44 protein-coding genes are annotated in these 46,461 nt (G+C 39.4%); 25 read left to right on the forward strand and 19 right to left on the reverse strand.

Annotated elements, in window-relative coordinates:
• Positions 1 to 378: 378 nt before the first annotated feature.
• The 3 genes from ACFSR6_RS18545 to ACFSR6_RS18555 all read right to left on the reverse strand — a co-directional run bounded on the left by ACFSR6_RS18545 (position 379) and on the right by ACFSR6_RS18555 (position 2,628).
• Entirely contained in the window at positions 379 to 921 is a 543-nt protein-coding gene (locus ACFSR6_RS18545) for a hypothetical protein (RefSeq protein ID WP_379081635.1), read from the reverse strand.
• A 2-nt stretch (positions 922 to 923) separates the two neighbouring features.
• Positions 924 to 1,631: an ATP-binding cassette domain-containing protein gene (locus ACFSR6_RS18550; protein WP_379081637.1), complete on the reverse strand. Its 708-nt coding sequence runs from the start codon at positions 1,629 to 1,631 to the stop codon at positions 924 to 926.
• A gap of 76 nt (positions 1,632 to 1,707) precedes the next feature.
• Positions 1,708 to 2,628: a glycerophosphodiester phosphodiesterase family protein gene (locus ACFSR6_RS18555; RefSeq protein WP_379081639.1), complete on the reverse strand. Its 921-nt coding sequence runs from the start codon at positions 2,626 to 2,628 to the stop codon at positions 1,708 to 1,710.
• A gap of 260 nt (positions 2,629 to 2,888) precedes the next feature.
• Between ACFSR6_RS18555 and ACFSR6_RS18560 the strand changes: the two genes are divergently transcribed.
• The 12 genes from ACFSR6_RS18560 to ACFSR6_RS18615 all read left to right on the forward strand — a co-directional run bounded on the left by ACFSR6_RS18560 (position 2,889) and on the right by ACFSR6_RS18615 (position 13,718).
• On the forward strand, positions 2,889 to 4,532 hold the full coding sequence (locus ACFSR6_RS18560; RefSeq protein ID WP_379081641.1) for a glycine--tRNA ligase: 1,644 nt from the start codon (positions 2,889 to 2,891) through the stop codon (positions 4,530 to 4,532).
• Positions 4,533 to 4,623: 91 nt separating this feature from the next.
• Positions 4,624 to 5,310: a 2'-5' RNA ligase family protein gene (locus ACFSR6_RS18565; RefSeq protein WP_379081643.1), complete on the forward strand. Its 687-nt coding sequence runs from the start codon at positions 4,624 to 4,626 to the stop codon at positions 5,308 to 5,310.
• Positions 5,311 to 5,358: 48 nt separating this feature from the next.
• Positions 5,359 to 6,231, forward strand: a complete 873-nt coding sequence (locus ACFSR6_RS18570; RefSeq protein WP_379081645.1) for a DUF6252 family protein — start codon at positions 5,359 to 5,361, stop codon at positions 6,229 to 6,231.
• 166 nt (positions 6,232 to 6,397) lie between these two features.
• Complete coding sequence (locus ACFSR6_RS18575) at positions 6,398 to 6,805, forward strand: helix-turn-helix domain-containing protein (RefSeq protein ID WP_379081647.1); 408 nt, start codon at positions 6,398 to 6,400, stop codon at positions 6,803 to 6,805.
• A gap of 86 nt (positions 6,806 to 6,891) precedes the next feature.
• Positions 6,892 to 7,656: an SDR family oxidoreductase gene (locus tag ACFSR6_RS18580; protein WP_379081650.1), complete on the forward strand. Its 765-nt coding sequence runs from the start codon at positions 6,892 to 6,894 to the stop codon at positions 7,654 to 7,656.
• Between the two features lie 184 nt (positions 7,657 to 7,840).
• Positions 7,841 to 8,527: a CAP domain-containing protein gene (locus tag ACFSR6_RS18585; RefSeq protein WP_379081652.1), complete on the forward strand. Its 687-nt coding sequence runs from the start codon at positions 7,841 to 7,843 to the stop codon at positions 8,525 to 8,527.
• An 88-nt stretch (positions 8,528 to 8,615) separates the two neighbouring features.
• Positions 8,616 to 9,125, forward strand: coding sequence for a GtrA family protein (locus ACFSR6_RS18590; protein WP_379081654.1), 510 nt, complete (start codon positions 8,616 to 8,618; stop codon positions 9,123 to 9,125).
• Positions 9,126 to 9,625: 500 nt separating this feature from the next.
• Entirely contained in the window at positions 9,626 to 9,847 is a 222-nt protein-coding gene (locus ACFSR6_RS18595; protein WP_379081656.1) for a hypothetical protein, read from the forward strand.
• Positions 9,848 to 9,894: 47 nt separating this feature from the next.
• On the forward strand, positions 9,895 to 11,676 hold the full coding sequence (locus tag ACFSR6_RS18600) for an aromatic amino acid hydroxylase (RefSeq protein WP_379081658.1): 1,782 nt from the start codon (positions 9,895 to 9,897) through the stop codon (positions 11,674 to 11,676).
• A 256-nt stretch (positions 11,677 to 11,932) separates the two neighbouring features.
• The gene (locus ACFSR6_RS18605) at positions 11,933 to 12,634 is read left to right on the forward strand and encodes an SDR family oxidoreductase (RefSeq protein ID WP_379081660.1); all 702 of its coding nucleotides are present in this window, start codon (positions 11,933 to 11,935) and stop codon (positions 12,632 to 12,634) included.
• 51 nt (positions 12,635 to 12,685) lie between these two features.
• The gene (locus ACFSR6_RS18610; protein WP_379081662.1) at positions 12,686 to 13,060 is read left to right on the forward strand and encodes a DUF4870 domain-containing protein; all 375 of its coding nucleotides are present in this window, start codon (positions 12,686 to 12,688) and stop codon (positions 13,058 to 13,060) included.
• A gap of 115 nt (positions 13,061 to 13,175) precedes the next feature.
• Positions 13,176 to 13,718, forward strand: a complete 543-nt coding sequence (locus tag ACFSR6_RS18615; RefSeq protein WP_379081663.1) for a C40 family peptidase — start codon at positions 13,176 to 13,178, stop codon at positions 13,716 to 13,718.
• Here ACFSR6_RS18615 and ACFSR6_RS18620 read toward each other — a convergent pair whose 3' ends face one another.
• The 4 genes from ACFSR6_RS18620 to ACFSR6_RS18635 form a co-directional block, all read right to left on the reverse strand.
• Positions 13,719 to 14,324, reverse strand: coding sequence for a YdeI/OmpD-associated family protein (locus ACFSR6_RS18620; RefSeq protein ID WP_379081665.1), 606 nt, complete (start codon positions 14,322 to 14,324; stop codon positions 13,719 to 13,721). It lies immediately after the preceding gene.
• 22 nt (positions 14,325 to 14,346) lie between these two features.
• Positions 14,347 to 15,234 carry a flavin reductase family protein gene (locus ACFSR6_RS18625; protein ID WP_379081667.1) on the reverse strand — a complete coding sequence of 296 codons (888 nt, stop codon included), beginning with the start codon at positions 15,232 to 15,234 and terminating at the stop codon, positions 14,347 to 14,349.
• 225 nt (positions 15,235 to 15,459) lie between these two features.
• The gene (locus tag ACFSR6_RS18630) at positions 15,460 to 16,458 is read right to left on the reverse strand and encodes a fumarylacetoacetate hydrolase family protein (RefSeq protein WP_379081668.1); all 999 of its coding nucleotides are present in this window, start codon (positions 16,456 to 16,458) and stop codon (positions 15,460 to 15,462) included.
• A gap of 67 nt (positions 16,459 to 16,525) precedes the next feature.
• On the reverse strand, positions 16,526 to 16,945 hold the full coding sequence (locus ACFSR6_RS18635) for a hypothetical protein (RefSeq protein ID WP_379081670.1): 420 nt from the start codon (positions 16,943 to 16,945) through the stop codon (positions 16,526 to 16,528).
• Positions 16,946 to 17,258: 313 nt separating this feature from the next.
• Here ACFSR6_RS18635 and ACFSR6_RS18640 point away from each other — a divergent pair, with 313 nt between their 5' ends.
• Both ACFSR6_RS18640 and hppD read left to right on the forward strand, forming a co-directional pair.
• The gene (locus tag ACFSR6_RS18640) at positions 17,259 to 18,419 is read left to right on the forward strand and encodes a homogentisate 1,2-dioxygenase (RefSeq protein WP_379081672.1); all 1,161 of its coding nucleotides are present in this window, start codon (positions 17,259 to 17,261) and stop codon (positions 18,417 to 18,419) included.
• Between the two features lie 175 nt (positions 18,420 to 18,594).
• Positions 18,595 to 19,725 carry a 4-hydroxyphenylpyruvate dioxygenase gene (gene hppD, locus ACFSR6_RS18645; RefSeq protein WP_379081674.1) on the forward strand — a complete coding sequence of 377 codons (1,131 nt, stop codon included), beginning with the start codon at positions 18,595 to 18,597 and terminating at the stop codon, positions 19,723 to 19,725.
• A gap of 165 nt (positions 19,726 to 19,890) precedes the next feature.
• Here the strand turns inward: hppD and ACFSR6_RS18650 are convergent, their stop codons facing one another.
• Positions 19,891 to 21,627, reverse strand: a complete 1,737-nt coding sequence (locus tag ACFSR6_RS18650; RefSeq protein ID WP_379081676.1) for a thiamine pyrophosphate-dependent enzyme — start codon at positions 21,625 to 21,627, stop codon at positions 19,891 to 19,893.
• A gap of 346 nt (positions 21,628 to 21,973) precedes the next feature.
• Between ACFSR6_RS18650 and ACFSR6_RS18655 the strand changes: the two genes are divergently transcribed.
• Positions 21,974 to 22,924, forward strand: a complete 951-nt coding sequence (locus tag ACFSR6_RS18655) for a chitinase (protein WP_379081679.1) — start codon at positions 21,974 to 21,976, stop codon at positions 22,922 to 22,924.
• Between the two features lie 182 nt (positions 22,925 to 23,106).
• Here the strand turns inward: ACFSR6_RS18655 and ACFSR6_RS18660 are convergent, their stop codons facing one another.
• The 7 genes from ACFSR6_RS18660 to ACFSR6_RS18690 all read right to left on the reverse strand — a co-directional run bounded on the left by ACFSR6_RS18660 (position 23,107) and on the right by ACFSR6_RS18690 (position 32,188).
• The gene (locus ACFSR6_RS18660; RefSeq protein WP_379081681.1) at positions 23,107 to 23,625 is read right to left on the reverse strand and encodes a DsbA family protein; all 519 of its coding nucleotides are present in this window, start codon (positions 23,623 to 23,625) and stop codon (positions 23,107 to 23,109) included.
• Between the two features lie 3 nt (positions 23,626 to 23,628).
• Positions 23,629 to 24,090: a redoxin domain-containing protein gene (locus ACFSR6_RS18665; RefSeq protein WP_379081683.1), complete on the reverse strand. Its 462-nt coding sequence runs from the start codon at positions 24,088 to 24,090 to the stop codon at positions 23,629 to 23,631.
• 66 nt (positions 24,091 to 24,156) lie between these two features.
• On the reverse strand, positions 24,157 to 25,074 hold the full coding sequence (locus tag ACFSR6_RS18670; protein WP_379081685.1) for a DUF58 domain-containing protein: 918 nt from the start codon (positions 25,072 to 25,074) through the stop codon (positions 24,157 to 24,159).
• 210 nt (positions 25,075 to 25,284) lie between these two features.
• Positions 25,285 to 26,502 carry a PQQ-dependent sugar dehydrogenase gene (locus tag ACFSR6_RS18675; RefSeq protein ID WP_379081687.1) on the reverse strand — a complete coding sequence of 406 codons (1,218 nt, stop codon included), beginning with the start codon at positions 26,500 to 26,502 and terminating at the stop codon, positions 25,285 to 25,287.
• Positions 26,503 to 26,629: 127 nt separating this feature from the next.
• Positions 26,630 to 26,950 carry a thioredoxin gene (gene trxA, locus ACFSR6_RS18680; RefSeq protein ID WP_113948464.1) on the reverse strand — a complete coding sequence of 107 codons (321 nt, stop codon included), beginning with the start codon at positions 26,948 to 26,950 and terminating at the stop codon, positions 26,630 to 26,632.
• 155 nt (positions 26,951 to 27,105) lie between these two features.
• Positions 27,106 to 31,539, reverse strand: coding sequence for a DNA polymerase III subunit alpha (gene dnaE, locus ACFSR6_RS18685; protein WP_379081690.1), 4,434 nt, complete (start codon positions 31,537 to 31,539; stop codon positions 27,106 to 27,108).
• A 196-nt stretch (positions 31,540 to 31,735) separates the two neighbouring features.
• Positions 31,736 to 32,188, reverse strand: coding sequence for a lipocalin family protein (locus ACFSR6_RS18690; RefSeq protein ID WP_379081692.1), 453 nt, complete (start codon positions 32,186 to 32,188; stop codon positions 31,736 to 31,738).
• A 148-nt stretch (positions 32,189 to 32,336) separates the two neighbouring features.
• On the opposite strand from ACFSR6_RS18690, the gene mdh reads away from it, so the two are divergent.
• From mdh to ACFSR6_RS18740, 10 genes are all read left to right on the forward strand, one after another.
• Entirely contained in the window at positions 32,337 to 33,275 is a 939-nt protein-coding gene (mdh, locus tag ACFSR6_RS18695) for a malate dehydrogenase (protein ID WP_379081694.1), read from the forward strand.
• Positions 33,276 to 33,550: 275 nt separating this feature from the next.
• Positions 33,551 to 34,330: a helix-turn-helix domain-containing protein gene (locus ACFSR6_RS18700; protein ID WP_379081696.1), complete on the forward strand. Its 780-nt coding sequence runs from the start codon at positions 33,551 to 33,553 to the stop codon at positions 34,328 to 34,330.
• 72 nt (positions 34,331 to 34,402) lie between these two features.
• Positions 34,403 to 36,208: a S41 family peptidase gene (locus ACFSR6_RS18705; RefSeq protein ID WP_379081698.1), complete on the forward strand. Its 1,806-nt coding sequence runs from the start codon at positions 34,403 to 34,405 to the stop codon at positions 36,206 to 36,208.
• A 58-nt stretch (positions 36,209 to 36,266) separates the two neighbouring features.
• Entirely contained in the window at positions 36,267 to 36,698 is a 432-nt protein-coding gene (locus ACFSR6_RS18710; protein ID WP_379081701.1) for an aspartyl protease family protein, read from the forward strand.
• 181 nt (positions 36,699 to 36,879) lie between these two features.
• The gene (locus ACFSR6_RS18715) at positions 36,880 to 37,416 is read left to right on the forward strand and encodes an SRPBCC family protein (protein ID WP_379081703.1); all 537 of its coding nucleotides are present in this window, start codon (positions 36,880 to 36,882) and stop codon (positions 37,414 to 37,416) included.
• Positions 37,417 to 37,589: 173 nt separating this feature from the next.
• On the forward strand, positions 37,590 to 38,267 hold the full coding sequence (locus ACFSR6_RS18720; RefSeq protein ID WP_379081705.1) for a response regulator transcription factor: 678 nt from the start codon (positions 37,590 to 37,592) through the stop codon (positions 38,265 to 38,267).
• Positions 38,268 to 39,620: a HAMP domain-containing sensor histidine kinase gene (locus tag ACFSR6_RS18725; protein WP_379081708.1), complete on the forward strand. Its 1,353-nt coding sequence runs from the start codon at positions 38,268 to 38,270 to the stop codon at positions 39,618 to 39,620.
• A gap of 149 nt (positions 39,621 to 39,769) precedes the next feature.
• The gene (locus ACFSR6_RS18730) at positions 39,770 to 40,243 is read left to right on the forward strand and encodes a glycosyl-4,4'-diaponeurosporenoate acyltransferase CrtO family protein (protein ID WP_379081710.1); all 474 of its coding nucleotides are present in this window, start codon (positions 39,770 to 39,772) and stop codon (positions 40,241 to 40,243) included.
• A gap of 149 nt (positions 40,244 to 40,392) precedes the next feature.
• The gene (locus ACFSR6_RS18735) at positions 40,393 to 40,890 is read left to right on the forward strand and encodes a hypothetical protein (protein ID WP_379081712.1); all 498 of its coding nucleotides are present in this window, start codon (positions 40,393 to 40,395) and stop codon (positions 40,888 to 40,890) included.
• A 24-nt stretch (positions 40,891 to 40,914) separates the two neighbouring features.
• Positions 40,915 to 41,841, forward strand: a complete 927-nt coding sequence (locus tag ACFSR6_RS18740; protein WP_379081714.1) for a bestrophin family protein — start codon at positions 40,915 to 40,917, stop codon at positions 41,839 to 41,841.
• A 188-nt stretch (positions 41,842 to 42,029) separates the two neighbouring features.
• Here ACFSR6_RS18740 and ACFSR6_RS18745 read toward each other — a convergent pair whose 3' ends face one another.
• The 4 genes from ACFSR6_RS18745 to gyrB all read right to left on the reverse strand — a co-directional run bounded on the left by ACFSR6_RS18745 (position 42,030) and on the right by gyrB (position 45,820).
• Positions 42,030 to 42,710, reverse strand: a complete 681-nt coding sequence (locus ACFSR6_RS18745) for a hypothetical protein (RefSeq protein WP_379081716.1) — start codon at positions 42,708 to 42,710, stop codon at positions 42,030 to 42,032.
• The gene (locus ACFSR6_RS18750) at positions 42,707 to 43,375 is read right to left on the reverse strand and encodes a hypothetical protein (RefSeq protein WP_379081718.1); all 669 of its coding nucleotides are present in this window, start codon (positions 43,373 to 43,375) and stop codon (positions 42,707 to 42,709) included. The genes ACFSR6_RS18745 and ACFSR6_RS18750 overlap by 4 nt, the downstream gene beginning before the upstream one ends.
• Positions 43,375 to 43,713, reverse strand: coding sequence for a PadR family transcriptional regulator (locus ACFSR6_RS18755; protein ID WP_167293295.1), 339 nt, complete (start codon positions 43,711 to 43,713; stop codon positions 43,375 to 43,377). Before ACFSR6_RS18755 ends, ACFSR6_RS18750 begins: the two co-directional genes overlap by 1 nt.
• A gap of 148 nt (positions 43,714 to 43,861) precedes the next feature.
• Positions 43,862 to 45,820, reverse strand: coding sequence for a DNA topoisomerase (ATP-hydrolyzing) subunit B (gyrB, locus tag ACFSR6_RS18760; protein ID WP_379081720.1), 1,959 nt, complete (start codon positions 45,818 to 45,820; stop codon positions 43,862 to 43,864).
• Positions 45,821 to 46,461: the final 641 nt, after the last annotated feature.

Below are 46,461 nucleotides of genomic sequence, written 5' to 3' on the forward strand. Positions count from 1 at the left end.
AAACCAAAGATTTCTCTCTACTTAAGACCTGACCGATGATAGCCAGTTTAAATTCCAGACTATACTTAATTTTTCTGCTCATAAAATGCTCCTATTAAAGTGTCCAACTTTTTGGGGGCAGTCCACATTAATAAAGATAGTAATACTTTTTTCATTGTTTTTTAATTATTGTTCGTTAATTATTTCGTGTTTTTAGACAAGCATGATGCCAAAACGTTACAAACAAAATGAAAAACAGAGAACAAGGACAGTAAAAAACTGATTAACTGAGCATTAAATTAAAAATATTTTATTCCAAAACGTTGTATTAAGTTGTAAGAATTCGACTTATTGTATTTTTTTGACTAATAAATTAAACAATTATGAACAATAATTGTTTCACAGCCCTAATACATAGGCAAACCTGATGCCAACAAACCCTTTTGTATCTGATTTGTTCAGCCCTATGGTATTATTCTTACCTGTCCATGCTTCATATCGGATACCTAGATCAAGTTTATCACCTCCGGGAAGTTTAAATTGGTTTCCTAAACCGGGCGACCATGCAAATAAAGTCTTTTGATCTTTATTTAAAGGCAACGCTGCACCTAACTGGCCTTCTGCATAAAAACTTTCGCTCAGTTGGTATTTCAGTCCGGCTTTTGCCGGGATATAGGTTAAATCCTGCACAGTGAAAAGTGCGTTGCTTTTTCCAAAAAAGTTTATAAAGCCAGCATTTAACGTTATTGCAAAATTTTCAGCTACCGGCAGGTCAGCTTTTACCGATGCACCCAGGCCAATTCCTGAAAGGTTCGAAAAATTGCCCGAAGGTAAACCCATCTCAATACCTGCACCAATATTGGTGTTTACTTGTGCTTTTAATAATAGCGGACTTAAAAATAAAGATGTGATGAGTAAAATTTTGATTCTAAGGTCGAACATAATTACGCAGTAAGTTTTCTGAAAATATCTTCTAATGATTGTTGCTGATGTACTTTTTTCAAACCTTCAAGTGAGTTGTTGGCCACAATTTTGCCTTTACAGATGATGATGATATCGTCGCAAATGGCCTCAACCTCCTGCATGATATGCGTAGAAATAACAACGGTTTTAGCTGCGCCCAGGTTTTTGATCAATTGCCTAATATCAACCAATTGATTCGGATCGAGGCCTGAAGTAGGTTCATCTAAAATTAAAACCTCCGGGTCATGAATAATGGCTTGTGCCAACCCCACACGTTGGCGATAACCCTTAGATAACATACTGATTTTTTTATGCTGCTCTGGTGTTAAACCAACCATTTTAATTACTTCATCAATCCGTACAGCTAAATTATCAGTTTTATAGGTTTGCCCAACAAAGCTTAAAAACTCCTTTACGTACATATCAGCATATAAGGGCGTATTTTCGGGAAGATAGCCTATGTGTTTTTTAGCTTCTATGGCCTGGTTTGTAATGCTTTTACCAAAAATTTGAGCTGATCCGGAACTTGGCTCCAAATAACCGGTAAGCATGCGCATAGTTGTTGATTTGCCCGCTCCATTCGGGCCTAAAAAACCAAGAATACGGCCAGGTTTAGCTTCAAAACTAATGGCATCAACCGCCTTTTGCTTATCGTAATATTTAGAAAGGTTTTTAACTGAAATACTCATTTTATATTTTTTGCCACAGGTGAACACAGCTTTTAAAGCTACCTGCAAGGTCTGTATTCATCCTTTTTATCTGTGGTTAATTAATGTGTGGTGAACTTAATTTTTTATTATATCTGAATTTATCCAATTCTTCTGATGCCTGCGGCAAATTATCGCCCGATAAAATATCGGCACCGTTATTTACGAGGTGGTAGTATACATTTTTAGCAGGACTCGCCTTGGCACTTTTATCAATGTTACCCATTGTACCTAAAATAGTCGTAATACCTTTACTATGCAGGTATTGATAAAATTCCTTATCTGGTGCGGAAACGCCAACAAAAGCGACTATGCGGTTATTGGGAATGCCGATATTGTTTAATCTTTTCAATTCAGCTTTCTTTTGCACAGAGGCTGAGATCATGAGTTCCGGTGCCAGTTGATGCACCTCCTTAGCCTGATCGGCAGTGTAGGTAATGATAATTGAATTGCTTTCTACCCCATATTGCCTTACTTTTTCGATCACTTTGGCGTAAGAAACACCTTTCTTTAAATCGATGGTCAACAAAACCTTACCTTTACTCCAACTGAGTACACTATCCAGGGTAGGAATCTTAAATTTAGTTTCATTACCCTCATTATCTTTCAGGTTAAAAGCCTTTAACTCCCCGTAGGTATAATTTGCTATGGGTCCTTTCCCTGTAGAGGTCCTATCTAGTTGGTCGTCGTGCATAAGAACCATTACAGAATCTTTGGTGTAAGCAATATCGAATTCAATTACTACAGGATTATAGGTAGTGGCATTGTCGAATGTTTCGATGCAGTTTTCGGGAAAACCGGGCATCGGACCGCCACGGTGGGCACTGATTAAAGGGAAACGGTTTTCGGGCGACCATTTTAAGAATTGATATAACTCCGCTAGTGTATTAAACTTAATATATTGATGGCTTTTTTCTTCTGGTTTGCAGGAGCTAAAAATGACAATAACAAACAAGAATAGTAAGTGATGGTATTTCATGTTTCAAAAGTAGGAAAAAATGGAAGATGGATGCGGTAAAATGGAATGTTAAATGTTGGGTAAACCGATTAGCAGTATTATTACTTTCCTATATATTAAATTTAAAAACACAGTAAGCTAACTGATCATGTATCTAATTTCTTTCTATAAAAGATAGCTGAAATAAATTCAGTATCACAATAGCGTGGTTTTTAAGTGATCAAAAACCTTCAGTCTTATACCTTTAAACCCTCCGCCTTTTTATTATATTTGCCTCCATTATGGCTCAAAAGAATAACGACGAACAATTTAAAAATGTAATATCACACGCTAAAGAATACGGTTTTGTATTCCAGAGCAGCGAAATATATGATGGCTTAAGTGCCGTTTACGACTATGGCCAATTGGGTGCCGAATTAAAAAACAATATTAAAACTTATTGGTGGAAAGCCATGGTGCAAATGCACGAAAACATTGTGGGTATTGATTCTGCAATTTTTATGCATCCTAAAGTTTGGAAAGCCAGTGGACACGTTGATGGTTTTAACGATCCGATGATTGATAATAAGGATTCGAAAAAACGTTATCGCGCCGACCAGTTATTAGAGAATAAAATTGATGAGTTATATTCGGAATTAGCAAACTTCAGTGCTGAAAACAAAGCTAAATTTGAGGAATTTCGGCAAGAAATACTGGGTTTAAGCGATGAAGGCCAAGCCGCCTGGATTCCGGGTTTTAAAGATGAAGAAACTATTCTGGATGCTGCCAAATATCCTTTTGTTAATGAGGCAAGCTGGAGATTTGTAAAAAAAGGTTTAGCGCTTGAAGTAGAAATGAACCTTGCACTTAAATCTGAAAACCTGGCGCAGCTAAAAGATTTAATTGTAAATTATAAAGTAATCTGCCCGATTTCCAAAACTTCAAACTGGACAGACGTACGCCAGTTTAACCTCATGTTCAGCACACAGTTTGGTGCCATGGCTGAAGGAAGTGATGAAGTTTATCTGCGTCCGGAAACAGCACAGGGTATTTTTGTAAACTTTTTGAATGTACAAAAATCAGGCAGGATGAAAATCCCCTTCGGTATTGCACAGATTGGTAAGGCTTTCCGGAACGAAGTGATTGCCCGCCAGTTCATTATGCGCATGCGTGAGTTCGAACAAATGGAAATGCAGTTTTTCGTTCGTCCGGGTGAAGATAAAAAATGGTTCGATTACTGGAAAGAAGCACGTTTAAAATGGCATAAGGCCTTAGGTACCAATCCTGAAAAATACCGTTATCACGACCATGTTAAACTGGCCCATTATGCGAATGCCGCAACCGATATCGAATTCGAATTCCCATTTGGCTTTAAAGAGGTTGAAGGCATCCACAGCCGTACTGATTTCGATTTAACACAGCACCAGGAATATTCGGGTAAAAAAATGCAGTATTTCGATAACGATTTAAATGAAGAAGGTAAACCTTACGGCAATTACGTTCCTTATGTAATCGAAACCTCGATCGGCTTAGACCGCATGTTCCTGTTAACGATGATCAATGCTTTTGAAGAACAGGATTTAAGTACCGAAGATAAACAGGACAGCCGTACTTTATTGCGCTTACACCCTGCTTTGGCCCCTTATAAAGTAGCCATTTTCCCGTTGACTAAAAAAGATGGTTTACCGGAAAAAGCACGCGAAATTATGGATGAACTGAAATTCGATTTCAACTGCATTTATGAAGAGAAAGATGCAATTGGTAAACGTTATCGTCGTCAGGATGCAGTAGGTACACCTTTCTGTATCACCGTTGACCACCAAAGTTTAGAAAACAATACAGTAACGATACGCCATCGCGACAGCATGGAGCAGGAACGTGTAGCCATTGCCGATTTAAACGGTATTATTGGTAAGGCTACTAGCTGGAAGGCATTGCTGGCTTAAAACGAAAATCGTCATGCTGAATTTATTTCAGTATCCAAATAGATGATATCCAGTCGCAGGTTTACCCCTGCGACTTTTTTGTATAAGAGAAATGGATTTAACCGAACATTATAATAAACTCTACAGGGATTCGATTGCCAAAATAGCAGAAGGAAACTATGAAACAGATCATTTAATAGATTCTGAAACCGACCAACGCTTTGGTATTACTTTGGTGATCAGACCAGATATGGCCACCAATCATAATATTCAACAGTTTTTAATTGAGGCAAAAGCCATTGAGCCGGACCAATATTATTATCAAAATGCCGATATCCATATCACTTTGATGTCGATCATTTCCTGTTATGAGGGTTTTGATTTAAAGGACATTCATGTTCAGGATTATATCGATCTTATTAACAAAGTTTTATCAAGGCATAAAAGTTTCAAAATCCAGTTTAAAGGACTCACGGCCTCTCCTTCGTGCATCCTCATTCAGGGGTTTTTAACCGATACCTTAAATGAAATCAGGGATGATTTACGCAAAACCTTCAAAAATTCTGATCTTCAACAAAGCATCGATAAAAGATATGCCATCCAAACGGCCCATTCTACCGTAATCCGTTTCAGGTCGGCGCTGGAGAATAAAGATACATTAATTAAGCTTGTTGAAAAATACAGGGATTTTGATTTCGGTACTTTTGAAGTTAAACAGGTAGAACTGGTTTATAATGACTGGTACCAGCGGGAAAGATTTGTTAAAAAGCTACATACCTTTTCATTAGCGTTTGACTAAATTATTTATCTTAGCGCCAAATTATTTAACCACAACAAATTAACCCTCGTGAAAATACCATTTAAATTATCCTTACTGGCACTGATATGCCTTCTAATTACCTCGTCCTGTAAAAAAGAAATCGATTACCATCCTGATTGGGATTCATCATCAATGAGCGGAAAAGTTGATGGCGTTTTATTGAAATGCACCTTAGCCACTGCCCAAACTTATGTAATCGATGGAAAAACTACTGTGCAGCTTTTGGGGAATAAAGCAACCAGTGGTTTTAGTTTATTGATCAGTGATTTTAAGGGGGTGGGTACATATACTTTATCTGATAGTAACATAGCTACCTATCTTCCGAATAATCTAGGCCTCCAGGAGGCTTACCTCAGCACCACCAATGGTGAAATTAAGATTACCAGCTATTTAACCGGCCAATACATTAAAGGCACTTTCGAATTTAAAGGGCAAAATTATTTAACTTTAGCCACCAAAACCATTAGCGAAGGCCAGTTTAACATCAGTTTAGTGCCGGCAAAAATCCCTGAAACGAATAACGGTACCAACAATTTAAATGCAAAAGTAGATGGTACTGCCATAGGCTTTACCGGCGAAGCAGTATCTGTAAATTCTCCTGCAGGCAAATTATTAACCATTACAACGGTAAATGGCGATAAACGCCTGCTTATTTCGATTGTCGAATACAAAGGCGTAGGTACTTATGATATAGCAAAAGACGGAACTGGTGTTTATATGAAAGACCAAAGTCAAACCGGTTCATTTTATGCAGATGCGGGTACTTTGGTTATTACCAGCGAAGCCGGAAATAAGTTGAAAGGAACATTTTTCTTCAGTGGTGCCAACCAGAATACAACCATAAATACGTCAGTAAATATTACAGACGGAACTTTTGATTTACCTTTTAGTAAACTGTAAAAGTATTTAAAAATATTAAGCCGTTGATTTAACCATCAGCGGCTTTTCTTTTACAACGGATTTTTTGATATATAATCTCTAAGTAGCAAAAGTACAAATGTGTATGAGTCTATTTCATAATCAATGGCTTTGATGGTATATTTGTTCAGCGATCAAAATCATTTATATGAAAATTCCACAGAAGTTTTTTGCCCGTCGACATGAAATTGCGGCAGATTATTTAAAAGAATTAGATAAACACCTTGACGATATTGTATCTGGCCGTGCTACGGAAATGTTTGAGGTAAGAGATTTCGCCGATTTAATCCATGTACACCCCACTCATCTAAGCAATACTATTAAGGCCGCTACCGAACATTCGCCATGTTTCTTTTTTGAAGAGCGATTAATGGAAATTTCCAAAGCAATGTTACAGAATGTGAGCATGCCAATTGCCGAAATTGCCAGGATATTAACTTACGATCCATCTAACTTTACCAAGTTTTTTAAACACTTTACTGGCCAAACACCAAAACAGTATCGGGAGGCTTACTTCGGGTCTTTAGCTACAAATAAGGAAATTATCACCACATAAAACTTAAACAGTCACCATTTTTACTTAAACAGTCACCATTTTTACAGCCAAATTCCATCTAATTTTGTTTAACAAATAAAAAGAAAATGGAAACACAAAATAAAATTGCCCTGGTAACCGGTGGTAGTCGCGGACTGGGAAAAAACGCCGCGTTAAAAATTGCGGCAAAAGGAATTGGTGTAATTGTTACTTATCAATCTAAAAAAGAGGAAGCCGAAAATACGGTAAACGAAATAAAAGTTTTAGGTGTACCAGCAGCTGCAATACAGTTAAATGTAGGTGATTCTAAAACTTTCCATAGCTTTTTTACAGCACTTAAAAATGTGCTAAAATCTGTTTTCAATGCAGATAAATTCGACTTCCTGATCAATAATGCCGGCATTGGCATCCATGCATCATTTGCCGATACTACTGAGGAACAATTTGATGCCTTGGTAAATATCCATTATAAGGGAGCTTTCTTTTTAACCCAAAAAGCTTTGCCTTTATTAAACGATGGTGGCGGAATCATTAATGTTTCATCGGGGCTGGCCCGTTTTGCAACCCCGGGCTATGCGGCTTATGCTTCGATGAAAGGTGCAATGGAAACCTTAACAAAATACCAGGCCAAAGAATTGGGAGCAAGAGGAATCAGATCGAACATTATTGCTCCTGGCGCTATAGAAACCGATTTTGGTGGTGGTGTGGTACGCGATAACGATCAACTCAACGCCGGGATAGCTGCGAATACCGCTTTAGGCCGTGTAGGCTTACCTGATGATATTGGCGGTGTAGTGGCTTTCTTATGTACTGAAGATGCCAGATGGATTAACGCTCAGCGCATTGAAGCATCAGGCGGCATGTTTTTATAATCTACTTGCATTTTTTAAACACGATGGCACCGGGACACAAAGGCTATTTCTTTGTGTCTTCGTGGCTCTGTGGTTATTTTTTAGTTGTAACTTGTTAATACTGGCCGCTATGCGCTAAACACTGCCTAAATTCCAAACAAGAAAATAATCTGCATCAAATGGCGTTATCCATGAAAACCATCAGATGCGTAAAATACTTCTACCTACCCTTATATTCTTAATTTTTGTTACCGGCGCAAATGCCCAAAAATGGACAGATGCCGAATTTCGCAGGGCCAATACCGCGGCAAATGTTTCTTATTTGACCAATGAAGAGAAAAACGTGGTGATGTACATGAACCTCATCCGCATTGACGGCGAAAAGTTTTATTACACTTTTTTAGAAGATTACATTAATAACTATAACGCTAAAGTAAAGCAATACAGAAATTATAATGAATTGCGGATTACCCGTAACAATAGCTATTATACCTCTTTACTAAAACATTTAAGGGGGATAAAAAATTTACCGGTATTTTACCCCGATGATAAACTGACCGCTTTAAGCCGCAGCCATGCCCAGGATCTGAACAGAAACAACCTCGATACACACGAAAGCAGCAATGGGGATAAATTTTCGACACGCTTATCCAAATATTTTCCAAATAAAGCGATGAGTGAAAATATCGACTTTGGTTATTCGAACAGTTTAGACATTGTATGTCATTTATTGTTGGATTGTGGGGTGCCTTCGCTTGGTCACCGGTTTAATTTGCTCGATCAAAAATATAAACTGAATACTGTTGGGGTGAGCATTCAGCCGCATCCATCGTACAGCTGGTGCGCCGTGATCGATTTTGTAGCCCAACCTGCATATTATACCAATCATTAACAAAAATGACTTAAATGATCCCATTACGGTGGCAATAAAAATTTAATTGTAAATTGCGCCAAAAAATAACAACGAACAGTTTCAAGTAATGCGTAACGCCATTTTAGCCACGATAGATTTTTTTCACCCTCCTTTTAAAAAATTTATTTCTTTACATAATTTCAGGTATTTGGCTACTGGTGGCAGCACATTGTTGCTGGGCATTTTAAGTTATTATTTTGCTTACTTTTTCATCTTTAAAACTGAAGCTGTAAATTTTGGTATAATTGTGCTGCAAAGAGAAACGGCCTCATTACTCGTAGACTACGCCATTGCCATTCCAACCAGTTTTTTGCTTAATAAATACGTTATATTTACGCACAGTGAGCTAAAAGGCAGGGTACAGTTATTTAGGTTTCTGAATCTTCAATTTATCAATATCCTAGCCAATTATGTACTGTTAAAATTTTTACTCGAACTTTTACGCGATTACCCAACGCTATCTATGCTTTCGCGGGTTCTGGTTTCGGTTTTAATGGCCATATTTAGTTATCTTTATCAACATTACTTTACTTTCAGTGTGAAGAAAATCGGGAGTAAAAAAGAGAAGAAGGATTAATTTTCAACACGGGTAATAGTAGCACATGATGCCTAATAATCAAATCATTTTTCAGAAAGCAATTACAGTGTTAATCGATTCAAGCAGTCCCGCCTTCGCTTCAAGTCCTCACTCGTAACCTCGTTCCGGGCTTTACGCACCAGTCGGGTTTAAGTGGCCAAAACAGTGCTCCTATTTTCGTTTTTAAAAGATATGCAAAGAAAACCAGGTTCATCAGCACAGGCCTCTGCCCTTAAACGGGATGGAAGCGGCATCCTCCGATTTTTCATCGGAGATATAGCAAACAGCCCGACCGGAGCCTCCCGATGGAATGCTACAGTACCTTTCCTTATCATGGCCTATATAATCAAACCATTTTTTGGAAAGCAGTTCTACAAGCCTTTGGGCTTCTACAGTCCCGCCTTCGCTTCAAGTCCTCACTCGTAACCTCGTTCCGGGCTTTACGCACCAGTCGGGTTTAAATGGCCAAAACAGCGCTCCTATTTTCGTTTTTAAAAGATATGCAAAGAAAACCGGGTTCATCAGCACAGGCCTCTGCCCTTAAACGGGATGGAAGCGGCATCCTCCGATTTTTCATCGGAGATATAGCAAACAGCCCGACCGGAGCCTCCCGATGGAATGCTACAGTACCTTTCCTAATTACCAATTTAACCATTTTAGCCATCCGAAACCTTTATGATGTTCACCTGTTAATTTATGCAGCCGCTTTCTTGTTAAGATAAAAACAACATCCTAACTTAGCTGCCGACCAACTTATTTCATAATAATTATGAGCCATTTTAATGATTTTAATAATGCGCAGGTAGCTAAATTGCCGAACCATTTAAAGCAATTTATTGTTGCACAAAACTACGAAAAGTACACACCTGTAGATCAGGCTGTATGGCGTTATGTAATGCGCCAGAATTACAGTTATCTTAAAAATGTTGCTTATTACCCTTATATAAAAGGCTTACAGCGAGCCGGTTTAAGTATTGAACGGATCCCCGATCTGCAGACCATGAACGATAACCTGGGCAAAATTGGCTGGGGGGCAGTAACCGTTGATGGCTTTATTCCGCCGGCAGCATTTATGGAATACCAGGCTTACCGTGTGCTCGTTATTGCAGCCGATATCCGTCAGATTAACCATATTGAATATACCCCTGCCCCTGATATCATACACGAAAGTGCGGGCCACGCCCCTATTATTGCCGATACCGATTACAACAATTACCTGAGTTACTTCGGTTCAATTGGGGCGAAAGCCATGTTCTCGGCCAAAGATTTCGAACTTTATGAGGCCATCAGGAAGCTTTCTATTTTAAAAGAGGCGATAGATGCCGATCCTGCCGAAATTGCAAAGGCCGAAAAAAGCCTGCGTTACATCAGCGAAAATATGGGCGAACCTTCAGAAATGGCCCTTTTGGGTCGTTTACATTGGTGGACGGTAGAATACGGCCTGATTGGCACTTTAGAAAACCCTAAAATTTACGGCGCAGGCCTGCTCTCTTCCATTGGCGAAAGTGCCACCTGTATGCACAGTGATGTACAAAAACTATGGTACAATATCGACACGGTAAATTACCCGTACGACATTACCAAACCACAGCCGCAGCTTTTTGTTACCGAAACTTTTCAAAACCTGATTGATGTGTTAGAACAATTTGCCAATACCATGGCTTTCAGACGTGGCGGAACAGAGAGTGTAATGAAGGCTATTGCCTGCAAGAATGTGGCTACAGCTGTTTACAGTTCAGGCTTACAGGTGAGCGGTATTTTTACCGATATGGGCATCAGTGCCACAGATGAAGTTACTTTCATTAAAACAACTGGCCCATCGGCTTTGGCTTTTAACGGTAAACAGCTTAAGGGCCATGGCAAAGATTACCATGCTGATGGCTTTTCATCTCCGGTGGGCAAACTCAGAAACACCAGCCAGCCACTTGAAAATTTTAGCCTTACAGCGTTGGAAAACATAGGGATAACCTTAGGCAAACGGGCCGAGCTCCTGTTTGATAGCGGAATTAAAGTTGAGGGAATAGTTAACGATATCATTACAGAGAAGGATAAATTGATTTTAATTGCCTTTAACGATTGCACCGTTACCGAAAGCAATGGAAATACTTTATTTAAACCGGAATGGGGTACTTACGATATGGCTATTGGCGAAAAAATTGTATCGGTGTTTAACGGTGCGGCAGACAAGGATGCCTATGAAGAAATTACTTTGATTAGCAGAGAGAAAACGCATAAAATTACCTACGATGATAAAACCTTAAAACTCCATACTTTATATAAAACAGTAAGGGAAATCAGGGAAAGTGGCGAAAACCTGGAACAGCTTGCAGCTATTTTTACGCAATTAAAAACAGATCACAGGCAGGATTGGCTTTGCGCATTGGAAATACTCGAAATCGTTTATCATAAAAAAATCTATCATCAGCTGGAAAGGGAAATCCAGGTCTATCTGGAGATTAAGGCAAGTAAAGAACCAGACCATACCAAATTGATCAATGATGGCTTGCATGTGATTAAAAACCCGGTAAGTCAGTTGCTTGTGGAAGATTGATTTATCGTCCTCGTTTATAACGATGACGTACGAGAATCACATTTGCAATGTGAGGTATGTTATTAAAAAAGCATTTTCTCAATTAAACTTAAAAAATATATAAGAAATAAAGCCGTAAGCCATTCTTATTGTGTTTGAATATGCAAATCAGCGATAGAATCGCTATTTTCAGCAATCCTCGTTACAAACGAGGACAATTCTGTACTTTAAAACCATTCTAATCTTTTAACTTTACAATAATTTTTAATTCCTTTTAATGAACGTTATAATTACAGGTGCCAGTAGCGGAATCGGTTTCGAAACAGCTTTAGAGTTTAGCTTACACAAAGAAAACAAAATTGTTGCCATTGCCCGTTCGGCCGATAAATTACGTAAACTGCTGGAGATTGCGCGTGGCATCAATCCCGATTGCACCCTTTTACCGGTAGAATTCGACATTGTTAACGACGATTATGCCGCACTAATCCCTTTTTTAAGGGAGCGCTTGGGTACAATTGATATCCTGATTAACAATGCCGGTGCTTTAATTAACAAACCATTTTTAGAAACCACCGAAGTTGATCTGGGTGAAATGCTGCAAAGCAATGTGATTTCACATTTCAGGATGATCCAAAACCTGCTACCTTTAATGCAAAGCGGGAGCCATATTGTAAATATCGGCAGCATGGGTGGCTTCCAGGGAAGTGTTAAGTTTCCTGGCCTTTCTGCTTATTCTGCCAGTAAAGCGGCCTTACATACTTTAACCGAATGTTTGGCATTTGAATTGGCTGAAACCGGAATCAAGATCAACTGCCTGGCTTTGGGATCGGCACAGACTGAAATGCTCGAATCCGCTTTTCCGGGTTACCAAAGTCCGGTAATGGCTTTCGAAATGGGGAAATATGTGGCCGACTTTGCAAAAACCGGGCAGAAATTTTTTAATGGCAAGATTTTACCCGTAGCAGTTACTACTCCATAATACAATAATTTTTAGTAATTTACATCTGTAATCTAAAAACTAAAAAAATCTATGGAAACAAATTCTCCTTTTAAAACAGCAGATAGCGGAAAAAATGCTGCAATAGTAAGTTACTTTTGGTTTATTGGATGGATAATTGCCTATTTCGCCATGTATAAAGATAACAAGACGGAATTAAGCCGTTATCATTTAAAACAAACACTTCTTTTCCATTTGGTATCTACCGTAATAAGTTGGGGCTTAAGCTTATTTTTAATCCCTGTAATTTTTGCAACAGGCTTTGGAGGCAGTTATTATATCCTCAGGATTATTCAGGTTGTACTATTCGTATTATGGATTATCGGATTAATTGCCGCGATACAGGGAGAAAAGAAACCTATTCCTTTAATTGGCGACAGGGCTCAAACGATGTTTCCAAGCATTTAACTAAACCAAATATTTTATTGAAAGTCTGGATGAATTGTCCGGACTTTTTTATTTCAACTCATTTTCAACATTTTAATCGACTTTTGATATTTTTTATATCTTTGAGTTCCAGCTTATGAAGAAAATAATAGTCCTGATTGCATTTTTCATTTTGTCTGCCACGGCAGGAAAAGCCCAAACCATCATCCCTGCTCAATACCAGGAGTTAATTAAAAAGCTTATTAATAACCTTCCCAAAGAGGATAAATCATCAAACAATTCCCCAGTTAAATCTGAAAGTTTAATCGACTTTGCTAAAAGTATGTTAGGTATCCCTTACCGTTATGCCACAAGCAATCCAAAAGTTGGTTTCGATTGCTCTGGTTTTGTAAGTTATGTATTCAGTAATTTTGGCTTCAAGGTTCCACGCTCCTCACGCGAATTCAGTTATGTGGGCAAAGAAACCAGCCTGGAAAATGCAAAAGTGGGCGATGTATTGATTTTTACCGGTAGTAATTCAAGAATAAGAAGAATTGGCCATGTAGGTATTGTTTATTCTATTGATGAGAATGGCATCAAATTCATACACGCCTCTTCCGGAAAAGCACACCAGGTAACCATTACCGATCTAGACGGACATTACAAAGCCCGTTTCATGAAAATTGTAAGTATTCTTTAATTACTTTTTATATTTCCACATTCTGGTTTTACCTTCTGACAGCCATTCTAATGTGGTTTCCAATCTTTTTATTCGCGTAGCCTCTGTTTTTGCTTCCTCCAGCCAGGATACATAATCTTTTTTATTGGAGGTGCTAAAATTCTGAAAAACGGCTAAAGCTTTAGGAACCTTGTTTAAAGCTTCCATAAAATATTCAGGTACTATAAGTGCTTTTTTCTCTGTCGTTTTTGGTTTTGAAGGCAGTTTTATATTATCCTCATTTAACTGAATAGCCTGTTGAATATAGGCAATCAGAATTTCATCTGAAGGCAGGTCATCAAAAGATGTTATTTTGCCCAATGAGCCCATAGCTTCCGAACGTTCTTTAAAAATCCCATATTCATCCTTCAATAATGATCCTTTCCAAAAGCCAAAGGCGCAATGATGCTTGAAAGAAGCCATATGGCAAACTGTGCCTTTATAATCGAAGAAAGGCATTCCCCATTTAATTTTCTCTTCAATACGGGCATCGGCTTTATGTACCAGATTCCTTAAATGGTCCAAAATCGGAATGGCGAATTCTGCCGAATTGATAATGTACTGGTCTACCTGAACAATTGTGTGCATGGCCAAAATTTAGTTAATAAATTTACAGCAAAACGATCTTTAAAGCAAATTCTACCTCGCCCTTATTAAGGAACTTTTTAGCCAGCTCATGTAGTTCCCGCTCGCGGTTGGTACTGTCGCCAATGGTGGCATCCAGAACTTCTTTAACCTCCGGATTTATGCTGACCAGGTCAATTTCTTCATCGCTGGGTATTTGCTCAACATTACCGAGCATGCCTAAATCATTTCCGGTTAATACTTTAGAAAATCGGACCGATTGTGGTAAACGGTCTACTCCAATACCCAATTTAGCCAAAGGCTTTGCTACCTTAAACAGATTATCCTTTGTAACCCTGCAATACCAATCGCCACCCAAGCGTGCAACAAGGTCGATCTTATGCTGATCGATTTTACCATTTTCATCTAATATTTCTTCGTTAATGTGGATTAATTTTATTTCGGCCAGAACCAGGTTTCCTGCCCCATGGTTATCGCCAAGTGCAATCACATCATTTACCACACACTCCAATTGCACGGGAGCTTCGGCCACTCTTGGCGGTTGAACGAGTTCTGATTTGAGCATGGTAAATCCTGCCTTTTCGAATTCGTTTACCCCTTTTGCATATTCGGTACTGGCCAGGCTCATTTGTTGTACCATATCATAATTCACGATATTGATGACACATTCTTTTACCTGGTGAACATTCTCCAAAGTATGCTTGGTGGTATTATCTCGCACCCTTCTTGCCGGAGAAAAAACACAGACCGGCGGATTGGTGCTGAACATATTAAAGAAACTGAAGGGGCTCAAATTGATGTTCCCTTCGGCATCTACGGTAGAGGCAAAGCAAATCGGCCGGGGAGCGATAGCATACTGCAGGTAGTTTTGCAGTTCAACAGGGGTTAAATCGGAGGTATTTAAGGTTAACAAGGTTTTATTAAGTTAAATGTTGGAAGAAAGATTTAATATGGAGATTATATCTCAAAAAATGACGTCATCTCGACTGGAACGCAGTGAAATGGAGAGATCCACCTTAACAGATTTAGCTTCGGTGAACACTACGCGGTTCTCGATTTCGTTGCACTCCTTTCGAAATGACGCCTTTAGAATATTAAACTAAATCCGATAGCTATCGGATAGGGATGATAATTTATTTCAGTTCTTCTTCAAAGCTAAAATCGAAAAATCCGTATCTGCCTTCGTAATGGTATTGGTGAGTGCACCCAGGCCTGTTATTTCCATCTCCACCACATCACCTGGCTGCAGCCATTGTACCTTATAATTAGGATCGTTAAGCAAACCCGTACCATTCAGCTCCAAGAAGCATCCTGTTCCAACCGTTCCTGAACCGATTACATCTCCCGGAAGAATATCTACACCGTAGGCACAGCGTTCAATAATTTCGGCAAAGGTCCAATCCATATCGGCAGCATTTCCTTTTGAAACTTCAATACCATTTACCCGACAGGTCATTTTAAGATCGTAAGCATTGCCTATGTGGCCCTCTTTAGGTGCAACTTTATATTGGATCAATTCATCAGGGGTAACCAACCATGGGCCAATTACCGTTGAAAAATCTTTTCCTTTTGCAGGGCCTAAATTCAACAGCATTTCTTCCATCTGCAGGGTGCGGGCACTCATATCATTCATTATCATATAACCGGCAATATATTCATCGGCCTCTGCAGCCTTAATATTTCTACCTTTTTTTCCGATTACAACAGCCAGTTCGAGTTCGAAATCGAGTTTATCAAAATGATCGGGCATACACTCAATTTCTCCTGTACCTTGAATGGCATTATGGTTGGTGAAATAAAAAATTGGATATTCATCAAACTGTGGAATCATATCAACCTTGCGGTTCCTGCGCGCAGCTGCCACGTGCTGCCTAAAAGCATATCCATCCCTGCAACTGGTGGGGTGCGGAACAGGGGCTAAAATTTCGTAAAAAATTTCTTCCTTGGCTTCCAGGCTTCCTTCTTTGATCTGATCATCAATGCGTTTTGCCCTTTCCATTAATACCTCTCCGCCCTGCAAAAATTCGTTCATGTTATCAGGAATAAGCTTATCGCAGCTATTTAAATTATAGATATGCCCATTTACAAACACACCAAGATGCTCTCTGTCTTCGGTTTTATAGGATACTAGTTTCATATATCATTTGGTTAAATACGCGGTAAAGCTAAGCAATTAGGTTAGTCAAAATAAAACTTAGTACCTTTTATTTTAACACAGTATATTGTTGAAGGCTTGGTTTTATTACCGGAAAATCTTTTGGCTGAAGACCTTTGTAGCGTTTTTTATTGGAAAGCAATCCTCCAATCAATAATCCGCCTGATACACCTGCAGGTACACCGGCGGCAATAAGTACAACCGATTCTGCAAGTTTATCACTTTTAGCTGCCAGCACAAAAAATGTTAATCCGCCGGCAATGGCCAATGGAGCCACAAGCCCTCTTCGGTGAATATACAGTTCGCTGATACTGTCGGCACTAAGCTTTAAGGTATCCTTCCGGTTTCTGATGATGGTTAAGCCATTATCAGCGGCAGCATAAAAAGCGCCCCGCACTGCGTTCCCGTTCCGATCGACAACCCTAATATTATATTTGGCTTTTTGCTGTGCAAAACAAGTATAACTCAAGGCGAAAAAAAATAAGCATGTAAAAGTAAATTTCATTGGGATGATGCTAAAAGTAAGTAATTAAAGGTAATTAAAATTTCAATTTTTAAATAAAATACTTACCTTAGTTGCATTAAAAGCATGATATTAAAAGCATTACATATTAATCTCGTAAACGATGCCATTGCTGCACGTCGTTATAAGATGCTTTCCAAGCTGATCATGGCGCAATATTCTCTGTAATTTATCTGCCCCTTCTTATTAATTGAAACGCATTTGCGTTTTGATTGTTTATTCTTAGGATTTTTCTTTCTAACCATAACATCATTTAATTATGCCTATTTATCACAAATTAGGGCAAATTCCAGCTAAACGCCATACGGTTTTCCGCAAACCGGACGGAAATCTTTACGCCGAAGAATTGGTATCAACCGAAGGTTTTTCCAGTTTATATTCGCTGGTTTATCATTGCCATCCGCCAACCATTGTAAAACACTTAGGAGAGCCTTATAGTGTAGAACCCAAAATTGCCCGCGAGAAGCACCTGAAACATACCAGTTTGCTAGGTTACCAAATTAAACCGGAGGACGATTTTTTAAAAAGCCGCAAACCGGTTCTGGTGAATAGCGATCTGCACATTGTGCTGGCTGCGCCAAGAAAATCGATGACAGATTATTTCTATAAAAACAGTCAGGCCGACGAAATGATCTTTGTGCACGAAGGCACCGGAAAACTGAAAACCGGCTTTGGTGAAATTAAGTTCGGCTATGGCGATTACCTGATTATCCCAAGGGGAACCATTTACCAAATGGAATTTGACACTGAGGAAAACAGGTTGTTTATTGTAGAAAGCTTTAGTCCTTTGAGGTCGCCAAAAAGGTATTTAAACCAGTTTGGACAGTTAATGGAGCACTCTCCTTATTGTGAGCGCGATTTAAGGTTACCCGAAAACCTGCAGACACATGATGAATATGGCGATTTTAAAATATTGATCAAAAAACAGGGATTAATTTATCCGTACACTTATGGTACACATCCTTTTGATTATGTTGGCTGGGACGGGTACCACTACCCTTATGCTTTCTCGATCCACGATTTTGAACCGATAACCGGCCGCCTGCACCAGCCCCCTCCGGTACACCAAACTTTTGAAGGACACAATTTTGTGGTCTGCTCTTTTGTACCCCGCAAATATGATTACCATCCCGATTCGATACCGGCACCTTATAACCACAGTAACGTAGATAGCGATGAAGTGCTTTATTATGTAGACGGCGATTTTATGAGCCGCAAAAGTGTGGTTAAAGGGCAGATTACCTTACACCCGGGCGGTATTCCGCATGGCCCACACCCCGGAACGGTAGAAAAATCGATAGGAAAAGAAAAAACGGATGAACTGGCGGTTATGATCGATCCTTTTAAACCTTTAATGCTTACGCAGGATGCTTTGGATATAGAGGACGAAAATTATCATAAAAGCTGGCAGGAAGGATAGTTTGGAGTCTTGAGTCCGAAGTCTATAGCCGGAAGTCCGGAGACCGAGGTCCGAAGATCAATTGCATAGAAATAGAGAATAAATAATAACCTAAGATCAACTTTTAAATTCCTAATAAGATCATATCACTTCCGACTTCGGACCTCCGACATCGGACTTAAATAACAACAAACAAATGGAAACACAAACATTCGCAGAAAAAATTTCTAAAGCACCAGATTTTCTGCCTATTAACGGAACAGATTATATCGAATTTTATGTAGGTAATGCCAAGCAGGCCGCTCACTATTACAAAACAGCATTTGGATTTCAAAGCCTGGCCTACGCCGGACCAGAAACCGGCGTACGCGATCGTTCGTCGTATGTATTACAACAGGGTAAAATCAGGTTGATCTTAACCACGGCCTTAAAATCTGACCATCCAATATCAGAACATGTAAAAAAACATGGCGACGGTGTAAAAGTATTGGCACTTTGGGTTGATGATGCCTATAGCGCATTTGAAGAAACCACAAAACGCGGAGCTAAGCCATACATGGAGCCTAAAACCCTAACAGATGAACATGGTGAAGTTAAAATGAGCGGTATTTACACCTATGGCGAAACCGTACACATGTTTATTGAGCGTAAAAACTATACAGGGACCTTTATGCCAGGTTACCGTGTGTGGGAAAGCGATTATCAGCCTGCAGATACCGGTCTTCTATATATTGACCATTGTGTGGGTAACGTGGGCTGGAACCGAATGAATGAAGCTGTAAAATGGTACGAGGAAGTAATGGGCTTTGTAAACATCCTTTCTTTTGATGATAAACAGATCAATACCGAATATTCCGCATTAATGAGCAAAGTGATGAGCAATGGCAACGGTTATTCGAAATTTCCGATCAACGAACCTGCCGAAGGGAAAAAGAAATCGCAGATTGAAGAATATCTTGAATATTACGAAGGAGAAGGTGTTCAGCATATTGCCGTAGCCACAAAAGATATTGTAAAGACAGTTAAAGAACTTAAAGCAAGAGGTGTTGAATTTTTAAGTGCGCCGCCGGAAGCTTATTATGACATGATGCCTGCGCGTGTAGGTAAAATAGACGAGGAAATTTCCCTTTTAGAAAGCCTTGGTATTTTGGTTGATTGCGATGAAGAAGGTTATCTTTTGCAGATTTTTACCAAACCGGTAGAAGACCGCCCTACGCTTTTCTTTGAGATTATTCAGCGTAAAGGTGCACAAAGTTTTGGTGCAGGTAACTTTAAAGCGTTATTTGAATCTTTAGAACGCGAGCAAGAATTAAGAGGTAATTTATAGTCAGTATGTTATAAAATTCTAAAAAGTCCGTCATTTCGAGCGAAGCATATGGTAGTTGAGAACCCAAAGGCTCAGCGAAGCTAAATCTGTCTTGAGATAGATCTCGCCCCATCTTTACGGGCAGGCATTCCACTATGTTTCAATCGAGATGACGGCTAATGATACCTATAACACCTCGCCCAAGTGTTTATAATTCGATTTTATTGTATCCAAAACTTCACTCATTTTTCCACCAAGCATCAATTTCGCCATCGATTCGGTCATTCCCTTAATTTGTGCCCATTCAATTTTAGGCGGCATGGCCAGCGCATTCGGATTGGTCATAATGTTTAATAAAACGGGGCCTTCTTCACTTAACGCATGAGCAATTGCTGTTTCTACTTCTCCGGGATCAGCTACTGTTATCCCTTTAAATCCCATAGCCTGTGCTACCAATGCAAAATCAGGATTGATCATATCCGTTTCATTATCAGGTAAACCGTCAACTTCCATTTCCAGTTTTACCATTCCAAGGGCTCTATTATTAAACACAATCAATTTTAAAGGAAGATTGTATTGTTTAATTGTAGCAAGATCGCCTAAGAGCATGGATAAGCCCCCATCACCACAAAGCGCAATTACTTGTTGCTCTGGATGTGCCAGTGCGGCACCAATGGCCATCGGCATTGCATTTGCCATAGAGCCATGGTTAAATGAACCCAGCATCTTGCGTTTGCCTGTCGCATCTATAAAACGTGCTCCCCACACACAGCACATACCGGTATCTACCGTAAAAATAGCATCGTTGGCTGCTAAGCGGTTAATCGTTTCAGCTACATATTCGGGTTGTATTTTATTTTTCTCTCCCTGATCTTTTACATAAACTTGCTGCGTTTCTTTTACTTTCCGATAAAATTCCAGTTGCGTTTTTAAGAAACTATCATCTTTCTTTTCGGTGATAAGTGGTAATAATGCTTTGATCGAATCGCTGATGTTTCCGCACAAACCCATGGTAAGTTTCGCCCTACGCCCCAAACGCTCTGGTTTTTCGTCTATCTGCACAATCTTATTTTTTACGGGCATGAAGTTTACATAAGGAAAATCAGTTCCGAGCAAAAAGACAAGGTCAGCCTCGTGCATCGCATGATAACCAGATGGCTGCCCAAGAAGCCCTGTCATGCCTACTTCATAAGGATTATCGTACTGGATGCCCATTTTGCCACGGAAAGAAAATCCAACCGGTGCTTTTAATTTAGCGGCGAGCGCCACTACTTCATCATGTGCATCGGCAGCACCTATCCCGCAAAAAATCATTATTTTCTTTTCACCGTTGAGCAAAGTGGATAGCTCATTTAATTCCGGGTCTGATGGGCGGATCACCGGTTTGTTGTTGAAGAGCTGCATGGAAGTTACACTTTCTACCGCATCCAGTTGTGCTACATCACCAGGCAGGCCAAACACGGCAACACCTTTTTTATGAATAGCATGCTGAACCGCCGTTTGAAACATTCTTGGTACCTGCTCGGCAGTGGTGGCTACCTGGTTATAGCAACTGCAATCGTCAAATAATTTAATGGTATTGGTTTCCTGAAAAAAGTCCATTCCAAATTCGTTTGTAGGGATGGTTGATGCAATAACAATTACCGGAACATGAGAACGATGCGCATCGTAAAGACCATTAATGAGGTGAACATGACCTGGTCCGCAACTCCCTGCACAACAAGCAATTCCATCAAGTTCAGCTTCAGCAGCGGCTGCAAAGGCACCAGCTTCTTCATTACGTACATGGATCCACTTTATTTTTCCATTTCTTCTTACCGCATCATTAAAATAATTTAAACTGTCTCCGGTAACTGCATAAACTCTTTTTACACCAACTTCAACCAGCATTTCAACCAGTTGTTCTGCAACGTTTTTACTCATGTGGATATCTTTTAATCATGAATTTTTATATACCTAATAAAGAGATAAAGCAATGATATTGTTTTAACTGAAAAGCAGAAAATAACCCTATCCGACCCTGCAAAAAACTTTAGGGAATAATTTATAATGTAAGCCACTCGATATCAACAGAATGATTTTTTCTTCACTAAAACTTCATAAATGAAGTGCACCTTTGAAATAACAAAACACGAAGCGATTTCAATTTTGTTAAATTCTAAAAACTCATAATTAGTTTTTTAGTTTTCCGGTTACCCTTATCTGATACCTCATGTATTGCAAAATACATGAGGTTTTTTGTTAACTTAAATGCTATCTATTATAAATTATGAAAAAGAAATGGGCTGTTATTCTGATTTCGGCAATATGTTTATTGAATTTCGGCTTCAGCAAAACAAAATCAACTGTTTTCAGCTATTTTTCAGAAAAAGAATTCAACAGTTTTTTTCCTCAGCGGAATAAATTTTATAGCTATGCTTCCTTTGTCAAAGCAGTTTCTGACCTATCATTTATTAAAATCAAGATCGAAAAACGGGGCGAATGGATTTATAAAATTACCCGAACAGATAAAAGGACTGGCCAAGAAACCGTGATCAGGCAAGACAAAGATTGGGACGAAACCTGGGCAAAAACAAAACCTTATAGCATTTCAGTTATCGATTATGCCGATCTCTGCACCTCAGAAAATATCAATGTAAATAAAAAAGAACTTGCAGCATTTTTCGCCCATATTGCCCATGAAACACGTAATGGAATAAACAATAAATATAACGACGGTTTAATGCTTAACCACGAGTTGGATACCAATGTTAATTATATTGCTGCAAACGTAAATTATCCTGCCGTAAACGGAAAAAAATATTACGGCCGAGGGCCTATTCAATTGAGTTATAACAGCAATTATGGTTTTGCATCCGACTGTATTTTTGGCGACAAAAACATTTTACTTAAAAACCCAAACCTGGTGAACACCAATGCCGTAATAGCTTTTGAAACAGCCATTTATTTTTGGATGACGCCACAAGGTGCTAAACCATCGTGCCACGACGTTATCACTGAAAAATGGAAACCATCCGCAGCTGAAATTCAAAAAGGCTATAAAGCTGGTTTCGGAATGACAATTAATATTGTTAACGGCGCTTTGGAGTGTAATAAAGGAACTGAAATGCCCGCAATGAAAGATAGAATTGGCTTTTACAGGTACTTTTTGAAAAAATTCGATATAAAAGATGCCAATTGTTATTGCGATTGTGCGAAAATGGAGCCCTTTCCGGGTTAAGGGAAGGGATTACCTTTCTAATGGGTTTGTCATGCTAAATTTATTTTACAAGTAAAAGAAGTGTTTTCAATTGCCGTGTAGCTACTTCGTGGTCAGCATCTTTTATGCTATATGAACCCTGAAATAAATTACCTTCGGTGAGCTCGCTTAAGGCTCGGTTCAGGGCTATGAGTACTCATTTGTTACTCCGTACTTTCTTTAAGCATTTGATACAAATCTGCTGCTCCGCCGTCAAATTTGGTTCCGTTTACATAAAATGATGGGGTTCCGTTTACGCCACTGCGTATACCGCTATCAAAATGATCTTCTATTATGGTTCTGATCGCTTCGGAAGCACTATCTTTCTGAAACTGCTCTAAATCCAACCCAATGGTTTCAGCCAGTTCGTCGAATAATTCGGCATTTAAGCGGTATTGGTTTTCGTAAAGGGCATCGTGCATTTCCCAAAACTTACCCTGTAAGGCGGCGGCTTCGGCCGCAATTGCTGCCGGAAAAGCATATTGGTGTGCATTGGCCAAAGGAAAATGACGAAAAACAAATTTGATCTGATGGCCAAAAGTTTCTTCAATCTCTTTCATGATGGGATAAGCATCTCCACAATATGGACACTGGTAATCGCCAAACTCCACAATGGTAACACTTGCCGAATCATCACCCTGAATATGATCCTGATCGTTTATTTCTGGTTTTAATGTACTCATCACTTATTTCTTGTTTAATTCTTCCAATGCATCCAAAATACCATCGGCACCAGGATTAACAGCAAGAGGCGCTAAATAACTCCAGGCAATTTTTCCTTCTTTATCAATCACAAACAGTGCCCTTTTACTTTCTCCAACTTCCTCATCATAAACACCATAAGCTTTTGAAACTGCTCCTTTAGGCTCAAAATCAGCCAATAATGGAAAATGCAGTTTTCTGCTTTCTTCAAACGCAAGGTGGCACCAAACACTGTCAACCGAAACTCCAAAAATCTGTGCATCGTATTTACTAAAATATTTAAGCATTTCGTTGTACAGTGCCATCTGGTCGCTGCAAACCGGGCTCCAATCGGCCGGATAAAAAGCCAGGATTACGTTTTTACCCTTAAAATCTTTAAGTTTTATTTTTTGATCGGGAGTAGCATTCAATTCGAAATCTGGTGCTATAGCGCCTTTTTCTAACATATTGGGAAGTTTAAAATTTAAATCACTAAATAAACAGCGCTAAAACCGTGTTGTTTGTAACAAATATTAACCTAATTTTTGCCGTTTGATCAAATAAGACTGCAGAATGGGATAAAACCCCTCGTTTATATCGGCATCAATTAAGTCGATTTTATATTGGGCACATTTCAGCGCAACCTGCTGTCGGTAAGCAGAAACCGCAGCAGTATAGTTTTCCTTTACCTGGTTAGTATGTACTTTTATGGTTTCGCCGGTTTCCATATCAATAAACTGATACGGGCGGTTTTCAAAATTGAAATCTACCTCTTTGGTCCTATCAACCACGTTAAAAACCACCACCTCATGTTTATTAAACTTAAGGTGTTGCAGCGAATCAAAAAACTGGTCAGTTTTATCGGCACTGGTCTGCGTATTGAACAGGTCGCTAAAGATAATTACCAAAGATCGTTTATGGATCAGTTCTGCCACCTGGTGTAGCGCCTCACTTAAATTGGTCTGTGCATTTACCTTAGGTTTCTGCAACAGCTGCTCCAACTGGGTAAATAAATATTTCTGGTGAACCGTTGTCGATTTTGCAGGCGAATTTAACAAGATCTCATCAGTAAATAAGCTTAACCCGAAAGCATCGCGTTGTTTCTTCAAAAGGTACATTAAAGATGCCACAGCCTGTATGGAAAAGGTAAGTTTGTTACTTTTAGGCTCCGGAAAGTACATTGATGAGGAAACATCGATCACAAACTGGCACCGCAGATTGGTTTCTTCTTCGAAACGTTTGCTGTAAAGTTTATCGGTTTTGGCATATAATTTCCAGTCGATATTTTTAACATTATCGCCGTTATTATATTGGCGGTGTTCGGCAAATTCGACCGAAAAACCATGGAACGGACTTTTATGCAAGCCCGTAATAAAACCTTCTACTACCTGGACGGCAAGCAATTCTAAATTACCATAGCTTGTTTCGTTTTCGTAGTTTACAACCTGCATAGCGTAAAGCTAATAAAAGATTTATTAAAAAAACGGAAAATTAGTCAACACTTGCCAAGTTTCAAAAGTCAGGTACAAGGTAAGGGCAAAACCAAAAGTGATCTGAAAAATTGAGCGTATTGCTCAAAAAAAATCCTGAACTCAAAAAGAATTCGGGATCAATATGCTAAAAACCCATCAGGTTCTTGAAACCTGATGGGTTTAGTTTAATTACTTCTTCGCAATCCGATATAAATGTCCGTTATCGGTTACCGAATAAAGCGCTCCATCCTTACCTTCTGCCATATCGCGAAAACGTTCGCCTTTACCTTCCAACAAGCGCTCTTCGCCAACAATCTTGTCATCTTTTATCACCAGCCGGATAATGTGCGAACCACTTAATCCACCTACAAACAAATTACCCTTCCACTCGGCTATACTATTGCTGTTATAAAAAGCTATGCAACCAGGTGAAATACTTGGGTTCCAGTAATAGACCGGTTGTTCCATACCTTCTTTCTGCGTTATACCCTCGCCTACTTTTTTACCACTGTACTCTGTTCCGTAAGTGATGATTGGCCAACCATAATTTTTACCTGGTTTAATAATATTTACTTCATCACCTCCTTTAGGGCCAAATTCTGCCTCCCATAAATCGCCCGTTAAGGGATTAATGGCCAAGCCATCCGGGTTACGGAGTCCGTAGGCATAAATTTCAGGTCTGGCATCGGCTTTACCGGCAAATGGTCCGTTAGCAACCGCCTTACCCTCTGGCGTAAGGTGTAAAATTTTACCCAACGAAGAATTCAAATATTGTGCCTGTATTCTGATATCACTTCCAGAGCGTTCGCCTGTACTTACAAATAAATTTCCGTTTTTATCGAAAACGATTCTCGATCCGTACTGAAGTTTTCCGCCATAAGCAGGTGTAGCACGATAAATAACAGTTTGGTTTTCAACAGATGTTTCATTTGCGGCTAATTTACCTTTGGCAATGGCCAATAAAACACCATCTTTCTGTGGTTCTGAATAAGCCCAGTAAATTAACCTGTTTTTTGCAAAGTTGGGATCTAAGGTTACATCCAGTAAGCCACCCTGACCGGATGGATCTACCTTTGGCAAACCTGTAATCTTTTTACTCAATTTTCCATCAGCTGTAAGGATCACCATGGTGCCCTGCTTTTGGGTAATCAGGAAACCGCCATTAGGAAGTACCGAAATTGCCCATGGATTTTCAAGCTTTTCATTAATGACCGAAATATCTAATGGGGTTTTGGTTTTAATACCGGCAATTCTCGTTTGCCCGGCAAAAGCAGGTTTAAAATCGGCAGATGGCTGGTTGGTTTCAACAGGATTCTGCGCTTCCACACATGAAATATTTACACAGTTCAGGGCCAAACCCGTTAATAAAATGCTTAAATTTCTATTGCTAAATATGTTAACCGACATGTTTGAGTTTTTTAAATAAAGAAACAAAATTATGTTTACAATAAAAAACCCAAATCCACTAAATGAACCTGGGTTTTAAATATGTTACAAGCCTTTAGGCTTTGATTTTTTTTGCTTTAAGCTTAAATTAAGCCAGTTGCTTGTTTAATTTATCGGCTAAAATTGATTTTGGAACGGCTCCTACCTGTTTGTCTACTACCTGTCCGTCTTTAAAGTATAATAACGCAGGGATGTTACGGATACCAAACTGCATCGAAATTTGAGGGTTGTTATCAACGTTTACTTTTCCAACTACCGCTTTACCATCATATTCTTTAGCAATTTCTTCTACTACTGGACCAACCATGCGACAAGGGCCACACCATTCTGCCCAAAAATCTACCAATACGGGTTTATCTGATTTTAATACAAGCTCCTCGAAGTTTGCATCTGTGATTTCTAATGCCATAACTATTTTTTTTATTTTCAAATATATGTATTCAATTGTAATGCCAACACATCTGTAATGTCAATTTGACATTATTTTGAGGTAAAGTGCTTAAAGGTGAAGGGTACAAGGTTTAGGCGCTTTAACCTTCCACCTTAAACCTCAGGCCTTATACCTTAGTTCAGCTTGTAATTTACCACATTCATTCCCATTAATTGTTCAAGGAACTTGTTATTGGGGTTTATTTTTAAATTCTTTGAAGGTAAATCGAGCATTATCTGTTTCTCGCTATCAAAAACAGCAAAGTTAAGTTGGCAGTTCTGCTGCTCTGAATTTGCCTTATTGTCTGCTAATATTGCTTCAATCTCCTTCATTAGCTGATCGTTAACCCGCTCTATAGGCACCTGAATGGTTAAACTTTTAGCCAATTTATCGCGCAGTTCTGACATGAGGTTAATCGCAGTGATTTTAAATTCCCAGTCGCCGGCCTTACCAAAACGCTCACCTACCCTGCCCCTGATCTGCAAGAAATAGCCTTCGGTTAAAAATGATTTGAATTTCAAGAAATCCTCACCGAAAAGCGCCATTTCACAGGCATCATCGTAATCTTCGAAAACAAAAGTACCGAAAGGCTTACCGGTTTTGGTAATACGCTGCGATGCAGTTACCACCAAACCGCCTACGCAGAGTTCACGGTTTTTCAGTTTCTCAAACTCGGCAAGTACTTCTTCATTGCTATCGCCCATCCGCACCTTGTTGATGATACTGAGCTGTCTGACATTGTGGGTACAGAATTTATCGAGTTCGAGCTTATAGTTATCCAGCGGATGGCCGGAAAGGAAAATGCCGATGGCATCTTTTTCGTATTTCAACCGGTCCATCAAGGCCCATTCCGGCGATACAGGTAAGGTAGGTTCCAAAATGAGATCGGCTTTAGATCCTCCGAACAAAGAAGCCTGGGAGGTACTTTCGTTGTTCTGGAAATCGTTGGCATATTTGATAATTTTCTCTATGCCGTTCATCTTATCGTTCGGACCAATGTAGAAATATTGTGCCCTGTGCCCGCCGAAGGCATCGAAAGCACCACTGTACACAAAACTCTCGTACGCTTTTTTGTTTACAATACGGGTATTGGAACGTTTTGCAAAATCGTAAACACTGGCATAAGGACCATTGCCATTCCGTTCTTCGATAATACTTTCTACCGCTTTTTCACCCACACCTTTTACCGCCGACATCCCAAAACGGACTTCGCCTTTGGCGTTAACCGAGAATTTAAGATCAGATTCGTTTACATCCGGACCTAATACGGTAACCCCCATTTGGCGGCATTCTTCCATAAAGAAAGCCACCTGCTTAATATCGCTCATGTTGTTGGAAAGTACGGCAGCCATATATTCAGCAGGGTAATGTGCCTTTAAATAAGCCGTTTGATAAGCAATCCAGGCATAACAGGTGGAGTGCGATTTATTGAAGGCATAAGATGCAAATGCTTCCCAGTCTTTCCAGATTTTCTCTAAAATGGTTGCATCATGGCCTTTTTCTGAAGCTTGCTTTACAAATTTAGGCTTCATTTTATCCAGAACGTCTTTCTGTTTCTTACCCATCGCCTTACGGAGAACATCGGCCTCACCTTTGGTAAATCCGGCCAGTTTCTGAGATAAAAGCATTACCTGCTCCTGGTAAACGGTAATACCATATGTTTCTTTCAGGTATTCTTCGCAGGCATCCAAATCGTATTTAATTTCTTCTTCACCATTTTTACGGCGTACGAAACTTGGAATATACTCCATAGGGCCCGGACGGTATAATGCATTCATGGCAATTAAATCGTCGAAAACCGTTGGCTTAAGTTCTTTCATGTACTTCTGCATACCCGGACTCTCGTACTGGAAAATCCCGATGGTTTCGCCACGCTGGAAAAGTTCGTAGGTCATGACATCGTCAATCGGGAAATTATCGGGATTGAGATCGATACCATGCCTTTTCTTTACCAGTTTTACCGTATCCTTGATCAGGGTCAGCGTTTTTAACCCCAGGAAGTCCATTTTTAATAAACCGGCACTTTCTACCACCGAGTTATCAAACTGGGTAACGTATAAATCAGAATCTTTGGCAACCGAAACGGGAACGAAGTTGGTAATATCGCTAGGTGTAATAATTACCCCACAGGCGTGAATACCTGTATTCCTTAACGACCCTTCCAAAACCTGCGCCTGTTGAATGGTTTCGGCACTTAGATCCTTCTGGCTGCCCAGGTTTTTCAACTCTACTACCTTCTCGTATTCATCGGGGCGCAAGGCATCCTTTAAACTCTTCTCATCGAGGTTAAAGATTTTGGCGAGCTTCATATTCGGAATCAGCTTCGCAATTTTATCAGCCTCGAACAAAGGCAGATCCAGTACCCGTGCCGTATCGCGTATAGATGATTTGGCGGCCATGGTACCGTAAGTAATAATCTGCGCTACCTGGTTGGCACCATATTTATTAATTACATAATCCATTACACGACCACGCCCCTCGTCATCAAAGTCGATATCGATATCGGGCATGGATACACGATCAGGGTTTAGGAAACGCTCAAAAAGCAGGTCGTATTTAATCGGGTCAATATTGGTAATTCCTAAACAGTAGGCCACTGCAGAACCGGCAGCTGATCCCCTGCCCGGACCTACCGATACATCGAGGTTTCGCGCCTCGGCAATAAAATCCTGCACAATCAAAAAGTAGCCGGGGTAACCGGTTTTTTCGATCGTAGCCAACTCGAAATCCAAACGCTCAATTACATCATCGGTTAAAGTTCCATAGCGGCGTTTGGCACCTTCGTAAGTTAAATGTCTTAAAAATTTGTTCTCTCCACGCTTTCCACCATCGGTTTCATCTTCGGCAACCAAAAATTCTTCAGGGATATCGAATTTAGGTAAAAGTACCTCGCGGGCAAGTTTATAGGTTTCAATTTTATCAAGAATCTCCTGGATATTCAGAATCGCTTCAGGTAAATCGGCAAAAAGCGCCTTCATTTCATCAGCCGATTTAAAATAATATTCCTGATTGGGCAAACCATAGCGGTAACCGCGGCCACGGCCTATCGGTGTAGCCTGCTTTTCGCCGTCTTTTACACAGAGTAAAATATCGTGCGCGTTGGCATCCTTTTTATTTACATAATAGGTGTTGTTAGTGGCCACTAATTTAACCTCATGTTTATTGGCCAGGGCAATTAAAGTTTCGTTTACACGGTCTTCATCTTCCTGGTTGTGGCGCATTACCTCGATATAAAAATCATCGCCAAACTGGGCTTTCCACCAGAGTAGGGCTTCTTCTGCCTGATTTTCGCCGAGGTTTAATATTTTATTCGAAATCTCTCCCGAAAGGTTTCCGGAAAGGACAATAATATCGTCTTTATATTGTTCAATTATTCCTCTATCGATACGCGGAACGTAATAAAAGCCTTTTGTATAGGCAATAGACGACATTTTAGCCAGGTTGTGGTAGCCCTTTTTATTCTTGGCCAGTAACACCATCTGGTAGCCGTTATCTTTTGCGGTACGGTCTAAATGGTCATTACAAACAAAAAATTCTACCCCAACAATTGGTGTCATGATCACCTCTGTAGGGCGCTCTCCTGCTTCAATCGCAGCTGCATTTTTAGCTTCGGCAGCTTTATTATGGTTTAAAACATTGTTAACAAAATGGAAAGCCCCCATCATATTGGCATGATCGGTCATGGCTACGGCAGGCATTTTTTGCGCAGCAGCGGCTTTTACCAGATCGGAAATACTGATGGTACTCTGCAATACCGAAAACTGGGTGTGGTTATGCAGGTGCACAAAAGTTGCCGCAGCAAGCTCATGCCTGTTATCTGTAAGGGTCTGTTTGGAAATCCCTGAGCCTTCAGTTTTTTGCTGGCGTTTACGGATTTCATCAGAGGCCGCTTTTAAATTGATGTGCTGTAAGCCAATCCCTTCAATAAGGCCTGGATTTACCTCCCTGAAACGTGGAAAATACTCCGCGTCAACCAGTAATTCTTCTTTTTTGAAAACCTCTCTTTTTACCAGTTCCAGAAAACAGCGGGTGGTGGCTTCAACATCGGCAGTTGCATTATGGGCTTCGCTAAAAGGAACACCAAATAAATAAGAATGCAGTTCGGTTAAGGTTGGCAGTTTAAATTTACCTCCCCTACCTCCGGGCAATTGTAATAACTGGGCGGTTACTTCAGTACAGGTATCTAAAACAGGCATTTCTGCCAGCCGGTTGGCTACACCAAAACGGTGAAACTCACAGCCCATAATGTTAACATCGAAACCAATATTCTGGCCGACAATAAATTTTGCCTTGTTTAAAACTTCATTAAACTTGGCCAGCATTTCGTCAAAACCGATGCCCTGTTCTGTTGCTAATTCAGTAGAAATACCGTGGATCCGTTCTGCATCATAAGGAATGTTAAATCCCTCTGGTTTTACCAGATAATCCTGATGTTCAACCAATCTCCCCATCTCATCATGCAATTGCCAGGCAATCTGTATACAGCGCGGCCAGTTATCCGTATCGGTAATGGGTGCATTGTAATTGCGGGGCAAACCCGTGGTTTCGGTATCAAAAATTAAGTACATATGCTGCAGTAAAGAATTAACCGTTTAGGCGTAATAACGGTTCTTCAAAAATAGGGAATTTGAAGGCTGAAGTTGTCAGGATTTTATCAACAAAATATGACGAATGAACTGAATTGGTTCATGAAGACATAAATCTTTAAAATTAAAATAACAACAAGATTCTTCACTACTCAGAATGATAAAAGCTTAAAACTGGTTAAAAATGCTCCTGACTCACCAACTCGCTTACATTGTATCCCTTCTGCCTGCATCTTTCAATAATGTGTACCAATAAATCGGCCTCCATTTTAGGTTCGCGTGCCATGATAAAAAGGTATTTTTCATCGGGATGTCCCACTACCACATAACTATAATCGACGGCCAGCTCGATTACCCAGTAACCGATTTTAAAAGGCCATAAAAACTGGGCTTTCATATCGCCATCTGCTTTACCCTTCTCAAAAAATAGTTTTGAAGTGATCGATTTTTCTTCTGGTTTTCCATCTTTATGGTAGATGGTATATACATCAAAATGATCATTGTCGATTAATGTGTAAGTTTCGGTAGTCCGTTTCCAGTGTTTATCCAATAAAGTTGGGATAGAGTATAAAGAATACCATTTACCCTCGAAAGCTTTGTAATCGATATTAGCAATGGGTTTATTTTCCATAATTTGTCAGAACAAAAATCTCTGTTTAGTACTTACTTAATAAACCTCGATTAAATTATAAAGTTTTGAAAAGCATTTTTAAACCTTATATTTATTTCTACCTTCGACAGATATTTAACGATGAGCAAACCACTAAAAATATAATATTATGAAAGTAACGGTTGTTGGTGCAGGTGCAGTTGGTGCCACTTGCGCAGATAATATTGCCCGCAAAGAATTGGCCAATGAGCTGGTTCTATTGGATATTAAAGAAGGTTTTGCCGAAGGCAAGGCGATAGATATGATGCAAACAGCTACCCTTTTGGGCTTCGATACCAAAATAACGGGCGTTACTGGCGATTACAGTAAAACCGCCGGTTCGGATGTTGTAGTAATTACCTCGGGCCTGCCGCGTAAACCGGGCATGACCCGCGAAGAGCTGATCGGTATTAATGCTGGTATCGTAAAAGGCGTTGCCGAAAATATTTTAAAATTCTCACCAGAAGCCATCTTCATCGTCATCAGCAACCCGATGGATACCATGACCTACCTGGCCTTAAAATCGTTGGGTTTACCAAAAAAACGCATCATTGGTATGGGCGGAACATTAGATAGCTCACGTTTCAAATTTTACCTATCGCAGGCACTGAACTGCAACCCGAACGATTTACAAGGTTTTGTAATCGGCGGTCACGGCGATACTACCATGATTCCCCTTACCCGTTTAGCCACTTATCAAAGTTTACCGGTAAGCAATTTACTCGATAAAACGACACTTGATAAAGTTGCGGCTGATACAATGGTTGGCGGCGCTACTTTAACCGGATTAATCGGAACTTCTGCATGGTATGCACCTGGTGCAGCCGGAGCCGCATTAGTTGAGGCCATTTTACGCGACGAGAAAAAACTGTTCACCTGCTGTGTTTCACTTGAGGGTGAATACGGACAGCACGATATCTGTTTAGGTGTTCCGGTAATTATAGGCCGCAATGGTTGGGAGAAAATAATCGATTTCAAATTGACAGAAGATGAGCAGACAGCATTTAATAAAAGTGCCGATGCGGTTAGAAATATGAATAACGTACTGGCTGAGATGAAGCTTGTATAATTATAAAGGATCGTCATGTCGGACGGAGTGCAATTTGCACCGTTTTAACATCGGCAACTAAGTCGAGAACCACCGGGTGCTTAACGAAGCTAAATCTGGTTAGATAGATCTCTCAGGCATATCGTCAGCCCTGAACTTGTTTCAGGGTCTTTTATTCAAGATAGATCTCTCCCTGCCCGAAGCAGGGGCGCATTACGCTGCACTTCAGTCGGGATGACGACTATCTTATTAAATAATTGCTTTAAACATTGAATATCCACGGTGTAAATAACATTTTGACTGATACACATAACATCAGTACCTACCATAAAATACCCATTTTAGATGGCCTGGAACTGCTGAACGCTAAAAAGCACACCATTGATTTCCCTTTTCACACACACAATAATTTTAATATTACGCTGATCTTAAATCAGACTTTCTGCACCAAACTCAGCGATAAATTTTTACAGGCTCCGATCGGTACACTGTCAATCACCAATCCCAACGAGGTACATGCCACCCCCTGCGATAATAAACTAGGCAACTCTTTCTTTACCTTCTACATCCAACCCGATGTGCTCAAAACCTTAAATAAAGGCCGTGATGTTTTTTTTGAGGATAAAATCATTTACGATCGGGATCTCTGCAACAGCTTTCACTATTTATCCATACATTTTAATAATCCTGAGGTTAATCTGGAAAAAGAATTGCTTAACGTTTTAGAGAAACTGGTTGCACGCTATGCCTCGGGCATGCATTTCGAGTATAAAAAAACGGCACTGTTTCAAAGTTTTATCAACGAAGACCTGATGGAGAAATTTTCATTAACAGATACCGCAAAACGTTTTGGATTAGACAAATATAAATTCCTGCGTTTATTTAAGCACGAAACCGGTTTAACGCCTAACAACTACATCCTTTTACAGCGCATAGAAAAATGCAAAAGGCTTATTACCAAAGAAGCGGATCTAATGGATGTTGCCATCGAAACCGGTTTTTACGATGTGCCCCACCTGTCGCGGCATTTCAAACGCTTTACCGGCGTTACGCCTTCCGAATATAAAAGGGCTTAAAGCACTTAGTGCAATATCGTACAAGAGCTTTAGCTGTTTAAGCTTTATTTTTGCTGTCATACTCAAACACAAATGAAAAAAGATAGCATCACCATCCTTATTTTGTTATTTTTCGGTCTCTCGGCACACGCGCAGGCTGTTAAAAACCCGGTTCCACTTAAGTTAGACAGAGAAACAGCAGATTTAGCCTTAAAACAAGGCGAAGAAGCTTCGTTCAGCTTCCTGTTAAAGAAAGATATATACTATTCGATAACGGTTGAACAAAAGGGAATTGATGTTACAATAGGTTTAAAAGATCAGCATGGAAAAACCATACAGGAAGTAGATTCGCCAAATGGCAGGTTCGGCAGCGAAAAAATCGTCTTCTCGCCCGATAGCACCTCCAGTTTTATCCTGATAGTTAAACCCCTAGCCGATACAGCCAATGCAAAAGAAGGCCATTATTCGGTTGTCGTACAAAGTCCGTCCAAAAAGTTAAAAAAATTGCGTTACAAAGCCCTCGAACAGGATTTTAACATCCTGAAAAATGCCTTTATTGAAACACATGTTGGCCTATGGTACAATACTTATACCCAATTCGATAGCCTTTGCAATGTGCAAAAAAGTAAGATAAAAGATAAAATGACCGCTTTGGATTTTTACAAGCTTGTTGCCCCTGTAGTTACCTATACTAAAGAAGGACATAGCGCTCTTCAACCTTCCGAAGAAACCAACAATTACATCAGGCAAAATGGCAGGTATTTTCCTTTTCTGGTAAAGATCTTTGATAAAAAGGTTTATATCCTGAACGATTTAGGCAATTACAAAACCAGGGGAATGCAGGTTTCAAAAATTAACGGAAACAGTATCGAAAGCATCTTGGAACAATTTTTAACCATAGAGCCGGCCGATGGTTACAATACCACCAGTAAATACCATTGGATAGAAACCGCTTTCTCCAAATATTACCTGCGTTTTTTCGAGCAGCAACCTATCACATTTAATCTCGAACTGATCAACCCTAAAACTGGTGAAAGGATGACCTATAGCCAGATACCCTCATTAAGCTTTAAGCAATATGGAAAATTTGTATCAAAAGAAATAACATCTATCCCCAATTACAGCTATAAAGAACCTGCTTCATTAAAAATCGATACGCTAAACAGCACCGCTATACTAACGGTAAATACATTTTCTACCAGTAGCTATAAAGACGGGAGAAAAGGTTTTAAAGAATTTTTGGCCAAGAGTTTCCAGGACATTGCAAATTATAAGATACAGCAACTTGTTCTCGATATCAGGAAAAATGAAGGTGGTGCACAAGCTATGGAAGATCACCTCATGTCGTACCTGGTTGATAAAGAATATCCTAAATACAAGTATGCCGAAATTCCGGCCTTTACCTTTTCTTTTCTCGATTATACCGAATACCGTGATAAAAAATCACGAGACGATTTCGAAAAGGAGTTGAGGGATGAATTTTACCGCAGTAAAGACGGCAGGTATCTGAACATACCCGGAAAATATAAAAGCGATACACCACAGGTTAACCGTTTTAAAGGTAATGTGTATATCCTGATTAGTGGCTTAAGCTTTTCGGGTGGTTCGGAGTTTGCCGCATTGGCCAAAAATTATACCAAAGCGCGTTTCATCGGCGAAGAAACAGGCGGCGGATATTATGGCAATACCAGTGGCTATTTTATACATTATACTTTGCCCAACTCCAAATTAACAGGCCGTATCCCGCTTATTAAATTTGTTGTTGAAGAAAAACAAAATAGTACACCCTTTGGCCATGGTGTAATACCAGACGATGAAGTTCAGCCAAAAATTGAAGAGTATTTAAAGGGCTACGACACTGAAATGGAGTTCGTTAAAAAGCTAATTAAAAACAAATAATCAACTTGTGGCATGGTTTTCCGGTAATTAGCCTATTTTAGGCAGATAAATATTTACTATGAAAGCCGTCTCTATTCCTTTAAAACTGATCAACCTACAGGACGATGGCTTCCACCTTTTGATGGAAGTTATTGTTTTTAAAGAGCAACATTGGGCCGTGCTGGATACTGGCGCGTCAAGAACTGTTTTCGATAAATCTTTAATTGAACAGCACCTGTCAGAATCCTTGCAGGTATCAGACGAGATCAATGCCGCTACACTTTTCACTACCACTACAACCATCCAGGCCACAATACCGCTGCTAAAAATTGGCACATTAAAAATCAGGGATTATGAAACGGTGGCCTTTGATCTCCAATCGGTAAGCGATACCTATCAACAATTTGGCCACCCACCGATTATAGGTATTATTGGTAGCGACATATTGATGCAGTATAAAGCTGTTATCGATTATAAAAAACTCCAATTGCGGCTTTATAAAGAAAAATAACACAACTGGTAATTTAACTGTTTGCCACTAAACGTGGATGGCAATTTTCTATATTATTTTCCGGGCACCGGGCATTATCGTACTGCTTATGTTGGGCATCTCCCGGCTGGTGTTTTAAACAAATTTTGTTTTGATTTATACAGGTTTCTTTATAAATTTAAGTTAACCAAAACAATTAAACATGAAATTTCTGAAAATCTTACTAGGTATTATTGTCGTACTGGCAATTATCTTTGTTATAGGTGGTTTGGTATTACCAAAAACCTATTCTGTTAGTCGCAGCACTGTAATTAATGCACCTGATAGCGTAATTTATAAAAACATCGTCGATTTTAAAGAATTTTACAAATGGAATCCATGGGCTAAAATGGAACCAACTGCTAAAAGCACTTATGCTGGTACTCCTGGGCAGCCTGGGCACATTTACACCTGGGAGGGTAAGGAAACCGGACAAGGATCTATGACGATACTAACAGCAAAACCTAGTACCAATGTAGATATCGAACTAAAATTCATTAAACCTTTCGAAAGTTTAGCCGATACCAAATTTGATATTCAACCTGATGGGGCGGGGCAAAAAGTAACCTGGACCATGAGCGGCGAAAACAACATGATTTCGAAATGGATGTGCGTTTTTGTAAGCATGGATAAAATGATCGGCAAAGATTTTGAAGCAGGTTTAAAATCGCTGAAAGAAAAGTCAGAAAAAGGAAGCTAATTTTTACTGAAATTAATAATAGAAGCTCCTCAATTAAAATTGAGGGGCTTTCTTTTTGCCTAAGCCAGAAAACGCAAACAATTGTGTCGGTTAGAGGTTAAAAAGCATTAAAAAAACAACTTCGGGCTCTTAATATTTTGTAATTCGCTATTTTTTAGATTATTTGCCAACAAATGAATTTATTACTTGTAGAAGATGAACCCAATGTGGTTTCTGTAATTTCGAGAGGCCTCAACGATGAGGGGTTTAACGTAAGCATTGCCCCTGACGGCCTGATCGGAAAACAGATGGCAGCAGAAAATCAGTTCGACCTGATTATTCTCGACATCATGCTACCTGGAATAAATGGCCTGGAGCTCTGCAAAATCATTAAGGAGCATAAGCCGAATATACCGATCATTATGCTTACTGCATTAGGCACTACCGAAAACGTGGTAAACGGCCTGGATAACGGTGCCGATGATTACCTCATCAAACCCTTTAAATTCGCAGAACTTTTTGCACGCATCAGGATGTTGTTACGGAGATACCAGGGTGTGATTTCGCAGGACCAGGTGATTACGATTGCCGATTTACAAATCAATCTAAGTGCTAAAACCGTAAAAAGGAACCAGCAGGAAATTACACTAACAGCAACTGAGTACCGCTTACTGGAATATATGGCCAAAAATAAGTCGAAAATCCTTTCGCGGATCGATATCCTGGAGAATGTATGGGACATCGATTTCAACCTCGGTACCAATGTGGTTGATGTTTATGTGAATTACCTCCGCAAAAAAATCGATAAAAATGCCGATCAAAAACTAATTCATACCGCTGTAGGCTTAGGTTACATCCTGAAAGAAAAATAAATGGAGATCGCTAAGAAAATTACCCTGCTTTTTGCCATTTTATCGGCAATTATCATTTCACTGCTAAGTGGTTTTGTATGGTATTTTTCCAACGATTTTGCTTTCGAAGATTTTTATAAACGTTTAGAGGCCAGGGTGAATATTAACGCCCAAATAAAACTTTATGAGGATGCCAATAATACAGCCTATGCAAAAATGCGCAACCAGTACCTGGAACGTCTTCCATCCGAAAAAGAATATATAGTACTTGAGGGCGAAGCCACGAAAAAACTCGATCGCGAATTACCTGCCAGCTTTTATAACCGCATAAAGGCAGGTGTTATGGCCCGTTACCGGGTTGAAAATCATTTTTACGCCGGAAAATCCTTTAAAAATGGTCAAACCAAATACATCGTGATTGTTTCGGCCAGTGATCCGGTTGGTTTTCGTGAATTAAAAGCTTTACAAAGGCTCCTGATTATTGGTTTTTTCCTGTCGGTATTTCTGTCTTTTGTAGTCGGCTGGAAATTCTCCAACTACATGCTTTTGCCCCTGCGTAACATTATTAAAAGTGTAAAAAAAATCAAGGCAGAAAACCTCCACCTGCGGTTGGATGTAAAAAAGGGAAACGATGAAATGTCGCAGCTTGCCCAAACCTTTAATAATATGCTTAACCGTTTGGAAACGGCTTTCGAAACACAGAACAATTTTATCAGCAATGCTTCGCACGAGTTAAGAACTCCCCTTACCATCATCAGTGGCGAGGTAGAACTGGCCCAGAAAAATATTTCCGACCCGGAGAAACAGGAAAAGGCACTTGCTAAAATAAAAGATGAGGCCGAAAGGCTTGAACACATTTTAACCAGTTTACTGGGACTCGCACAATCGGGTTTTAATGGCAAAAACCAGCCTTGGGAAGTGGTACGGATGGACGAGTTGCTTTGGGAAATCACAGATTCGGTAAAACAGGTACATCCTAACAGCAAAATTGAGATCGATTTTAGCAAACTGCCTGATGATGACAGTCTGCTTTCGCTCCGCGTAAACAAAAACCTGATGAAGCTGGCCATTAGTAATATTGTAAGTAACGCCAGCAAATATTCTAACGAAAACCTGGTAAACATTAATATTGAAAGTAAAGCAAACATGCTTTCAATCGGTGTAACCGATCGCGGTATCGGCATCCCGCAAACCGATATCCAGCATATATTCGAACCTTTCTTTCGCGCCTCTAACACCGGCGATTTTAAAGGTTATGGGGTCGGGCTTCCGCTCTCCCTTAATATTATCCGCCTGCACAGGGGAAGCATTGCCATCAAATCTGAAGAAGGTGTGGGTACCGAAATTAAGGTTTTGTTACCCATCAAGGGCTAATCAGTACCTGCAGATGTGTTAAAAGGCCTATGAAAACCGGTCAGTAATCTTTAGCAATGACTTTTTGCTATTCCAAGGTCCAAACACGGAGATAATTTGTTATTTTCGGCCCAAATAACGATTAGGGCGCTAAACCGGCGGTTATCATCATGGTCAAATATTTTACTTTCAGTTTATCCATTGCATTTATCTCATGGATTGTGGGCATGGTGATTAACGCTTTCCTTGCCAAAACTACATTTTACCAGAAAAGGCTGTCAAACCTGAATTTCGTCAGAAGCGAACAAATAAATCGCTGGCTTGGCCTAGCTCCCTTCAAATGGATCATTATGCACAGTTTCTTTAAGTTTTTTAACCCTAAGCTCTCCATAAAAAAAACAATACTGGCAAAAGAATTAACAGGGTACCGGCTTGAAATGACCACTGCAGAACTTAACCACCTTTTCGCCTTTTCTTTTATGACTGTTTTTTTGTTCATTAAAATAGTTCAGGGCCAATACCTGTTTGCACTAATTATGCTGCTGGTAAATGTGTTGATGAATCTTTACCCCAGTTTGCTGCAACAGCAAAATAAAAGACGGATTGACCGTTACCTCGAGGTATTAAAAAAGCGATCGGCTTAAAATCTATATAAAAACGTTATATCGTTACTAACTAATTCCCAAAAGGAGTACCCTCTAATCTAATTCTAATCCTGTTCTTATCTGGCTGTAATTTTTGCAGGTTAAACTTGTAATAATAATCACGTAGTTTATTTAAACAAGATATAGCCATGAAAACAATATTATTGCCTACCGACTTTAAATTAGAAAGCATCAGGATCATAGATGCACTGGTGCAGCATCAGGCAAATGAGAAACTAAACATCATCTTTGTTCATGCCTTCAAGTTATCTGATTCTATTACCGATATGCTGATGCTGAGCCGTCGCAGCCGCGATTACGAAAACATCAGCGACGAATTTTACCGTGAATTGGAAGCAGTTAAAGAAAAATATGCTCATCAGATCAACATGGTTGGCATTGAATATTTCTACGGAAGCACTGTGGCTGCATTTAAAAATTTCCTCGAGGCTTTTGATATATCCTGCATCGCCTACCTTAAAGGTTACGCATTTACACCAATCAATAAGTATAGTATTGATCCTAAAATATTAACAGAACGTGCAGGCTGCGCCGTAATTCAATTAAATGCATTGTCTCTTCATGCCAGCGAAAACTTGGTTGATACAAAAATGTACGAGACACAGCTGCAAGAATCAAACGTTTAATCATCACATTTTAAACTTTATACTATGCTTTTACGAAATAATATTCCGCTCACTTATATATTTGGAAAGATCAAAAAGGAAGTCCTGTTTGTTATTGGATACTCGATAGGCATTGTAGTATTATATGAAAACTTCCACGTTACGCGTATTTCAATTCCTGTTGCTGTACCAGCTTTACTGGGAACCATCATTTCCCTTTTACTGGCATTCCGCTCCAACCAGGCATACGACAGATGGTGGGAGGCGAGGATTCTTTGGGGCGCCATCGTAAACGATTCAAGGTCGCTCTCCCGTCAGATACTGTCATTTGTAGATAACCCTTATGGAATGGACGAAATCGAAGAATTTAAAGCCCGCTTCATCAAAAGACAAATTGCCTGGTGTTATGCATTAAGTCAGTCGCTAAGAGGCTTTAACGCCCGGAAAGGATTGGATGAATACCTTAGTCCCGAAGAAGTTGTTTTCATCAAAAAGCGCAAAAATGTAACCGCAACCCTATTGGAGTTACATGCCATGGATTTAAAAAAGGCTTTACAGGAGGGTTGGATCAATAAATATCAACAGATAGAGATTGATAAAACCATAACCGCATTGTGTAACCACATGGGTGGATCGGAAAGGATTAAAAATACCGTTTTCCCGGTTACTTATAGCAAATACATCAATATGTCTATCCATTTGTTTATTGTTTTGCTGCCTTTTGGTCTCATTGAATACTTTGGATATATGGAAATTCCTTTAGTAGTAGCCATAGCGGCATTCTTCTTATTGGTAGAGAAAATGGCTGTCCATTTACAGGATCCCTTTGAAAACAAACCTACGGATACACCAACCACAACAATCTGCAGGACCATCGAACGCGATCTTTGCCAAATGCTCGATGATAATAAAATTTACGAAGATAAGCCACAAACAGAACTGGCACCTGTTGGGTCGTATTACATTTTGTAACCGCCCACAGTTAAGATAAATCTCATTGGTTTGAGATGGTTAGTTAATGCCATATGCTTTCTTTTTGGATGAAAAGAATCAATGGTTTATAGTGTATAAATATGACAGAAGCCATTCACATTTGAATGGCTTTATTTTTATATCGAAGTGTGTTTTTATTAGCTGGAAACAACTAATACCACTATATTTTACACCACAAGTTTATACTTGTCCATCAATTGTTTACTCTCCCTCATTCCAGCTTTAGCCGTTTTTAGGGCTGCGATAAAATAAACAATAAATAAAGTAATGAGTACCGAAACAATAAGGAAACTTCTGTTTAAAGAAAATATGGTTAAAACCTGATTACTTCTACTAATGGCCAGATTTGTAATAACCAAAAAAGATCCAAGTAGAGTTAAAAAAGAAACAGCTGACTTGTAAGACATGTATTGTTTATAAATGGAATCCTTAAAATTATAAAGGAGCAAAAGTCCAAAAACGCTAAACATCCCAGCAATATATATGATATAAAAAGCATTGTTACTCATTATTTCCTGCAATTTATAGACAAAAAATCCAAGAAATAATACCAGCAGGATATGTTTATAACGAAAATAGTTCAGAAAACTCTGCCAAAAAAATCTACTGTATTTTTTCTTTAAACCATTAACTACCGAATTTTGAATAACAGCAAAACCATCCGGCCCAAAAGCTTTGTGGGTTTCATTTAATGCATCTTCAAACTTAAGATCTGGATCTGTTTCCATTTTTTCTTCGACAGCTGATGCTACATGGTCTAAAATCTCCATTTGAACATCGATATATTTAAAGCCTTTTTGCTGAATAAAAGACCTGATGTAGGCAAGTTGTTCTTTTGTTAAATTCATCTGTATGCAATAAGTATTTTAATTTTTTGGTTATAAAATTTCCTAAATGACCTTACATAAAAACTACAGAAAAAATATAATATGAGGAGTATGATAACTTTATTGTGCTCGCCTAAGGAAATTAAACTATCCTTGCTGACGAACCAGTAGAAAGTAAAAACACTAACAAACAAACCAAAGCTAGATAAGCTACCTAAAGCATTATCGAAAATCGAATATTTCTTATTTTTTCTTTTACTGATCCATATTTTGGTATACATAAAAAGGGTTACAAGAATAAAACAAATAAAAATCGCTCCCATTATTGGTTTAGTATTAAAGGTTAAGCGTGTACTACCCCAATAAATAAAAACGCAAAGTATTAGATTCGCGATATTACTTAGTAAACCGGGCCATTTAAACGAATTTATAAGTTCGTTTAGAAAAAGTTTTGCCTGTTTTTTATTGATCTGTTTTTGGTAAAGTTCTTCCTGTTGTTTAATCTCATTAAAACTTCCAAAATCATCATTGATAATTTTAGCAACCAATTCAATACTGTAAGCCTCATCTTTATCTTCGAGGGCATTTACAACATGATCATAAACCTCATTATAGGTTTCTATGTATTTTGGTGCATCAAAAATATAATCCTTAATTTGCTGGTGCTGTTGGGCTGTTAGTATCATTAAATTGCAGGTTTTAAGTTTAACAATAACTGTAGCTGGGCAATAAAATCTTTCGCTTCCTGCAATTTATTTACGACTTCTTTCTCTCCATCTTTTGATAAGGAATAATATTTCCTCACCCTGTTTTCTACTACTTCTGTTGTTGTTTCCAATAATCCCTCAGCTTCCAATTTATGTAAAGCCGGATATAATGCCCCCTCCTTCAACATGAGCTCGCCCTGGGTAATAGATTTTACTTTTTGAGTAATCTCATAACCATACATCTTCTCATTTTCTGATAAAAGATTTAAAATGATGGTCTGCAAAGTACCTTTAAATAATTCATTATTAACTGCCATGTATCAAATATATATAAAAATTATATACATAATTAAATTATGTATATAATTTTTAAAGTTAATATCCCAAAAAAATAAAAAACCCTCTTCAAGACTTTAACTTGAAGAGGGTTTGTATATTAAAATCTCCTTAAGGAGCTTTAGGTGCTTAAGCGTCTATCTTCGCGTATTTTGCATTGCGTTCGATAAACTCTCTACGCGGCGCAACCTCGTCGCCCATTAACATCGAGAAAGTATGATCACATTCTGCAGCACTTTCTATAGTGGCCTGCATTAAAGTACGTGTAGCCGGGTTTAAGGTGGTATCCCAAAGCTGTTCTGCATTCATCTCACCCAAACCTTTGTAGCGTTGAATGTGTACACTGTCTTCTTTACCGGCACCTTTTAAACGTTGTACAGCTGCATCACGTTGCGCATCATTCCAGCAATATTCGAAATCTTTACCTTTTTTAACCTGGTAAAGTGGTGGCGATGCAATGTAAACATATCCGGCTTCGATTAAAGCTCTCATATAACGATAGAAGAATGTTAAAATCAATGTGGTAATGTGCGACCCATCAATATCAGCATCGGTCATGATTACGATCTTATGGTAACGGAGTTTAGTTAAATTTAAAGCCTTATTATCCTCCGGCGTACCAATACTTACCCCTATAGCGGTAAACATGTTTTTGATCTCGTCGTTTTCGTAGATTTTATGCTCCATTGCCTTCTCTACGTTCAAGATCTTACCTTTTAATGGTAAAATAGCCTGGATATTACGGTCGCGGCCCTGTTTTGCAGTACCGCCCGCAGAATCACCCTCTACCAAGAAAATTTCACATCTTTCCGGGTCGCTATCAGAGCAATCGGCAAGTTTACCAGGCAAACCCGAACCACCCATCACGCTTTTACGCTGCACCATTTCACGTGCTTTACGTGCTGCGGCACGTGCAGTAGCGGCTAAAATTACCTTGTTGATAATCATTTTAGCCTCTTTAGGGTTTTCTTCCAGGTAATTGCCTAAAGCCTCACCTACCGCTACATCAACAGATCCCATTACCTCACTGTTCCCCAGCTTAGTTTTGGTCTGTCCTTCAAATTGTGGCTCCTGTACTTTTACTGAAACAACTGCGGTTAAACCTTCCCTGAAGTCATCACCGGTGATTTCCATTTTTACGTTCTTTAATAAACCTTCCTTATCGGCATAGTTTTTTAAAGTACGGGTTAAGCCCCTGCGGAAACCGGCAATATGCGTACCCCCTTCGTGGGTATTGATGTTGTTTACATAAGAGTGAACATTCTCTGAATAACTGTCGTTATATTGGAAAGCCAGCTCTACCGGAACGCCGTTTTTAATGCCTTCGATATAAATCGGCTCTGCCAGAATTGAAGTTCGGGTATCATCCAGAAAAGCAACGAATTCTTTTAAACCACCTTCAGAGTGGAAAGTTTCGGAAAGGAACGAACCATCTTCCAGTTTCTCACGCTCGTCGGTTAAAGTTAATTTAATTCCTTTATTTAAAAAGGCCAACTCACGTAAACGGCTAGCCAGAGTATCGTATTTATATTCTGTAGTTTGAGTAAAAATGGTTGGATCCGGGCTGAAAGTTACTATAGTACCACGCTTATCTGTAGTTCCAACTTCTTTCACATCGTACTGCGGAACCCCAATTTTATATTCCTGCATCCAGATCTTACCTTCGCGGTGCACCTCGGCTTTTAAGTCGGTAGATAACGCGTTAACGCAACTTACCCCCACTCCGTGTAAACCACCTGAAACCTTATAAGTATCTTTATCAAATTTACCACCGGCGTGTAAAACCGTCATAACGATTTCCAAAGCCGATTTATTTTCTTTTGTATTGATCCCGGTCGGAATACCGCGGCCATTATCTTCAACCCTGATGGAGTTGCCTTCCAAAATGCGTACATCGATCGTATCTGCATGACCGGCCAAAGCCTCATCAATTGAGTTATCTACAACCTCGTAAACCAAGTGGTGTAAACCTTTAATCCCAGTATCACCTATATACATTGAAGGGCGCTTACGCACCGCTTCCAAACCTTCTAAAACCTGTATATTATCTGCCGAATAATTTGACTTTAAATCCTGTTCTTCGCTCATATTTTAATTAAAAACAATAAGTATCAAAAATACGGAAATTTTGCCACTTAAACTAATATGTGGATAAGTTTTAGGCTATTAAGAGATTAACATAAAAGTCGCCCGCATGGTGTTTAAATAAAAAAAATCTATTTTTTTTCTACCAACCAACAAGATAAAATCACAAACCTATTTAGGAGCGCAGGACTTGTACAAAACACTCCGTTTCTTCCCGTTTTACGCTTTACGCTTCAACCAGGGCTATATGGAAAAATAGCATTCCATTTTTACTGGGCAGAAACCCTTGTTTATAAACCTGATTGAGCAGAATAGCCCGCAGCGCAGCGAGGACTATTAGCGAAAGCAGGGCTGCATACCGCCAAGTACTACAAACCGCTCATTTCCTAATTCTATTCTCGTGAAAAACTTACAGATAGAATAAAAGGTTTTATGATCCGTGGAGACACGAACTACGGCGATGCATTTCATTTTTACTGGGCAGAAACCCCTGTTTATAAACCTGATTGAGCAGAATAGCCCGCAGCGCTGGACTGCCCCCAAAAAGTTGGACACTTTAATAGGAGCATTTTATGAGCAGAAAAATTAAGTATAGTCTGGAATTTAAACTGGCTATCATCGGTCAGGTCTTAAGTAGAGAGAAA

Origin of the sequence: Pedobacter vanadiisoli (assembly GCF_042684385.1) — a bacterium.
In the GTDB taxonomy this organism is placed as follows: domain Bacteria; phylum Bacteroidota; class Bacteroidia; order Sphingobacteriales; family Sphingobacteriaceae; genus Pedobacter; species Pedobacter vanadiisoli.

What these genes read in the sequence shown, in the direction of transcription:
- ACFSR6_RS18545 (WP_379081635.1), bottom strand. Translation starts at nt 921, where the DNA reads ATGTTCGACCTTAGAATCAAAATTTTACTCATCACATCTTTATTTTTA.
- ACFSR6_RS18550 (WP_379081637.1), bottom strand. Translation starts at nt 1,631, where the DNA reads ATGAGTATTTCAGTTAAAAACCTTTCTAAATATTACGATAAGCAAAAG.
- ACFSR6_RS18555 (WP_379081639.1), bottom strand. Translation starts at nt 2,628, where the DNA reads ATGAAATACCATCACTTACTATTCTTGTTTGTTATTGTCATTTTTAGC.
- ACFSR6_RS18560 (WP_379081641.1), top strand. Translation starts at nt 2,889, where the DNA reads ATGGCTCAAAAGAATAACGACGAACAATTTAAAAATGTAATATCACAC.
- ACFSR6_RS18565 (WP_379081643.1), top strand. Translation starts at nt 4,624, where the DNA reads ATGGATTTAACCGAACATTATAATAAACTCTACAGGGATTCGATTGCC.
- ACFSR6_RS18575 (WP_379081647.1), top strand. Translation starts at nt 6,398, where the DNA reads ATGAAAATTCCACAGAAGTTTTTTGCCCGTCGACATGAAATTGCGGCA.
- ACFSR6_RS18580 (WP_379081650.1), top strand. Translation starts at nt 6,892, where the DNA reads ATGGAAACACAAAATAAAATTGCCCTGGTAACCGGTGGTAGTCGCGGA.
- ACFSR6_RS18585 (WP_379081652.1), top strand. Translation starts at nt 7,841, where the DNA reads ATGCGTAAAATACTTCTACCTACCCTTATATTCTTAATTTTTGTTACC.
- ACFSR6_RS18590 (WP_379081654.1), top strand. Translation starts at nt 8,616, where the DNA reads ATGCGTAACGCCATTTTAGCCACGATAGATTTTTTTCACCCTCCTTTT.
- ACFSR6_RS18595 (WP_379081656.1), top strand. Translation starts at nt 9,626, where the DNA reads ATGCAAAGAAAACCGGGTTCATCAGCACAGGCCTCTGCCCTTAAACGG.
- ACFSR6_RS18600 (WP_379081658.1), top strand. Translation starts at nt 9,895, where the DNA reads ATGAGCCATTTTAATGATTTTAATAATGCGCAGGTAGCTAAATTGCCG.
- ACFSR6_RS18605 (WP_379081660.1), top strand. Translation starts at nt 11,933, where the DNA reads ATGAACGTTATAATTACAGGTGCCAGTAGCGGAATCGGTTTCGAAACA.
- ACFSR6_RS18610 (WP_379081662.1), top strand. Translation starts at nt 12,686, where the DNA reads ATGGAAACAAATTCTCCTTTTAAAACAGCAGATAGCGGAAAAAATGCT.
- ACFSR6_RS18615 (WP_379081663.1), top strand. Translation starts at nt 13,176, where the DNA reads ATGAAGAAAATAATAGTCCTGATTGCATTTTTCATTTTGTCTGCCACG.
- ACFSR6_RS18620 (WP_379081665.1), bottom strand. Translation starts at nt 14,324, where the DNA reads ATGCACACAATTGTTCAGGTAGACCAGTACATTATCAATTCGGCAGAA.
- ACFSR6_RS18630 (WP_379081668.1), bottom strand. Translation starts at nt 16,458, where the DNA reads ATGAAACTAGTATCCTATAAAACCGAAGACAGAGAGCATCTTGGTGTG.
- ACFSR6_RS18640 (WP_379081672.1), top strand. Translation starts at nt 17,259, where the DNA reads ATGCCTATTTATCACAAATTAGGGCAAATTCCAGCTAAACGCCATACG.
- hppD (WP_379081674.1), top strand. Translation starts at nt 18,595, where the DNA reads ATGGAAACACAAACATTCGCAGAAAAAATTTCTAAAGCACCAGATTTT.
- ACFSR6_RS18650 (WP_379081676.1), bottom strand. Translation starts at nt 21,627, where the DNA reads ATGAGTAAAAACGTTGCAGAACAACTGGTTGAAATGCTGGTTGAAGTT.
- ACFSR6_RS18655 (WP_379081679.1), top strand. Translation starts at nt 21,974, where the DNA reads ATGAAAAAGAAATGGGCTGTTATTCTGATTTCGGCAATATGTTTATTG.
- ACFSR6_RS18660 (WP_379081681.1), bottom strand. Translation starts at nt 23,625, where the DNA reads ATGAGTACATTAAAACCAGAAATAAACGATCAGGATCATATTCAGGGT.
- ACFSR6_RS18665 (WP_379081683.1), bottom strand. Translation starts at nt 24,090, where the DNA reads ATGTTAGAAAAAGGCGCTATAGCACCAGATTTCGAATTGAATGCTACT.
- ACFSR6_RS18670 (WP_379081685.1), bottom strand. Translation starts at nt 25,074, where the DNA reads ATGCAGGTTGTAAACTACGAAAACGAAACAAGCTATGGTAATTTAGAA.
- ACFSR6_RS18675 (WP_379081687.1), bottom strand. Translation starts at nt 26,502, where the DNA reads ATGTCGGTTAACATATTTAGCAATAGAAATTTAAGCATTTTATTAACG.
- trxA (WP_113948464.1), bottom strand. Translation starts at nt 26,950, where the DNA reads ATGGCATTAGAAATCACAGATGCAAACTTCGAGGAGCTTGTATTAAAA.
- dnaE (WP_379081690.1), bottom strand. Translation starts at nt 31,539, where the DNA reads ATGTACTTAATTTTTGATACCGAAACCACGGGTTTGCCCCGCAATTAC.
- ACFSR6_RS18690 (WP_379081692.1), bottom strand. Translation starts at nt 32,188, where the DNA reads ATGGAAAATAAACCCATTGCTAATATCGATTACAAAGCTTTCGAGGGT.
- mdh (WP_379081694.1), top strand. Translation starts at nt 32,337, where the DNA reads ATGAAAGTAACGGTTGTTGGTGCAGGTGCAGTTGGTGCCACTTGCGCA.
- ACFSR6_RS18705 (WP_379081698.1), top strand. Translation starts at nt 34,403, where the DNA reads ATGAAAAAAGATAGCATCACCATCCTTATTTTGTTATTTTTCGGTCTC.
- ACFSR6_RS18710 (WP_379081701.1), top strand. Translation starts at nt 36,267, where the DNA reads ATGAAAGCCGTCTCTATTCCTTTAAAACTGATCAACCTACAGGACGAT.
- ACFSR6_RS18715 (WP_379081703.1), top strand. Translation starts at nt 36,880, where the DNA reads ATGAAATTTCTGAAAATCTTACTAGGTATTATTGTCGTACTGGCAATT.
- ACFSR6_RS18720 (WP_379081705.1), top strand. Translation starts at nt 37,590, where the DNA reads ATGAATTTATTACTTGTAGAAGATGAACCCAATGTGGTTTCTGTAATT.
- ACFSR6_RS18725 (WP_379081708.1), top strand. Translation starts at nt 38,268, where the DNA reads ATGGAGATCGCTAAGAAAATTACCCTGCTTTTTGCCATTTTATCGGCA.
- ACFSR6_RS18730 (WP_379081710.1), top strand. Translation starts at nt 39,770, where the DNA reads ATGGTCAAATATTTTACTTTCAGTTTATCCATTGCATTTATCTCATGG.
- ACFSR6_RS18735 (WP_379081712.1), top strand. Translation starts at nt 40,393, where the DNA reads ATGAAAACAATATTATTGCCTACCGACTTTAAATTAGAAAGCATCAGG.
- ACFSR6_RS18740 (WP_379081714.1), top strand. Translation starts at nt 40,915, where the DNA reads ATGCTTTTACGAAATAATATTCCGCTCACTTATATATTTGGAAAGATC.
- ACFSR6_RS18745 (WP_379081716.1), bottom strand. Translation starts at nt 42,710, where the DNA reads ATGAATTTAACAAAAGAACAACTTGCCTACATCAGGTCTTTTATTCAG.
- ACFSR6_RS18750 (WP_379081718.1), bottom strand. Translation starts at nt 43,375, where the DNA reads ATGATACTAACAGCCCAACAGCACCAGCAAATTAAGGATTATATTTTT.
- ACFSR6_RS18755 (WP_167293295.1), bottom strand. Translation starts at nt 43,713, where the DNA reads ATGGCAGTTAATAATGAATTATTTAAAGGTACTTTGCAGACCATCATT.
- gyrB (WP_379081720.1), bottom strand. Translation starts at nt 45,820, where the DNA reads ATGAGCGAAGAACAGGATTTAAAGTCAAATTATTCGGCAGATAATATA.